48 protein-coding genes, 1 tRNA gene, 2 rRNA genes and 2 pseudogenes (2 of these 53 running past the window's edge) are annotated in these 56,705 nt (G+C 64.0%); 32 read left to right on the top strand and 21 right to left on the bottom strand.

Annotation, left to right across the window (positions count from 1 at the left end; genetic code table 11):
- The 5 genes and pseudogenes from EJ072_RS21210 to phnE (EJ072_RS21190) form a co-directional block, all read left to right on the top strand.
- A pseudogene (locus EJ072_RS21210) lies at positions 1–416 on the top strand (DUF1868 domain-containing protein) (it extends 221 nt beyond the left edge of the window).
- 461 nt (positions 417–877) lie between these two features.
- A complete protein-coding gene (gene phnC, locus EJ072_RS21205) occupies positions 878–1,735 on the top strand; it encodes a phosphonate ABC transporter ATP-binding protein (RefSeq protein WP_126081143.1) in 858 nt (285 codons plus the stop codon).
- A gap of 138 nt (positions 1,736–1,873) precedes the next feature.
- On the top strand, positions 1,874–2,782 hold the full coding sequence (gene phnD, locus EJ072_RS21200; protein ID WP_126081142.1) for a phosphonate ABC transporter substrate-binding protein: 909 nt from the start codon (positions 1,874–1,876) through the stop codon (positions 2,780–2,782).
- A gap of 54 nt (positions 2,783–2,836) precedes the next feature.
- Complete coding sequence (gene phnE, locus EJ072_RS21195) at positions 2,837–3,793, top strand: phosphonate ABC transporter, permease protein PhnE (protein ID WP_126081141.1); 957 nt, start codon at positions 2,837–2,839, stop codon at positions 3,791–3,793.
- Between the two features lies 1 nt (position 3,794).
- Positions 3,795–5,162 (top strand): phosphonate ABC transporter, permease protein PhnE, encoded by a 1,368-nt coding sequence (phnE, locus tag EJ072_RS21190; RefSeq protein ID WP_126081140.1) that lies wholly within the window; start codon positions 3,795–3,797, stop codon positions 5,160–5,162.
- A 199-nt stretch (positions 5,163–5,361) separates the two neighbouring features.
- Here the strand turns inward: phnE (EJ072_RS21190) and EJ072_RS21185 are convergent, their stop codons facing one another.
- From EJ072_RS21185 to EJ072_RS21175, 3 genes are all read right to left on the bottom strand, one after another.
- Positions 5,362–6,213 (bottom strand): sugar phosphate isomerase/epimerase, encoded by an 852-nt coding sequence (locus tag EJ072_RS21185; protein WP_126081139.1) that lies wholly within the window; start codon positions 6,211–6,213, stop codon positions 5,362–5,364.
- 225 nt (positions 6,214–6,438) lie between these two features.
- A complete protein-coding gene (locus tag EJ072_RS21180) occupies positions 6,439–7,626 on the bottom strand; it encodes a Gfo/Idh/MocA family oxidoreductase (RefSeq protein WP_126081138.1) in 1,188 nt (395 codons plus the stop codon).
- Between the two features lie 142 nt (positions 7,627–7,768).
- Positions 7,769–8,824 carry a sugar phosphate isomerase/epimerase gene (locus EJ072_RS21175; RefSeq protein ID WP_126081137.1) on the bottom strand — a complete coding sequence of 352 codons (1,056 nt, stop codon included), beginning with the start codon at positions 8,822–8,824 and terminating at the stop codon, positions 7,769–7,771.
- Positions 8,825–9,224: 400 nt separating this feature from the next.
- Between EJ072_RS21175 and EJ072_RS21170 the strand changes: the two genes are divergently transcribed.
- Genes EJ072_RS21170 through EJ072_RS21155 form a run of 4 tightly spaced genes read left to right on the top strand, consistent with a single transcriptional unit; the run spans position 9,225 to position 13,043 of the window.
- Positions 9,225–10,112: a sugar phosphate isomerase/epimerase gene (locus tag EJ072_RS21170; RefSeq protein WP_126081136.1), complete on the top strand. Its 888-nt coding sequence runs from the start codon at positions 9,225–9,227 to the stop codon at positions 10,110–10,112.
- A 56-nt stretch (positions 10,113–10,168) separates the two neighbouring features.
- The gene (locus tag EJ072_RS21165) at positions 10,169–11,338 is read left to right on the top strand and encodes a mandelate racemase/muconate lactonizing enzyme family protein (RefSeq protein ID WP_126081135.1); all 1,170 of its coding nucleotides are present in this window, start codon (positions 10,169–10,171) and stop codon (positions 11,336–11,338) included.
- 2 nt (positions 11,339–11,340) lie between these two features.
- Positions 11,341–12,057, top strand: a complete 717-nt coding sequence (locus EJ072_RS21160) for a FadR/GntR family transcriptional regulator (RefSeq protein WP_126081134.1) — start codon at positions 11,341–11,343, stop codon at positions 12,055–12,057.
- A gap of 5 nt (positions 12,058–12,062) precedes the next feature.
- Complete coding sequence (locus EJ072_RS21155; RefSeq protein ID WP_126081133.1) at positions 12,063–13,043, top strand: hydroxyacid dehydrogenase; 981 nt, start codon at positions 12,063–12,065, stop codon at positions 13,041–13,043.
- Between the two features lie 112 nt (positions 13,044–13,155).
- Here the strand turns inward: EJ072_RS21155 and EJ072_RS21150 are convergent, their stop codons facing one another.
- The gene (locus EJ072_RS21150) at positions 13,156–14,451 is read right to left on the bottom strand and encodes an amidase (protein WP_126081132.1); all 1,296 of its coding nucleotides are present in this window, start codon (positions 14,449–14,451) and stop codon (positions 13,156–13,158) included.
- 121 nt (positions 14,452–14,572) lie between these two features.
- Between EJ072_RS21150 and EJ072_RS21145 the strand changes: the two are divergent.
- Both EJ072_RS21145 and EJ072_RS21140 read left to right on the top strand, forming a co-directional pair.
- Positions 14,573–14,942: pseudogene (locus EJ072_RS21145) on the top strand (GFA family protein).
- Positions 14,943–15,005: 63 nt separating this feature from the next.
- Positions 15,006–16,088, top strand: coding sequence for a nitroreductase family protein (locus EJ072_RS21140; protein ID WP_126081131.1), 1,083 nt, complete (start codon positions 15,006–15,008; stop codon positions 16,086–16,088).
- Positions 16,089–16,185: 97 nt separating this feature from the next.
- Here the strand turns inward: EJ072_RS21140 and EJ072_RS21135 are convergent, their stop codons facing one another.
- The 7 genes from EJ072_RS21135 to EJ072_RS21105 form a co-directional block, all read right to left on the bottom strand.
- The gene (locus EJ072_RS21135) at positions 16,186–17,289 is read right to left on the bottom strand and encodes an ABC transporter ATP-binding protein (RefSeq protein WP_126081130.1); all 1,104 of its coding nucleotides are present in this window, start codon (positions 17,287–17,289) and stop codon (positions 16,186–16,188) included.
- A gap of 106 nt (positions 17,290–17,395) precedes the next feature.
- Positions 17,396–18,499 carry an ABC transporter ATP-binding protein gene (locus tag EJ072_RS21130; protein WP_126081129.1) on the bottom strand — a complete coding sequence of 368 codons (1,104 nt, stop codon included), beginning with the start codon at positions 18,497–18,499 and terminating at the stop codon, positions 17,396–17,398.
- Positions 18,496–18,717: a hypothetical protein gene (locus EJ072_RS21125; RefSeq protein WP_126081128.1), complete on the bottom strand. Its 222-nt coding sequence runs from the start codon at positions 18,715–18,717 to the stop codon at positions 18,496–18,498. Before EJ072_RS21125 ends, EJ072_RS21130 begins: the two co-directional genes overlap by 4 nt.
- Positions 18,714–19,670: a carbohydrate ABC transporter permease gene (locus EJ072_RS21120; RefSeq protein ID WP_042640685.1), complete on the bottom strand. Its 957-nt coding sequence runs from the start codon at positions 19,668–19,670 to the stop codon at positions 18,714–18,716. Before EJ072_RS21120 ends, EJ072_RS21125 begins: the two co-directional genes overlap by 4 nt.
- A 1-nt stretch (position 19,671) precedes the next feature.
- Entirely contained in the window at positions 19,672–20,577 is a 906-nt protein-coding gene (locus EJ072_RS21115) for a sugar ABC transporter permease (protein ID WP_042640683.1), read from the bottom strand.
- A gap of 65 nt (positions 20,578–20,642) precedes the next feature.
- A complete protein-coding gene (locus EJ072_RS21110) occupies positions 20,643–21,959 on the bottom strand; it encodes an extracellular solute-binding protein (protein ID WP_126081127.1) in 1,317 nt (438 codons plus the stop codon).
- A gap of 392 nt (positions 21,960–22,351) precedes the next feature.
- Positions 22,352–23,008 (bottom strand): TetR/AcrR family transcriptional regulator, encoded by a 657-nt coding sequence (locus EJ072_RS21105; RefSeq protein WP_126081126.1) that lies wholly within the window; start codon positions 23,006–23,008, stop codon positions 22,352–22,354.
- 208 nt (positions 23,009–23,216) lie between these two features.
- Between EJ072_RS21105 and EJ072_RS21100 the strand changes: the two genes are divergently transcribed.
- The 4 genes from EJ072_RS21100 to EJ072_RS21085 all read left to right on the top strand — a co-directional run bounded on the left by EJ072_RS21100 (position 23,217) and on the right by EJ072_RS21085 (position 27,022).
- Complete coding sequence (locus EJ072_RS21100; protein WP_126081125.1) at positions 23,217–24,413, top strand: Tm-1-like ATP-binding domain-containing protein; 1,197 nt, start codon at positions 23,217–23,219, stop codon at positions 24,411–24,413.
- An 11-nt stretch (positions 24,414–24,424) separates the two neighbouring features.
- Positions 24,425–25,264 carry a phosphoenolpyruvate hydrolase family protein gene (locus EJ072_RS21095; RefSeq protein WP_126081124.1) on the top strand — a complete coding sequence of 280 codons (840 nt, stop codon included), beginning with the start codon at positions 24,425–24,427 and terminating at the stop codon, positions 25,262–25,264.
- Positions 25,265–25,268: 4 nt separating this feature from the next.
- Positions 25,269–25,685 carry a cupin domain-containing protein gene (locus EJ072_RS21090; protein WP_126081123.1) on the top strand — a complete coding sequence of 139 codons (417 nt, stop codon included), beginning with the start codon at positions 25,269–25,271 and terminating at the stop codon, positions 25,683–25,685.
- Positions 25,686–25,858: 173 nt separating this feature from the next.
- Entirely contained in the window at positions 25,859–27,022 is a 1,164-nt protein-coding gene (locus EJ072_RS21085; protein WP_126078352.1) for an IS4 family transposase, read from the top strand.
- A gap of 144 nt (positions 27,023–27,166) precedes the next feature.
- On the opposite strand, the gene EJ072_RS21080 is transcribed toward EJ072_RS21085, so the two are convergent.
- The gene (locus EJ072_RS21080; protein ID WP_126081122.1) at positions 27,167–28,360 is read right to left on the bottom strand and encodes a Xaa-Pro peptidase family protein; all 1,194 of its coding nucleotides are present in this window, start codon (positions 28,358–28,360) and stop codon (positions 27,167–27,169) included.
- A 334-nt stretch (positions 28,361–28,694) separates the two neighbouring features.
- On the opposite strand from EJ072_RS21080, the gene EJ072_RS21075 reads away from it, so the two are divergent.
- The 6 genes from EJ072_RS21075 to EJ072_RS21050 all read left to right on the top strand — a co-directional run bounded on the left by EJ072_RS21075 (position 28,695) and on the right by EJ072_RS21050 (position 34,587).
- Positions 28,695–30,305: an ABC transporter substrate-binding protein gene (locus tag EJ072_RS21075; RefSeq protein WP_126081121.1), complete on the top strand. Its 1,611-nt coding sequence runs from the start codon at positions 28,695–28,697 to the stop codon at positions 30,303–30,305.
- Positions 30,306–30,428: 123 nt separating this feature from the next.
- Positions 30,429–31,415, top strand: coding sequence for an ABC transporter permease (locus tag EJ072_RS21070; RefSeq protein WP_126081120.1), 987 nt, complete (start codon positions 30,429–30,431; stop codon positions 31,413–31,415).
- The gene (locus EJ072_RS21065; RefSeq protein ID WP_126081119.1) at positions 31,412–32,242 is read left to right on the top strand and encodes an ABC transporter permease; all 831 of its coding nucleotides are present in this window, start codon (positions 31,412–31,414) and stop codon (positions 32,240–32,242) included. The genes EJ072_RS21070 and EJ072_RS21065 overlap by 4 nt, the downstream gene beginning before the upstream one ends.
- Entirely contained in the window at positions 32,239–33,243 is a 1,005-nt protein-coding gene (locus tag EJ072_RS21060) for an ABC transporter ATP-binding protein (RefSeq protein ID WP_189343065.1), read from the top strand. Before EJ072_RS21065 ends, EJ072_RS21060 begins: the two co-directional genes overlap by 4 nt.
- Positions 33,240–34,016, top strand: coding sequence for an ATP-binding cassette domain-containing protein (locus tag EJ072_RS21055; protein WP_126081118.1), 777 nt, complete (start codon positions 33,240–33,242; stop codon positions 34,014–34,016). Before EJ072_RS21060 ends, EJ072_RS21055 begins: the two co-directional genes overlap by 4 nt.
- Positions 34,017–34,080: 64 nt before the next feature.
- Positions 34,081–34,587, top strand: a complete 507-nt coding sequence (locus EJ072_RS21050; protein ID WP_126081117.1) for an L-2-amino-thiazoline-4-carboxylic acid hydrolase — start codon at positions 34,081–34,083, stop codon at positions 34,585–34,587.
- Between the two features lie 75 nt (positions 34,588–34,662).
- Here the strand turns inward: EJ072_RS21050 and EJ072_RS21045 are convergent, their stop codons facing one another.
- The 4 genes from EJ072_RS21045 to EJ072_RS21030 all read right to left on the bottom strand — a co-directional run bounded on the left by EJ072_RS21045 (position 34,663) and on the right by EJ072_RS21030 (position 39,278).
- Entirely contained in the window at positions 34,663–35,451 is a 789-nt protein-coding gene (locus EJ072_RS21045) for a DeoR/GlpR family DNA-binding transcription regulator (RefSeq protein ID WP_245466925.1), read from the bottom strand.
- Between the two features lie 70 nt (positions 35,452–35,521).
- Complete coding sequence (locus EJ072_RS21040) at positions 35,522–36,820, bottom strand: FAD-binding oxidoreductase (RefSeq protein WP_126081116.1); 1,299 nt, start codon at positions 36,818–36,820, stop codon at positions 35,522–35,524.
- A gap of 2 nt (positions 36,821–36,822) precedes the next feature.
- The gene (locus tag EJ072_RS21035; protein ID WP_126081115.1) at positions 36,823–38,193 is read right to left on the bottom strand and encodes a glutamine synthetase family protein; all 1,371 of its coding nucleotides are present in this window, start codon (positions 38,191–38,193) and stop codon (positions 36,823–36,825) included.
- A gap of 431 nt (positions 38,194–38,624) precedes the next feature.
- Positions 38,625–39,278 (bottom strand): GntR family transcriptional regulator, encoded by a 654-nt coding sequence (locus EJ072_RS21030; RefSeq protein ID WP_245467373.1) that lies wholly within the window; start codon positions 39,276–39,278, stop codon positions 38,625–38,627.
- Between the two features lie 338 nt (positions 39,279–39,616).
- Between EJ072_RS21030 and EJ072_RS21025 the strand changes: the two genes are divergently transcribed.
- The 8 genes from EJ072_RS21025 (at position 39,617) to atzF (ending at position 48,036) form a co-directional block, all read left to right on the top strand.
- Positions 39,617–40,744, top strand: a complete 1,128-nt coding sequence (locus tag EJ072_RS21025) for a BMP family ABC transporter substrate-binding protein (protein WP_126081114.1) — start codon at positions 39,617–39,619, stop codon at positions 40,742–40,744.
- A gap of 101 nt (positions 40,745–40,845) precedes the next feature.
- Positions 40,846–41,988 carry an ABC transporter permease gene (locus tag EJ072_RS21020; protein WP_126081113.1) on the top strand — a complete coding sequence of 381 codons (1,143 nt, stop codon included), beginning with the start codon at positions 40,846–40,848 and terminating at the stop codon, positions 41,986–41,988.
- A complete protein-coding gene (locus EJ072_RS21015) occupies positions 41,988–42,914 on the top strand; it encodes an ABC transporter permease (protein WP_126081112.1) in 927 nt (308 codons plus the stop codon). The genes EJ072_RS21020 and EJ072_RS21015 overlap by 1 nt, the downstream gene beginning before the upstream one ends.
- A 40-nt stretch (positions 42,915–42,954) precedes the next feature.
- Positions 42,955–43,656, top strand: coding sequence for an isochorismatase family cysteine hydrolase (locus tag EJ072_RS21010; protein WP_126081111.1), 702 nt, complete (start codon positions 42,955–42,957; stop codon positions 43,654–43,656).
- A gap of 10 nt (positions 43,657–43,666) precedes the next feature.
- Positions 43,667–45,196, top strand: coding sequence for an ABC transporter ATP-binding protein (locus EJ072_RS21005; protein ID WP_126081110.1), 1,530 nt, complete (start codon positions 43,667–43,669; stop codon positions 45,194–45,196).
- A complete protein-coding gene (locus EJ072_RS21000; protein ID WP_126081109.1) occupies positions 45,196–45,864 on the top strand; it encodes an isochorismatase family cysteine hydrolase in 669 nt (222 codons plus the stop codon). Before EJ072_RS21005 ends, EJ072_RS21000 begins: the two co-directional genes overlap by 1 nt.
- Complete coding sequence (locus EJ072_RS20995; protein WP_126081108.1) at positions 45,857–46,207, top strand: cupin domain-containing protein; 351 nt, start codon at positions 45,857–45,859, stop codon at positions 46,205–46,207. Before EJ072_RS21000 ends, EJ072_RS20995 begins: the two co-directional genes overlap by 8 nt.
- On the top strand, positions 46,204–48,036 hold the full coding sequence (gene atzF, locus EJ072_RS20990; protein WP_126081107.1) for an allophanate hydrolase: 1,833 nt from the start codon (positions 46,204–46,206) through the stop codon (positions 48,034–48,036). The genes EJ072_RS20995 and atzF overlap by 4 nt, the downstream gene beginning before the upstream one ends.
- 55 nt (positions 48,037–48,091) lie before the next feature.
- On the opposite strand, the gene uxuA is transcribed toward atzF, so the two are convergent.
- Positions 48,092–49,270, bottom strand: coding sequence for a mannonate dehydratase (gene uxuA / locus EJ072_RS20985; RefSeq protein ID WP_126081106.1), 1,179 nt, complete (start codon positions 49,268–49,270; stop codon positions 48,092–48,094).
- 231 nt (positions 49,271–49,501) lie between these two features.
- Between uxuA and EJ072_RS20980 the strand changes: the two genes are divergently transcribed.
- Entirely contained in the window at positions 49,502–50,284 is a 783-nt protein-coding gene (locus EJ072_RS20980; RefSeq protein ID WP_126081105.1) for an SDR family oxidoreductase, read from the top strand.
- A 157-nt stretch (positions 50,285–50,441) separates the two neighbouring features.
- Positions 50,442–51,140, top strand: a complete 699-nt coding sequence (locus EJ072_RS20975; RefSeq protein WP_126081104.1) for a GntR family transcriptional regulator — start codon at positions 50,442–50,444, stop codon at positions 51,138–51,140.
- 39 nt (positions 51,141–51,179) lie between these two features.
- On the opposite strand, the gene EJ072_RS20970 is transcribed toward EJ072_RS20975, so the two are convergent.
- The gene (locus EJ072_RS20970) at positions 51,180–52,091 is read right to left on the bottom strand and encodes a DUF4238 domain-containing protein (protein ID WP_281059497.1); all 912 of its coding nucleotides are present in this window, start codon (positions 52,089–52,091) and stop codon (positions 51,180–51,182) included.
- A gap of 499 nt (positions 52,092–52,590) precedes the next feature.
- Here EJ072_RS20970 and EJ072_RS20965 point away from each other — a divergent pair, with 499 nt between their 5' ends.
- The gene (locus tag EJ072_RS20965; protein ID WP_126081102.1) at positions 52,591–53,946 is read left to right on the top strand and encodes a glutamine synthetase family protein; all 1,356 of its coding nucleotides are present in this window, start codon (positions 52,591–52,593) and stop codon (positions 53,944–53,946) included.
- Between the two features lie 233 nt (positions 53,947–54,179).
- Here EJ072_RS20965 and EJ072_RS20960 read toward each other — a convergent pair.
- The 3 genes from EJ072_RS20960 to EJ072_RS20950 form a co-directional block, all read right to left on the bottom strand.
- Positions 54,180–54,256: transfer RNA gene (locus EJ072_RS20960), tRNA-Met, on the bottom strand.
- Between the two features lie 200 nt (positions 54,257–54,456).
- Positions 54,457–54,571 (bottom strand): 5S ribosomal RNA (rrf, locus tag EJ072_RS20955).
- A 285-nt stretch (positions 54,572–54,856) separates the two neighbouring features.
- Positions 54,857–56,705: ribosomal RNA gene (locus tag EJ072_RS20950) — 23S ribosomal RNA — on the bottom strand; it runs 951 nt beyond the window's last position.

Genomic DNA, 56,705 nt, shown 5'->3' with positions numbered 1-56,705 from the left:
CACGCCGATCTCCAGCCTGCATATGACGCTCTTCCAGGGCATCATCGAATATCGCCGCCGCCTTCCTTACTGGCCTTCGGACGTGCCGCTCGATACCAGCATCGACGGTATGACCCGCCTCTATCTCGAGCGCCTGCAAGGCTTCGAGGGCCACGGTCCCTTCAAGGTGAAGATTGTCGACGTCGTGCCGACCGGCCTCACCGTCGCCGGCGCCACCGAAGAAGACCGCCAGGTCCTGAAAGCCTGGCGCGATGCGCTGTCTGTGCCGTTCGGCTACCGTCATCCGGACCACGACACCTATGTCTTCCACATCACCTTTGCCTATCAGCTCCGCCGCCTCGATCGAGCTGAAGGCTCCTGCCTTCTGCAGCTTCAAGGACATGAAGCATTTCGAGGAATTGCTGGTGCTTGGCTAGCGGTTCTGCACGGGGATTTTGAAAAGTTGCCGTTTGTTGACGGGCACGATTTGGCTGAAGCCTTCCAACCTCGTCATTCCAGGGCGAAGCAGCCGCGAAGCGGCGTCGCGGAGACCCTGGAATCCATTCCGTGACCCTCGTCGAAGAGTGCGGCGGAGCAGAATTCTGCACCGCAGCAGCGCCCATGCGTCACGGAATGGATCCTCGGGTCTGCGCGCGTCGCTCCGCTCCTTGCTCCGCCCGTGGATGACGACTGGGGTGGACGTTTCGGCCAATCTCTTACGCATGCCGCCCGCCAACACAAACATAGCCGGCCCGGTCGAAATCCATGTGCCGGGGAATTAGCGCCCGAAGCCTGTGACTCGTAACAAAAATGACATCAATCCGACACCCCAGCTTCATCGGGCTGCGCTAGCGAAGGTTAACGGACCCTCGAAACCGCGACGTACCGGAGTTTTGCCATGTCAGCATCATCGGCCACGCTCGAAATCCGCGGCGTAACCCGACGATTTGGCAAGAACACCGCTGTCAGCGACATCAACATCTCGATCCCGCGCGGTCAGATGGTCGGTATCATCGGCCGCTCCGGCGCCGGGAAGTCCACGCTGCTGCGCATGATCAATCGTCTCATCGATCCCAGCCAGGGATCGATTTTTTTTGACGGCGCCGAGGTCTCCTCCCTGCAGGGCTCGCCGCTGCGCCGCTGGCAGCGCGACTGCGCCATGATCTTCCAGCAGTTCAACCTCGTGCCGCGCCTCGACGTCTTGACCAATGTGCTGCTCGGCCGCCTCAACCATCGCTCCACGGTTTCCAACCTGCTCGGCATGTTCACGCGCACCGAATGCGCGGAGGCGGTGGCCGCGCTCGAGCGCCTCGACATCGCACGCACCGCGCTGCAGCCGGCCGGCACGCTGTCCGGCGGCCAGCAGCAGCGTGTCGCGATCGCCCGCGCCATGATGCAGCAGCCGAAAGTGCTTCTGGCCGACGAGCCGATCGCCTCGCTCGACCCGCTCAACGCCAAGGTGGTGATGGATTCGCTGCGCGACATCAATCTGCGCGAAGGCATCACCGTCGTCACCAATCTGCACACGCTGGACACCGCCCGCGCCTATTGCGGCCGCATCATCGGCATGGCCGCCGGCAAGGTCGTCTTCGACGGCGCCCCGCAAGACCTCGACCGCGACGCCGTGAGCACCGTCTACGGCGCCGACGCCAGCGGCGCCGAGATCTCCGAGGCCATTACGTCGACCAGCGTGACCATCAGGCCGAAGATCACCGCATCCGCCGGACCGCTCGAACCCGCCTTCCCTGGCTACTGAGTCCATTGCCCCGACCCCAGTCGGTCCGGGCAAATCGTGGATTTCGGCAGAGCAACCCGGATCGCCCGCCAGCGTCAAAGGCAAGACTTGAAAAATCAGAACGCCGGCGCGCAGCCGGAACAACAGGAGAGAGAGCAAATGTTCAGGAAGATGGTTTTTGGAGCGGTTTCGCTGCTCGCCATGGCCGCAAGCGCCGCGCACGCCGCCGATATCAAGGAATTCCGCGTCGGCATCCTCGGCGGTGAAAACGAGACCGACCGTCTGCGCAACTATCAGTGCCTCGCCGACCACCTGAAGTCGGAATTCGGCTTCGAGAAGGTTTCGCTGTTCCCGGCCGCCGACTATGACGGCGTCATCCAGGGCCTGCTCGGCGGCACGCTTGATTTCGCCGAACTCGGCGCGTCCGGCTACGCCAGCGTCTATCTGAAGGACCCGAAGGCGGTCACCCCGATCCTCACCACCAAGCAGACCGACGGCTCGACCGGCTATTACTCGGTTGGCCTGGCGCTGAAGACCTCCGGCATCACCGACATCAAGTCGGCCAAGGGCAAGAAGCTCGGCTATGCCGATCCGGATTCGACCTCGGGCTACCTGATCCCGCTGACCCAGATTCCGAAGGACACCGGCGCTTCCAACGAGACCTACTTCGCCTCGACCCAGTTCAACGGCGGCCACGAGAACAACATCCTGGCCGTGCGCGACGGCAAGGTCGACGTGGCGGTGGACGACTCCTCGGGCATCGGCGACTTCAAGAACGGCTACACCTCGGGCACCTTCCACAAGGAAGTCGCCAAGGGCGCGGTCGACCCGAACGACTTCGTCGAAGTGTGGCGCTCGGGCCTGATCCCGAACGGTCCGCTGGTTGTCCGCACCGCGCTGGGCGACGACATGACCGCCAAGCTCACCGCTTTCTTCACCGCCCTGCCGGCCAAGGACAAGGCCTGCTTCGAAGGCATCGAGGGTGGCGACTTCACCGGCTACGTCCCCGTGAAGCCTGACTTCTACAACGTCATCGTCGAAGCCCGCAAAGCCGCTATCGGCGGCTAAAGGCATCAGGAAAGGGCGGCGTCGCAAAAACGCCGCCCTTTTTGCATTCACGTCATGACCCTTTCGACAACGATCCATTCCGACGCCACCCGCCAGCAGGCCGACGCCTGGCGGCGCCAGACGTCGCTGCGCCGCTTCTACACGGCGCTTGCCGTCGGCCTGCTGCTTGTCGCCATGTTCGCGACCATGTGGTTCGCCGACGAGGCCAATGCCGGCCACTTTTTCGACCGGCTGCCGCACATCCTCGATTTCTTGAGCTGGCTGGTCCCGAAGGACTGGAACGACGTTTGGCGTGCGCTGTTCGACATCGCCTCGCCCAGCGACAAGGGAACGCAGGAATTCAACTTCCCGCTCGGCCGCGTCTATGTCTGGAGCGGCTTCTACATCCCCGAATATTTCGAGCTGATGCTGACGACCGTGAACGTGGCGCTGGTCTCGACCTTCATCGGCTTCGTCTTCGCCGTACCTTTCTCCTTCATCGCCGCGCGCAACCTGACGCCGAGCCCGATCCTGCGGCTCGTCGTCAAGCGCCTCATGGAACTGCTGCGGGCCTTTCCCGAGATCGTCATTGCCGGCCTGTTCGCGGCCATCGTCTCGATCGGCCCGGTCGCGGCCATCATCGCCATCGGCCTGCATTCGATCGGCGCGCTGGGCAAGCTCTTCTACGAGATCAACGAGAACATCGACATGCGCCCGGAGGAGGGCCTGCGCGCGGTCGGCGCCAACTGGTTCGAGCGCGTGCGCTTCGCCGACCTGCCGCAGGTGCTGCCCAATTTCATGTCCTATACGCTGCTCCGGATCGAGATCAACGTGCGCATCTCGACCATCATGGGCGCGGTCGGCGGCGGCGGCATTGGCGAGGAGCTGAAGCTTGCCATCTCGCGCGGCTTCGGCGCCAAGACGCTGGCGCTGGTGCTCCTGCTCTTCGTCACCATCATCCTCGTCGACCAGTTCTCCGCCTGGCTGCGCCGCAAGCTCGTCGGCGAGCAGGCTTTCCTGATGAGCGCGTGAAATGGCCGCCATGACCGCCGACGAAATCAGCGCCATCGAAAACCGCCACCCGCAGATCTTCCAGCGGCCGGCCTACAAGCGCTTCTGGCCGCTGCTGCTGGTCGCGGGCACGGTGCTCTATCTTGGCTACGCCTTGTGGTTCTTCAGCCTGCCGCTGGTGCTGCGCGAGTCGCACTGGGAGCGCCTGCCGCTCTTCCTGTCGCAATGGATCAGCTACGACCTGCAGCCGGAATTCCGCCTCGACCAGCCCGAGATCACGCCGAAATATCCGCGCTTCTCGGCGCTCGGCGAAAACCCCGATCCCGATTGGGTGATCAAGAATGCCGATGGCACCTACACCGTCCAGATCGACGGCGACGCCAAATCCGTCACCTTCGACAAGACCAAAGAGACGATCACGGCCAACGGCCTGACCGTGCCCATCGCGCTGACCGGTGGCAAGCCGGTGGTGACAGGTCCGGTGCCCGACTGGGTGACCGTCCATGACGACGAGATCGTCGCCAAGCTAGGCTTTGCCGGCGAGGTGCGTGTCACCGTCGACCGCGTCAAGGTGCGCAAGCGCTTCCTCGGTTGGGCGAATTTCGTCTTCGATACGCGCTCGCCCTTCTTCGGCAAACCCTATAGCGAAGTCATCTCGCTGATCGTCTCCGGGCCGGAACTCAAGCCCGGTACGTCGAACCTGGCTTTGGCCGCCGACAATTTCTGGAACAACGCCCAGTGGCAGCATGGCGATGTCTGGACGAAGCTCTTGCAGACCATCGTCATGGCGTTCCTTGGCACATTGCTCGGCGGCATCGTCGCCTTCCCGCTTGCCTTCTTTGCCGCCCGCAACATCACGCCGAGCGGCGTTCTGAGCCAGGTGCTGAAACGCTTCTTCGATTTCATGCGCTCGGTCGACATGCTGATCTGGGCGCTGTTCTTCACCCGCGCCTTCGGCCCCGGCCCGCTGGCCGGCAGCGCCGCGATCTTCTTCACCGAGATCGGGACGTTGGGCAAAACCTATTCCGAGGCGCTGGAGAACATTGACGACAAGCCGCGCGAAGGCGTGCTCTCGACCGGCGCCAACGAGATTTTGGTGCAACGCTACGGCGTGCTGCCGGAGGTGGTGCCGGTCTTCATCAGCCAGACGCTCTACCAGTGGGAATCGAACACCCGCGGCGCCACCATCATCGGCGCCGTCGGCGCCGGCGGCATCGGCCTGAAATTGTGGGAAGCGATGCGCACCAATTCGAACTGGGCCAACGTCTTCTACATGGTGCTTTTGATACTGCTCGTCGTCTTCATCTTCGACAACATCTCAAACGTCTTGCGCCGCCGGCTGAGCCGCACGCTGCATGATTATAATCGGCTGCAGGCCGAGCAGGGGTAGTTTCGCGCCTTCGTCATCCACGGGCGGAGCAAGGAGCGGAGCGACGCGCGCAGACCCGAGGATCCATGCCGTTACCTAAGCCGTAGAGTGCAGCGGTGCAGAAGTCTGCATCGTTGCGGAGCGTCGACGTCACGGAATCCTCGGGTCTCCGCGTCCGCTTCGCTCCCGCTCCGCCCGTGGATAACGAAGAGAGAGTCGCTTACGCCGCCCCCTTCCAGCCGTCCCTGATATGCCTATACCCCTCGCGATAAACCGCCTCCGGGCTCTCCGCGAAATCCCGCCACACCTTTGTCGCCGCAGCCAGATCCTTCAGCGAGCGGCCGAAGGACTCGATCGTCAGCCAGTCGTCATAACCGCTTTTGCGGATGGCGGAGAAAGTCTCCTTCCATGGAATGTTGCCGCGCCCCGGCACCCCGCGGTCGTTCTCCGAAATGTGGACATGGACGATATTGCGGCGATGCTTCGTGTAGGCGCCGATCGGATCGGCCTCCTCGATATTGGCATGGAACGTGTCGTACATCGCCTTGATGTGCGGCCGGTCGATCGCATCGATATGCTCGCACAGATCGGCCATGGTGTTGACCAGATAGCATTCGAAGCGGTTGAGCGCCTCCAATCCGATGGTCACGCCCTTCTTGCCGGCATGGTCACCGATGGCGCGCTGCGAGGCGATCGAGCGCTTCTTCTCGGCAGAAGTCGGCCCGCTGCCGGAAAAGGCGCCGAGCGTCGAATGCAGCGGCCCGCTCAGCGTGTTGGAGCCAAGCGCCGCGCTGCAGTCGATCGCCCATTTCATGTAATCGATACCGGCCTTGCGCGCGGCGGCATCCGGCGAGATCAGGTTCATCGCCGGATCGCCCATCGCCGAGACCGCGGTGCGCTCCAGGCCGATGCGGTCGAGCATCTCGCCCAACCTTTTGTAGTCGTCAGGCGCGCCGGCAAAGACCGGTATCTCGACGCCGTCGAAACCCGTCGCCTTGATGTCCTTCAACAGCGTCACATCCTTCTTCGAGACGCTGGTGGTCCACAAGAACATGCACATGCCGATTTTCATCGACACCCCTCCCCGCTTGCGGCCAGCCATTTGCGTTGGCGGGCCGCACTCCCCCTCATCCGGCCGCTTTCGCTGCCACCTTCTCCCCGGCGGGGAGAAAGAGGTTGTCGTCGGCGCCGGCGCCCTCCTCTCCCTCGGGGAGAGGTCGGATTGCCCCGAATTGCGTTTGCAATTCGGCTGGCAATCCGGGTGAGGGGGACTCCCCCTCAGACGACGCAGCCGTCCCTAGAGCTTCGTCCACGCCCCATTTTTCTTCGACGACTTCACGCAGGCCTCGATGAAGGCCATGCCTTCGACGCCGTCCTCGATCGTCGGGAAAATCACATCCTTGCCCGGCTTGCCGCCCCTTCTGCGTGCCGCCCGGATTGCGCGGGCGGCCTCCTGGTAGATGTTGGCAAAACCTTCGAGATAGCCTTCCGGATGTCCGGATGGCACACGGGTCACACGCGCCGCGACCGGCATCGCGCCGGCGCCGGCCCGGGTGAGCAGCTGCTTCGGCTGGCCGAAAGGCGTGTACCAGAGATAGTTCGGGTCGGCCTGCACCCATTCCAGCCCGCCCTTCGAGCCATAGATGCGCAGCTTCAGCCCGTTCTCATGGCCGGGCGCCACCTGGCTTGCCCAGATCATGCCCTTGGCCGGATGCTTGTTGCCGACCGGCTTGAAGCGCAGCATGACGTTGACATTGTCGTCGAGCTGGCGGCCCGGCACGAAGGCGTCGAGGTCGGCCGACAGAGAATCCAGCTCCAGCCCCGAGACGAAACGGGCAAGGTTATAGGCATGCGTGCCAATGTCGCCCAGCGCGCCGCCGGCGCCCGCCTGCTTGGGATCGGAGCGCCACGAGGCCTGCTTCTGACCGGTGGCGGCGAGATCCTCGGTCAGCCAGTCCTGCGGATATTCCGACTGCACGATGCGGATGTCGCCGAGTTGGCCCTTGGCCACCATCTCGCGCGCCTGCCGGATCATCGGATAGGCGGTGTAATTGTGGGTGAGCACGAACACCTTGCCGGTCTTCTCGGCCAGCGCGGCAAGCTTCTTCGCCTCGGCGAGCGACGTCGCCAGCGGCTTGTCGCAGATGACATGGATGCCGGCCTCGAGGAAGGCCTTGGCCGCCGGCACGTGCACATTGTTGGGCGTGACGATCGCCACCGCCTCGATGCCGTCGGGACGCTTGGCTTCGGCCTTGGCCATCTCGGCATAGGAGCTGTAGCTGCGCTGCGGATCGAGCCCCAGTTCGGCGGCGGAAGCCTTCGCCCGTTCCGGGTTCGACGACAGCGCGCCGGCGACCAGCACGAAATCATTGTCCATGCGCGCCGCGATGCGGTGCACCGCGCCGATGAAGGCGCCTTGCCCGCCGCCAACCATGCCGTAGCGGATCGGGCCGCCTCCCGTTTCCGACTTCGATGCGCCGACCATTTTTCGTCCTCTCCTCTTGGCTGCTCACCCTCCCCCTGCGGAGGGCCGACGCACGGCGTCGGGGCGGGGTATAAGGGTCCGCCGCGGCTTTGAATTCAACCCCGCCCGGACCCGCTGTCGATCTTCCAGGGAAGTTCGCGGGTCAAATCCCCATCATCGCCCGCAGCAGCTTTTTGTCGGTCGTGCCGGCGGCGAAATCGTCGAAAGCCTTCTCGGTCACCCTAATGATATGGTGCTGGATGAAGGGCGCGCCTTCGGCTGCGCCGTCCTCGGGATGCTTCAGGCAGCATTCCCATTCCAGCACCGCCCAGGAATCGTAATTGTACTGGGTGAGCTTGGAGAAGATGCCGCTGAAATCGACCTGGCCGTCGCCCAGCGAGCGGAAGCGGCCTGCCCGGTTCACCCAGCCCTGATAGCCGGAATAGACGCCCTGCCGTCCGGTCGGATTGAACTCGGCGTCCTTGACGTGGAAGGCCTTGATCCGCTCGTGATAGATGTCGATGAATTCCAGATAGTCGAGCTGCTGCAGCAGGAAATGCGACGGATCGTAATTGATGTTGCAGCGCTTGTGGCCGCCGACCGCGTCGAGGAACATCTCGAAGGTCACGCCGTCGAACACGTCCTCGGAAGGGTGGATCTCGTAGCCGACATCGACGCCATTGTCCTCATAGACATCGAGGATCGGCTTCCAGCGTTTGCCGAGCTCGCCGAAGGCTTCCTCGATCAGCCCGGCCGGCCGCTGCGGGAAGGGATAGAGGTAAGGGAAGGCCAGCGAGCCGGTGAACGACACGGAAGCATTAAGCCCGAGATTGCGCGATGCCTGGGCGCCGAACTTCATTTGTTCGACGGCCCATTGCTGGCGCGCCTTGGGATTGTTGTGCACCGATGGCGGCGCGAAGCCGTCCATCTGCGCGTCATAGGCAGGATGCACCGCCACCAGTTGCCCTTGCAGGTGCGTCGACAGTTCCGTGATCTCGACGCCCGCGTCGGCGCAGATGCCTTTCACCTCGTCGCAATAGGCTTTCGACGAGGCCGCCTTCGCGAGGTCGAACAGGCGTCCGTCCCAGGTCGGGATCTGCACACCCTTGTAGCCGAGCCCGGCCGCCCATTTGGTGATCGAAGCCAGCGAATTGAACGGTGCGGCATCGCCCGCGAACTGCGCCAGAAACAGGCCGGGACCCTTCATCGTCGTCGGCATCGGCATCCTCCCTCTCTTGTTTTCGTGACCAAGCATAGCGCCAATTGGAGCGAGGGCCAGCCTGTTTGGTCAGTCCTGACGGCATCTGAACGCCATGTCATTCTGGTATTACCAAATCCCGTAGTTCGGTCAAGCGCCTGAAAAGCTGGAAGAAGCCTCGGACCCGCAATTGGAAATGCGAAATTACCTTATTAAATCATGGCATTGTCCGGCGCGGTCGGCTTCCTCTGCCCACTTCTTGCCGCGCAGGAAAATTTGCTGTAGACGTCATGCCAGGCCCAATTGGTCGAACCAGTTTCGAGGAAAACCTGGCAACGCCTTGGGGAGGAAACGTGCGGCCGCCTCTGTTCGAGGCGTCGCGGGGTAAAATGTGACAGGCGAATTCTGGGAAGGATAGACCATGCATCTTTCGACGCACAATTGGATGCGGGCGGAGCCGCTGGAGGTGACGCTGAAGCGCATCAAGAAGTTCGGCTACGAATCGATCGAGATTTCCGGCGAGCCCGAGCAGTACAAGACCAAGGAGACGCGCGCGCTGCTCAAGGAGTATGGCATCCGCTGCTGGGGTTCGGTGACGCTGATGCTCGGCGAACGCAACCTCGCCGCCAGGAACCAGGGCCAGCGCGAGCGGTCCGTCCAATATGTCAAGGACGTGCTCACCATGGTGAGCGAGCTCGACGGCGAGATCATCACGCTGGTGCCCGCGACCGTCGGCAAGGTGGTGCCGGACGGCACCGAGGCGGAGGAATGGGGCTGGGTGGTCGATGCCACGCGCGAATGCTTCACCCATGCCAAGAAGGTCGGCGTCCGGATCGCCATCGAACCGCTCAACCGCTTCGAGACCTATCTCTTCAATCGCGGCGCCCAGGCGCTCGCGCTCGCCGACGCGGTGAGCCCCGAATGCGGCGTCTGCCTCGACGCCTACCACATCCACATGGAGGAATTTAACGTCTATGACGCGATCCGCCAGGTCGGCAAGCGCCTGTTCGATTTCCATGTCGCCGACAACAACCGCTTCGCCGCCGGCCTTGGCCAGATCGACTGGCCGAAGATCGTGCGCACGCTGAAGGAAGTCGGCTATGACGGCGCGCTGACCAACGAATTCGTCGCCCCCGTCGACCGCACGCCGGCCGCGCCCTATCCGGAGATGGTCGAGCGCAATCCGGTCGACATCTCGCCCGAGCAGCTCAAATTCATCCAGGACCACGGCTCGAGCGTGCTTACGGAGAAATTCTACACCGACCAGATGCGCATCACCGCCGAAACGCTGCTGCCGCTGATCAAGTAGACCTCCGACCAAAGCTTGTCCTTCCGCCTGGCGGGCGGAGGGGCCGAAGGGAAAATATGCGCATCAAAAGCGTTCAGGCCTGGTGGGTCCGTGTCCCGATCGAAGTCGCGAGGCAGCATCGCAGCGACTTCGGGCAGGTGACGACGTTCGACGCCGCCATTCTGCGCATCGAGACCGACGACGGCCTGGTCGGCTGGGGCGAAGGCAAGAACGCCGCCGGCAGCGCCGGCAGCTATGGCGCGCTCGTCCATATGCTCAATCACGAGATCGGTCCGCAACTCATCGGCCGCGATCCGGCCGACATCGGCATCATCTGGGAAATGCTCTATAACGGCGTGCGGCACGAGACGGCGGCGCATGCAGGCCATGCGATGCCGCAGCTGGCGCGGCGCGGCATGAGCGTGGCGGCGATCAGCGCCGTCGACATCGCGCTTTGGGACATCCTCGGCAAGTCGCTCGGGCAGCCCGTATGGCGGCTGCTCGGCGGCCGCAAGGTCGAGCGCATGCAGGCCTACGCTTCGGGCGGCTGGGCCTCCGCCGACGCCATCGGCGAGCAGTTGCAATCCTACATCGCCAAGGGCGGCTTCAAGGCGCTGAAGATGCGCGTCGGCGCCATGGACGGCGCGCCCCATCTTTCGGCCGCGCGCGTGCGCGCCGCAAGGCAGGCGATCGGTCCGGAGGTCGACCTGATGGTCGACGCGCACGGCACCTACACCGTCGCCGAGGCCAAGCGCTTCATCCAGCTCACCGCCGATCTCGACCTCGCCTGGTTCGAGGAGCCTGTGATCGCCGACGACAAGCCGGGCATGGCCGAGATACGAGCCTCGGGCTCAACGCCGATCGCCACGGGCGAAAGCGAGGCGACGCGCTACGCCTTCCGCGACCTGGCGGTGTTGAAATCGGCCGACATCTTCCAGCCGGATCCCGCTTTCTGCGGCGGCATCAGCGAGGCGATGAAGATCGGCACCATCGCCAGCGCCTTCAACCTGCGTTTCGCGCCGCATCTGTGGGCCGGTGCGCCCTGCTTCTTCGCCGGGCTGCATGTGTGCGCCGCCTCGCCCGCCTCCTTCATCATCGAATATTCGCTCGGCGCCAATCCGATGATCCACGACCTGGTCGAGGAGACTGTCGAAGCGAAGGACGGTATGATAGCGATCCCTGAAAAGCCTGGATTGGGTTTCACCATCTCGGAGCGATTCCTGGAGGCGCACGCGCAACGTATTTGACGATGAAAGAAAAGAACCTTCTCGCGGAACTCGCCGCCTATCTCTTCTCCAACTCGGACAAGGAGTCCGGCCGCACGCCTTCGGAACGCGAGCTGGCGGAACATTTCGGCGTCAGCCGCGGCCAGATCCGCGAGGCGCTCGCCATCCTCGAGGCCATGCGCATCGTCGAGCGGCGCGCCAAGTCCGGCATCTATATCGACACCAAGCAGGCGAGCGTGGAAGCGCTGGCGCTGTTCGCCCGCGCCGGCCTGCCGCTCGATCCGGTGCAGATTTATGAGACGGTAGAACTGCGCAAGATCCACGAGATCAAGGCGGCCGAGCTTGCCTGCTCGCGCGCAACGGAAGAAAACTTCGAACGCCTGCGCGAGATCCTGAAAGCCTCCGAAGAGCGCATCGCCGCCGGTGAAGGCCTCGCCAAGGAGGACCGCGAGTTCCACCTCGAGATCGTGCGCGCCACCAAGAACAGCGTCTTCCATAACATCTGCAGCGTCTATTACCTGATGGGCGAGCAGCGCCTGCCGATCTATTTCAACGATCCCGAACGCAGCGTGCGCTCGCATGCCGAACACATCCAGATCTACGAGGCGCTGCTTCGCCGCGACGGCAATCTCGCCCAGGCTCTGATGAGCGCCCATCTGCAGGGCGCCGAGAGCTACTGGAAAGGGATCATCGAAGGCCGCGGAACAGAACCGAAAAGCGCGGCGCTCGAGAAGGCCTGAGTGCAATGCGCAAGATCCTGTCGACGCATCCGCTGCACCCCCGCGCCACGGCCATGCTGGCCGGCGCCGGGCGGCTTGCAATTGCTTCCGCGCTCGATCCAAAGACATTGACCACTGAGGCCTGCGACGCCGACATCGTCATCGTGCGCGCGCCGCTGCCGCCGGAACTGTTTCAAGGCGCGGCGAATTTGCGAGCCGCTATCCGCCACGGCGCCGGGCTGGACATGATCCCGGTCGAGGCGGCGACCGCCGCCGGCGTGCTTGTCGCGAACGTACCCGCCGTCAATGCCCGCTCGGTCGCCGAGCATGTGATGTTCGCAGCGCTTGCCCTATTGCGGCGCTTCCGCGTGATGGACCGCGACCTGCGCGCCAAGGGCTGGCTTGCCGGGCGCGAGCATGCCAATTCGACCAGCGAGCTTGCCGGCAAGACGATCGGCATTGTCGGCCTCGGCGCGGTCGGCCGGGCCGTCGGACATATCGCCGCGCACGGTTTCGACCTCAATGTCGTGGCAACGACGCGCAGCCTGCGCCCGGCGCCCGAGCGCGTCGGCTTCCTGTCGATCGACGCGCTGGTCGAGCAGAGCGACGTCATCGTGCTCTGCTGCCCGCTGACGGAGGAGACGCGCGGCCTGATCAGCCGCGAGCGCATCGCCCGTATGAAGCCCGGCGCACTGCTGATCAACGTCTCGCGCGGCCCGGTGGTCGACGACGAGGCGCTGATCGAAGCCTTGCGGGAAGGCCGCATCGGCGGCGCCGCGCTCGACGTCTTTTCAACGCAGCCGCTGCCGCCCAACCATCCCTATTTCGGCTTCGACAATGTCATCGTCACCCCGCATATGGCCGGGATCACCGAGGAATCGATGATGCGCATGGGCGTCGGCGCCGCCGGCGAGGCGCTGCTGGTGCTCGCCGGCAAGCTGCCCGTCAACCTGCGCAATCCGGAAGTGATCGAGCACTACCGGCGACGCTTTCCAACTGGCGATTAATTCGCCGAGACCATGCGACGATGCAGACCGGAGACGCCGGCAGAAGGGTGCGCGAAGGAACGCAACGGTAAATTTTCCTGATCCCAATTTGCCTCGGTTCGAAGCACGCCTCTCAACGGCTAAGCAGCGCCTCCACTGCCGCTGCAATCGCCAGCAAACGGCGATCATCCCCGTGCCTGCCCACCAGCATCAGCCCGGCCGGCAGCTTGGTGCCCGGCATCGGCAACGAGATCGCGCAGAGGTCGAACTGGTTGGCGACCTGCGTGTTGCGCAAGAGCAGCCCTTCGGTCCTGTCGCGCAACGCCTCGTCGGCGGCCATGGCGGCAATGGAAGGCGCGACCATCGGCACGGTCGGCAATGCCAGGACATCTATAACGTTCAGCCGTTCCGCCATCGCCGCCGCAAGCTCGCCGCGACGGCGGATCGTGCGGATATAGACCGAAGCGGGAACCGCCAGCGCGCGCGACAACGGCCCGGTGACATGCGGATCGACCGGCACGGAGGCGCCGCTCGCCAGCCAGTCGGCATGCACTTCGGCGCCCTCCATTGAGGCGATCGTGCCGCGTCTGGTCGCGGCGCGCATTTCGGCGATGAGATCGTCGATGGGCAAATCGACGGCGCCGGCGCCAGCCTGCCCGATCCTGTCGATGCAGGCCTCGAAAGCTTCCGCGACCTCGGCTTGCGTCTCGTCGAACAAGACACCGCGCGGAATGCCGATGCGCAACATCGCAAGCGGGATCGGCTGTAGCGCCGCCGGCTCATCTGCGGCCATGATCGCATCGGCAATCGCGCAATCGGCGACGCTGCGGGCAAGCGGGCCAATCGAATCCAGCGTCATCGACAGCGGAAAGGCGCCCGTCAAAGGCACGCGCCCCGCCGTCGGCTTGAAGCCGACGATGCCGTTGAGCGAGGCCGGGATGCGCACCGAGCCGCCGGTGTCCGAACCGATCGAGATGTCGCTTGTGCCCTCGCCGACCGCAACGCCCGCCCCCGATGACGAGCCGCCCGGGATCAGGCTGGCGTCGGCGGCATTGCCCGGCGTGCCATAGTGAAGGTTGTCGCCGATCGCGGTGAAGGCGAATTCGGTCATGTTGGTCTTGCCGACGATCACGGCGCCCGCCCGCCGGAGCCGCGCCACGATGGCCGCGTCCCGCGTCGCCGGCGCGGTGCCGGCGAGGATCAGCGACCCGGCCGTGGTCGGCTCGCCGGCAACGTCGAACAGATCCTTGATCGAGACGATGCGCCCGTCGAGCGGGCCAAGGCTGACGCCGGCCTTGCGGCGAGCGTCGGACGCATCGGCGGCTGCCCGCGCGGCCGCGGCATAGAGCTTGGTGTAGACCCGCTCCTCGGCCGCGCGATTGGCAAGACGTGACAGGATGGTTTCGAGACGATCGCGGACGGATTGCATTTTCGATGTCGGACCTTGCAAATTTGCAACGTCTTTTAGACGCGCGGCCTGATGTTGGGCCCGGCAAAGAGATAACCCGGCAAGCGTGCCTTTGCACCCTGCCAGCGATGGGAGGATGCTGATGCTGTACAAAGGCAGTTGCCACTGCGGCAAGGTGGCATTCGAGGTCAAGGGTGAGATCGGCGGCGCGGTGCGCTGCAACTGCTCGATCTGCGCGCGCAAGGGCGCGCTGCTGTGGGCGGTGCCGCATGAGAAGCTCAGTCTGGTCGCCTGGGGCGACGACCTCGGCCGCTACACCTTCGGCAAGGCTCAAATCGCGCATCGCTTCTGCCGGACCTGCGGAATCCACCCCTTCGCCGAGGATGTCGGCGAAAGCGGCGAACGCACGGCCTATATCAACATCAACTGCCTCGAACGTCGACGTCGCCGGCATCGAAGTGTTCGAGTTCGACGGTCGCGCCGCTAGGCGGCGGGTCGATCAAAGGCCTTGATTGAGATCAAGGGCTATTCCCGAGCCGCCGCTATCTTGCCTGCAAGTTTATCGAGAGGGCACGATGAACAGGCGAACGATGCTCGTGGGCGCAGGCGCCGCGCTTGTCGCGGCGGGCACCGGTGTTGCCGGTTGGCGATCGGCGGTCGGGTCCATGGCCCAGTATGAGGTCTTCGCCGCCGGATTGCGTGACCGCCTGACGCCCGATCTTGGGGCCATCGTCCGTTACGCAACCTTGGCGGCCAATAGCCATAATACGCAGCCCTGGCGGTTCCAGCTTGAAGGGCAAGCAATCGAGATCCGGCCAGACCTTCAGAGGCGGACCCCGGTCGTCGACCCTGACGATCATCATCTCTATGTCAGCCTGGGATGCGCCGCGGCCAATCTCATGCTCGCCGCGGCGGCGACTGGCCGAACCGGCGAGGCTTCGCTTACGGCCGACGGCAACGGAATCCGTTACGACTACCTCATGGGCGAGGCGAAAGCGGACCCGTTGGCCGACGCCATTCCGAAACGCCAATCGACGCGTGCCGAATATGATGGCCGCGCCACCCCTGCCGCCGATCTCGTCGAGCTTGAGCGCGCAGCCGCGATACCGGGTGTGAGCCTGGCGCTTGTCACCGATCAGGGGCGGATGAAGCAGGTGCGGGATCTCGTCCTCGCCGGCAATGAAGACCAGATGAATGACCCCGCATTCATGCATGAGCTGAAGCAGTGGATCCGCTTCAACCCGCGCAGCGCAATGGCTCGAGGCGATGGGCTCTTCTCAGCCGCGAGCGGCAGGCCGGTGCTGCCGACCAGCCTTGGCCGGATCGCCTTGGACCGGTTGTTCAGCGCCGCCCAGGAGAATGAGAAATACGCCCGTCAGATCGACTCATCGGCAGGGGTGGCGATCTTCTTTGCCGAGCGGCCGGACCACGACCACTGGGTCAGGGTCGGCCAGGCGTGCCAGCGCTTCGCTTTGGCCGCGACGAGCTTGGGACTTAAGCTCGCGTTCATCAACCAGCCTGTCGAGGTCGCCCGCCTGCGCGCCGACCTGGCGGGGATTGTCGGCGAGACCCGCAGGCCGGATATTGTGATGCGCTTCGGATATGGACCGGCCTTGCCGTTTTCGCCAAGGAGGCCGGTGGCTTCGGTCATCCTATGATGGTCGAGATGGTCAGAGGCGGTTGACCCGTCAGCCAGGCTGCCCGCCGGTTCTCGGCCTGGTCGGGCGCGGTGCGATAAGGCGGCAGGCGAAGCCGCTATCCCGCATGCCGCAGGCTGACGCCACTGCCCTTGTCGAACAGCACCACCTTGTCGGGGTTCCAGGCAAAGCGCACGGCCTGTTCGATCGCGACATCGGTCCTGGCCGGGACGGTGGCGCGCAGCATCGTGTCGCCGACCCTGAGCGTCAGGATCTTCTCCACGCCATGGTTCTCGACATCGTGGACGCGCGCTTCCACCGGCGCGCCGCTCTCCAGATGGACATCCTCCGGGCGGATGCCGAAGACGAGCGGCCGACCGTCGGTCGCGCCGCTCGTCCTGCCCCCGCCAAAACTCTTTGCCCCAGTTGACAGCGGCAGCTCGAAATTCACCGGCGCCATCACCGCGCGGTCGTTGACCAGCTTGCCGTCGATGAGATTCATCGGCGGCGAGCCGACGAAGCTCGCGACATAGGTGTCGCGCGGATTGTTGTAGATCTCATGCGGCGTACCGGTCTGGACGATGCGGCCATGGTTGAGCACGCCGACCTTGTCGCCCATCGACATGGCCTCGATCTGGTCATGCGTGACGAACAGGAACGTGGCGCCAAGCTGCATCTGCAGGTTCTTCAATTCCGTGCGCAGCGCCTCGCGCAGCTTGGCGTCGAGCGCAGACAGCGGCTCGTCCATCAGGAAGACGCGCGGCTTGCGCACGATGGCGCGGCCGATCGAGACGCGCTGCATCTCGCCGCCGGAAAGCCGGTCGGTCTTGCGGTCGAGCAGATGTTCGATACGAAGCGTGCGGGCGGCGCGCGCGACGCGGTCCTTGATCTCGGCATCCGGCAGCCGGCGGATCTTCGGCTTCAGCGGGAATTCGAGGTTCTGCCGCACCGTGTAGCGCGGATAGAGCGAATATTGCTGCAGCACCAGCGCGACGTCGCGTTCGGCCGCGCCCCAGTCGGCGACGTCGACGCCGTCGATGAAGACCTGGCCCTCGGTCGGCTTATCGAGCCCGGCGATCAGGCGCAGCGTCGTCGTCTTGCCGGCACCGGTTTCGCCGAGCAGCACGAAGAACTCGCCGTCGGCAATGTCGAGATTGAGGCCGGTCAGCGCGGTATGGCCGCCGAATTTCTTGGTGATGTTCTTGAGCTCGATATGGGCCATGTCTACTGTCTCATTTTCATTTCGAGGGTGATCAGCCCTCCGCTATGGCTCCGGGCGTTCGATTGTTCGAAAGGCCAAATCGTTGGCCTCTCGTGTCCTTCGGCCATCACAATCTCACCCCCAGCGACTTGCCGCTTGCCGTGTCGAAGAAATGCGCCTGTTCCGGATCAATGCGGACATGGACCTTCTCGCCGGGACCCGAGACGTAGCCGGCCTTGGTGCGCGCGCGCAGCATCGTGGAGCCGACCTTGAGGTCGACGATGTCGAAGGATCCCAGCGGCTCGATGATGCTAGCCTCGACCGGCATGTAGCCGGACGCCGCATCGTGCCGGACGAGCACGCCCTCCGGCCGGATGCCAAGCGTCAGGCCACCGTTGGCATGCCCGTTGAGCTTGGACAGGAGCCGGTGGGGGAACTCGAAGCCCGCCGGCGCGTCGCCGACCGTCACGGAAGCGGCTCCGGGTTGATCCGTGACGCGGGCCTCGGCAATGTTCATCACCGGGCTGCCGACGAATTGCGCCACGAACAAGTTCGCCGGGTGCGAATAGACCTCGTCCGGCGTGCCGACCTGCTGAATGAAGCCCTCATGCATGATGACGATGCGGTCGGCGAGGCTCATCGCCTCGATCTGGTCGTGGGTGACGTAGATCGTGGTCGATCCCTGCTTCACGTGCAGGCGCTTGATCTCGGCCCGCATCTCCTCGCGCAGCTTGGCGTCGAGCGCGCCGATGGGCTCGTCCATCAGCATGGCCTTCGGCCGCCGCACGAGCGCCCGGCCAATCGCCACGCGCTGCATGTCGCCCCCCGAAAGCGCCGACGGCCGCTTGTCGAGCAGGTCGGTGATGCGCAGGACCCGGGCGACCTCGCGCACGGACTTGTCGACCTCGCCGCTGCTCATGCGCGTGGCGCGCAGCGGAAAGGCGACATTCTCGAACACCGTCATGTGCGGGTAGAGCGAGAAGGACTGGAACACCATGGCGATGTCGCGGTCGGCGGCCTTGAGGTGCTGCACCGGCTTGCCGTCGATCAGGATGTCGCCCTTGTCGATCGTCTCCAGCCCCGCCACCGCGCGCAGCGTCGTGGTCTTGCCGCAGCCGGACTGGCCGAGCAGCACGATGAACTCGTTGTCGGCGATGGCGAGGTTCAAATTGTGGATGACCTGGACGGCACCGAAGAATTTCTCGATGCCGCGAAGTTCGATCTGCGTCACTGCCGGGCTCCCTCATGCGTCGGGGCGCCGGTTTCCTCGCTCTGCTCCGGCGCGATCTTGGACGTGATGTTGAAGCCGATCAGCCCGATCAGGATGATCGTCACGCCGTAGGAATGCAGGTTGAGGTTCCATGGCTGGCAGAGCGCGACTATGCCGAGCACCATCAGGATCTGCGAAGCCGGCAAAAGGTATTTCTCGTTGACGGCGCGGAAACTCATTTGCGGATCGCTCCGAACGTCACGCCGCGAAGCAGATGGTTGCGCAGCAGGAAGGTGAAGATCGCGACCGGCAAAAGGAACAGGAAGGTGCCGGCTGCGATCGTGGTCCAATCCGGCAGGCCGGAGCCGATCTGCGACGGGATGAAGGGTGGCGCCGTCTGGGCGCGCCGGTTGGTCATGATCAGCGCGAAGGCATATTCGTTCCAGGCGGTGATGAAGCAGAACACGGCTGTCGCCGCAATGCCCGTCGCCGCTTCCGGCAGCACGATCTTGAAGAAGGCCTGCATGCGCGTGTAGCCGTCCACGAGCGCTGCTTCCTCATATTCCTTCGGGATCTCATCCATGAAGCCTTTCATCAGCCAGACCGAGAAGGAGAGGTTGAACGCGACGTAGAGGATGATCAGCCCGATATGCGAGTCGTTGAGGCCGACCATGCGGTACATCAGGAACATCGGGATGGCGACCACCACCGGCGGCAGCATGCGCGTCGACAGGATGAAGAACAAAAGATCCGCCTCGCCGGCGATCTTGAAGCGGGAAAAGCCGTAGGCAGTGAACGTTCCCATGCCGACCGCCAGCACCGTGCTGATGACCGCCACGATCAGGCTGTTCATGAACCGGTCGGGATACTGCGAAAGCTGCACATCCTTGCCGACCTTCAGCACCCGCTCGCCGCCGTCATAGATGCGTTTTTCCCACCAGGGCGCGGCTTCGTAGACTTGCGGATCGACGGGCTTCTGCATCTGCACGCGCTTGGTGAAGAGACGCACGAACGGCGTCACCTCCGGCTCGAACAGCACGGTCGGCGGCACGCTGACGGCGAGCTCCTTCGGCTTGAACGCCGTCGAGGCGATCCAGTAGATCGGCGCCAGGAAGATCAGCGTCGCGACCAGCACGGCGGCGATTGCCGCGCGGTTGAAAGCAACCTCGGAAGAAGTGCGGACGGCGGCCATCTCAGCGCTCCTTCACCTTGTTGAGATACTTCACGTAGAGGTTGGTGATGGCCAGCACCATGATCAGCACGATGTAGGCCAGCGCGCAGGACTTGCCCGTATCCCACTGCTGGAAAGCCTGCTTGTAGAGCCGGATCGCGATCAGCTCCGCGGTCGGCTGGGTCGTCATCGTGTAGGCGATGTCGAAGGTCTTGAAGGCTTCCATGGTGCGGAAGATCAGCGCGATGAGAAGGATCGGCGAGACCAGCGGCAAGGTGATGCGGGTGAAAGTGTACCACCATCCGGCGCGGTCGATCGCGGCGGCCTCGTAGAGATGCTGCGGCACCGCCGACAGGCCGGCGAGCGACAAAAGCATGACGAAGGGCGACCACATCCAGATGTCGGTGATCGCGACCGCGTAGAGCGCGCTGTCGGGATTGGAGAGCCAGGCGAAATCGCCAAGGCCGAAGACATAATTGATCGGGCCCCAGGACGGGCTGTAGAGCAATTGCCAGAACAGGCCGACGACCGCCGCCGACATCATCATCGGCAACAAAAGCAGCGTGGTGATCAGGCCCTTCATCGGAAAGGAGCGGTTGAGCAGAAGCGCAAGGCCGAAGCCGACGACCATCTGACCCGCCACGGAAACGATGACGTATTTCGCCGTGATAACGAAGTTGGACCAGATGTGGTCATCGCTGAGCAGCTCGCGATAATTCTGCAGGCCGACGAACTGCCAGGGCTCGCTCCGGTTCGCGGCGAAATTGGTGAAGGAATAGCCGAGCGAATAGATCAGCGGAAAAATGTTGAAGACGATCAGAAAGACCAGCGTCGGGATGATGAACAGGTTGCGGATGGTGAGATCCGACCAGCCGCGAGCGGCAGCCCTGGACGCGGGATCGAGATTGGTGAGGGCTACCGAAGCCAACTTTGTCTCCTGAAAACAGGAATGCCGGAGGGGAAACCCTCCTCCGGCATTCTGACTGCGATGCTTTACTTGTAGCGGTTGTACTTGGTGAAGGTCGCCTTCCAGTCGGCGGCGGTCTTGTCCAGCGCCTCCTGGGCGGTGCCCTTGCCGCCGACCACGAACGGATAGATGTTCTGGTTCAGCTGATCGAGCACTTCGGCATATTCAGGCGTTGCCCAGAAGTCCTTGACCATGAACATCGTGTCGTAGAACGCCTTGTTGTAAGGCGTCGCGTTCTGGAAGGCGTCCGACTTCAGCACGGCCTGGCTGCAGGTGTAGCCGCCGAGTTCGGCCCACTTCTTCTGGGTCTCGTCCTTGATGAACCATTCGAGGAACTTCATCGCCTCGTCCTTGCTCTTCGAATACGAGACGACGGAGATGCCCTGGCCGCCGAGAGCGGCGAAGCGCTTGCCGTCCGGGCCGGCCGGATTTGCAAAGAAGCCGGTGACGTCGGCATAGGGATTGGTGGCCTTGTTCACCAGCGGCGGGAAGAAGGCGAAGAAGTTCATGCTCATCGCAGCGAGACCGCCGGTGATCGCCTGATTGTCTTCCACGAAGAAGGTCTTGCCCCAGCCGGGAGGCGTGAACTTGTAGAGCTGCTTGTACATGTCGAGGCCGGCGGCGGCCTCCTTGGAGTTGGTGATGCCGTCGACCTTGTAGGTTGCGTAGTCGCCGAGATCGCCGCCATAGCTGAAGATGGCGCTTTCGACGCCCATCGCCATCGCGTCATAGGAATTGTCGGTGTAGATGGCGACGCCGTAGCGCTTCTGGTCCGGACGGTGGAAGAACTCGGCGATGTCGCGCAGCTGCGCATAGGTCGTCGGCACGGCGAGGTCGTAGCCGTACTTCGCCTTGAAGGCCTCTTTCTCCTTCGGGTCCTCGAACCAGTCCTTGCGATAGGACCAGCCGATCGCGTCGCCTTCCAGCGGGATCGCCCAATACTTGCCCGAGCCGCCGGGGTATTCGGCATAGTATTTGATGGTCGCCGGCGCCATTACGTCATTGAGCTTGTGCTGGTTGAAGAAGTCGGTGAGGTCGACATAGTGGCCTTGCGTCGAACCGGCGCCGAGCCATTGCGAGTCGCCGACGACCATATCGTAGGCGTCCCCATGCGCGTTGAATTCGGTGAAGGCCTTGGTCTGGAAGTCGGGCCACGGCGTGGTCTGAACCGTGACCTTCACACCGGTCTCGGCTGTGTAGTCGTTGACAAGCTCCTGCAGGTAGTTCGCCGGATCCCATTCCGCCCAGAAGATGGTGAGTTCCTTGTCCTGCGCGCGGACGGATGTCCCGCAGGCAAGTGCCAGCCCGATACCAGCGATCACGCTGGTCACTATCTTGCGCATAGTTTTCCTCCCTTGTGCGCATTCTACCGTGTCATGCGAACCGGCAGCGAAGCCGGCCGCGGTAGTTCCTCCTGTGAGGGCACCCTTGCCGGTTCCGGGCCTCCTCACCCTGCCGGAATGGAACGCGGCCGTCACTTTTGATCCGCTTTATTTGACTATAATCTGGTATTACCAATTTCAGCTTGGCGTCAAGCGCTTTCTTGAGCGACGGAAAGCAGCCGAATGAACCGATCCTTACGATATCTGGCTGTTTTCCCTCGTTATTCCTACTCCTTGATATGCAAGACCCTTGTCACGAGCCGCCTCCGACAATTAACATCCACACCTGATCCTGCAATCTGGTCGAACCAGATTTAGAGGGCTGGTGCTTTCGGCGGCGCCGACATCACTGCTCATTTCGGCCCTGATTCCGCCATCGCCGTCCGCACCAGCGCGCCCGCCGCCCATTGCGCCACCGACATCATTTCGGCGCTGTCCAGCCCCCAGATGTCCTTCAGCACCGTGACCACCTCGACGCCGAACACCAGCGACAGCGCCTGCGCCAGGCGACTGAACTGACGCGGCCTCAAGCGGCCCTTGAGCGGCGCGATCGCATCCTTCAGCAGGTCAACGCGATGGCCGCGCGTGAAGGCGGGCTCGGATCCGAGCGTGCCGGCCTGGCGCCGCGCCCATTGGTCGAGGGACAGCTTCAGAGCCGCCTTGAACGTCGCCTCGAAGGCTTCGATGCGCGGCATCGCGGTGGCAAACAGATCCGCCACGCGCCGTTCGGCATCATCGGAGGCCGACTTCCAGGTGAGGATCGGGCCGAGCCCTTCATCGACCACGGCCTGCACCAGCGCCGCCTGGCTCGGGAAATACCGGTAGGCGGTTGCGCGCGACACCTCCGCCGCCTCCGCGACCTCGCTGACCGAGGGTGTCATGCCGGACTGCATCAGCCGCGTCGCCGTCTCCAGCATCAGCCGCTTGGTGCGGGCACGCGCCCCCTTCTCGATCACCGGCGTCGGGGCGACCTCATCCTTGGCGACGGCTTGTTGACGTGAGACATCCATATCAATATGATACGCGCGTCTCAAAAATTTGCAATGGCGCAACGCCAGGCAAATGACGGGGCCCCACCAGCGACGAGGCTTTGCCGAGGAGCTTACGGGTGGGGCAAAAATAGGTCCCACCAGCGACGAGGCCTTTGCCGAGGAGCTTAAGGGTGGGGCAAGAAGGCGGGCGGCAAAGCCGAACATGCCGGACGACGGGGAAACGCGCATGAAGCGCATCTATGTGGTCGGCACCGCCGACACCAAAGGCGAGGAGCTTGCCTTCCTGGCCGATGCCGTCGCTACTGCGGGCGGCGCGGTCGTGCGTGTCGATATCGGCACGCGGGGTGCGACCGTCCCGGTCGATATCCCGGCCAGCGAGGTCGCCGCGCATCATCCCAAGGGAGCCCACGCGGTTCTCGGCCTCGATGACCGCGGCGCCGCCGTTGCCGGCATGGGGGCCGCTTTCGCCAGTTTCATCCGCTCGCGCGACGACATCGCCGGTGTGATCGGCATCGGCGGCGGCGGCGGCACCTCGATCGTCACCGCCGGCATGCGCGCGCTGCCGCTCGGCCTGCCCAAGCTCATGATCTCGACGCTGGCATCCGGCGACACCGCGCCTTATGTCGACGTGTCCGACATCATCATGATGCCGTCGGTCACCGACATGGCGGGACTGAACAGGCTCTCCCGCGTCGTGTTGCACAATGCCGCCCAGGCGATCGCCGGCATGGCCGCGAAGCCGGCCCCGGCCGCCGCCGGCAAGCCGGCGCTCGGGCTCACCATGTTCGGCGTCACCACGCCTTGCGTGACGGCGATCGTCGAGCGCCTGCGCGACGACTATGACTGCATGGTCTTCCACGCCACCGGCACCGGCGGCCGCTCGATGGAGAAGCTCGCCGACAGCGGCCTGCTGGCCGGCGTCCTCGACATCACCACGACCGAGGTCTGCGATTTGCTGTTCGGCGGCGTGCTGCCGGCAACGGAGGATCGCTTCCGCGCCATCGCCCGCACGAAATTGCCCTATATCGGCTCGGTCGGCGCGCTCGACATCGTGAACTTCTGGGCGCCACCGACAATTCCGGAAAAATATCGTGGGCGACTGTTCTACGAACACAATCCCAATGTCACGCTGATGCGCACCACGGCCGACGAATGCCGCCGGATCGGTGAATGGATCGGCGGCCGCCTCGCCCGCTGCGAAGGCCCGGTCCGCTTCCTGATCCCGGAAAAGGGCGTCTCGGCGCTCGATATAGAAGGCGGCGCCTTCTTCGACGCAGAGGCCGACGCGGCGCTGTTCGACGCGATCGAGCGCACGATCGAGCCGACGAAGGACCGCACCGTCACGCGCCTGCCGCTGCACATCAACGACTCCGCCTTCGCCAAGGCCGCGGCCGAGGCGTTCCTCGACATCGCCAACAAGTGAGACAGACAAGCATGCCCGCCATCCCGCGCAAAACAATCCTGGAGAAATTCCGCAGGATGATCGCCGACGGCGTGCCGATCGTGGGCGGTGGCGCCGGCACCGGCCTGTCGGCCAAGGCCGAGGAAGCCGGCGGCATCGACCTGATCATCATCTACAATTCTGGCCGCTATCGCATGGCCGGGCGCGGCTCGGCCGCCGGCCTGCTCGCCTATGGCAACGCCAACGAGATCGTCAAGGAGATGGCCTATGAGGTGCTGCCGGTGGTGAAGAAGACGCCGGTGCTGGCCGGCGTCAACGGCACCGATCCCTTCGTCATCATGCCGCTGCTGCTTTCCGAGCTGAAGACGATGGGCTTTTCCGGCGTGCAGAACTTTCCGACCGTCGGCCTGTTCGACGGCACCATGCGCCAGAGCTTCGAGGAGACCGGCATGGGTTTTGGTCTCGAGGTCGACATGATCGCCGAGGCGCATCAGCTCGATCTGCTCACCACGCCCTACGTCTTCAATCCCGATGAGGCGCGCGCCATGACCAATGCCGGCGCCGACATCGTCGTCGCCCATATGGGTGTGACGACCGGCGGCTCGATCGGCGCCACCTCGGCGAAAACGCTCGACGCCTGCGTGAAAGAAATCGACGACATCGCCGATGCCGCGCGCTCGGTGCGCAAGGATGTCATCCTGCTGTGCCATGGCGGGCCGATCTCGATGCCCGACGACGCCCGCTACATCCTCGAGCGGTGCGAGGGGCTGCACGGCTTCTATGGCGCAAGCTCGATGGAGCGGCTGCCGGCCGAAGCGGCAATCGCCAGGCAGGCGGCGGATTTCAAGGCGATCACAAAAACGAAGGGATGAGGCAATGGCCGACAAAAGCAAAGTGTTCGTCTACCCGAAGGATGTCAGCGCCTTCGGTTTCGACTGGGGCAGACTCTCGCTGACCGTCGCGCCGGAAGTGAATGGCGCTGAGCGCTTTTCCGGCGGCGTCGTCGACTTGCCGCCCGGCCGGGGCCACACCCGCCACAATCATCCCGGCGCCGAGGAGATCATCTTCGTCATCTCCGGCCATGGCGAGCAGATGGTGGAGGACGAGAAGGGCAATCCGGTGGTGGCGAAGGTCGGTCCAGGCTGCACCATCTACGTGCCGGAGAGCCGCTTCCACTCGACGCTCAACACCGGCGACCAGCCGATGCAGCTGTTTGTTGTCTATTCGCCAACTGGGCCTGAGCTGGTGTTGCGGGAGCTGCCGGATTTCAAGCTGCTGCCGGCGGGCACATAATCTTCAGCGTCGCAGCCCCCTCATCCGGCCGCTGCGCGGCCACCTTCTCCCCGGCGGGGCAGGGCTGTCCGGGGAAAGGTTCGGGTGAATCGAAATGCCGCATGTGCATGCCCCGTAAGACGGGGATTTTCCGTCTACCTTCTGGTTGTCGAGACTCAGAAAGGGAACGGGGCATGCGCTTTACGCCTAGCATTCTTGGCAAGCTGGTTGAACCGATCAATCGTCGCCGCTTCCAGACGATTGTGGATAGCCATGACGGGGATGCGTATGACAAGTCGTTCAAGAGCTGGGACCATCTCGTGGTGTTGATCTATGCTCAGCTCAGCGGCGCGACGAGCCTTCGCAGCCTGCAAGCCGGCTGGAACGCCAACTGCCAGCACCATTACCACCTCGGCAGCGACCTGTTGCGGCGCTCGACCTTGTCGGACGCCAACCGGCGCCGCCCTGTAGCCGTCTTCGCCGAGACGTTCGCCCTGCTTGCAGGCCAACTCGACCGGCAGATGCGTCGCGAAGGCAGTGCCATGCTGCGGCTGATCGATTCCACGCCCATCCCGCTCGGCAAGCTTTGCGACTGGGCCAAGTCGAACGGCCGCATCCGCGGCATGAAGCTGCATATCGTCTATGATCCAGACAGCGACTGTCCGCGCGTCCTCGACATCACCGATGCCAACGTCAACGACGCCCAGATCGGCCGCACCATCTCTATCGAAGACGGTGCGACCTACGTGTTCGACAAGGGTTACTGCCACTACGGCTGGTGGACGGCGATCGCGGCGGCGCAAGCCTTCTTCGTCACCCGGCCCAAAACCAACATGGGGCTCAAGCTGGTGTGCGATCGTCCCCTCGCAGCCATGCACGGCGATGGCTTCACCGTGCTTGAGGATGCCGAGGTGAGCTTTGCCAGCAAAGGCGATTCCAAACTGCCGATCCGCTTGCGTCGCATCATCGTGAAGCGAGACGAAGGCGACACCATCACGCTGCTGACCAACGATCTCGAGCGCTCGGCCGCCGACATAGCAGCCCTCTACAAGGGGCGCTGGCAGATTGAGCTCCTGTTCCGCTGGATCAAGCAGCACCTCAAGATCCGTAAGTTCCTCGGCAACAATGACAACGCCATCCGCCTGCAGCTCTTCGCCGCCATGATCGCCTATGCGCTGTTGCGCATTGCAGCGCGCGCATATCGCGTTGCACTGCCGATCCTGCGCTTCACCGACCTGGTGACACGATGCCTGTTCGAGCGGCGCCACATCGCCGCCATCGACAAACCGCCGCCCGTCAATCCAAGTCGAAGGTACCCCCGCTGCTCTCCCGATCAGATGAGCCTCGACTATGTCTAACTTTCCCCGGACAGCCCTGCCGGCGGGGAGAAGAGGTGGCGCTGGCGCCGGCAGGCTCCTCTCCCCTCGGGGAGAGGTCGGATTGCCCCGAATTGCTCTTCGCAATTCGGCTGGCAATCCGGGTGAGGGGGAGCGCCGTCGAAGCTAAGCTGCCACCCCGCCCCTGTTCCATCCGCGCCCGCGGTCACCGAACATCACATAGCCGGCGTCCGTCACCGCGACCGTGTCCTCCAGCTTGATGAAGCCGCGCGTCGGGTGGAGCATGGTCGTCTCGACCGAGAGCACCATGTTCTTCTCCAGCGGCTTGGCCGCATAGGTGCCTTCATAGGCGACCGGATGGTTGGTCATCAGGAACGGCGCCTCATGCGTGATCAGCCCCATGCCGTGGGCGAAGAAATCCGTATAGGCCGAAACCTTCGAGGCCTTCAGCACGCTCTCCGCATGCGCGATCATGTCGCCGCCGAGGATGCCGGCCTTGACCTTGGAAATGGCCGCCTGCTGCACTGCTTCGACTTCGGCCAGAAGATCCTCCAGCTCGGCATCAGGCTCGCCGAGCACGCCCATGCGGCAAAGGTCGCCGATATAGCCGTGATAGTTGCCGCCGGAATCGATTGACATCACCTCGCCCTTCTTCCATGCCTGGCTGGACGCCGCGCGGTTATGGCTTGAGCCCAGCGTCAGCAGGCAATATTCGAAATGCGCGCCGCGATTGGTCTCCTCGCGCCTCAGCCGCTCGATGATATCGGTCTTTGTCGTGCCCTCGCGCGCCAAGGCGATCGTCGCCAGCATGGAATCGGTGATCAGTTCGGAGGCGATGCGCAGCTGCTCCAGCTCCGCCTCGGTCTTGATGGCGCGCATGCGCTCCAGCATGTCGGTCGCGTCCATCAGCTTGGCATCCGGCAGCGCCTTGCGGATCAGCATATAGGCGTCGGACGGCAGGAAGCCGGGCTCGATGCCGATGCGCGCCGCAGACTTCCCGATCTGGCGCAGATGCTCCACCGCCAGATTTGCGGCATCGAGCGTGCCCCAGCAGGCGGCGTGCAAGGTCGGCGTCCAGAACGGATGGTTCTGGTGTTCGCCGCCTTCCATCTTGTTGCCGATATAGGCTGCGTGTTCCGGCCCGCCCTTCTCGTAAAGCACGATCGGCAGGTAACGGCTGTGGCCGATCGCATCCATCGCCGCGAAGAAGATGAACTTGTAGCCGCCGAGCAGATATTGCGTGTTGTGCTTGGAGGTGGCGAAGAGCACGTCGATGCCGGCCTCTTCCATCAGCCGGTCCACCCGCGCCTGGTCGAAGGGAATACTGCTGACCTCGGTCTTGCCCGGAGCGATGTTCATCTGCCTCTCCCTGTTTTTCATCGGTCGCAGGAGCGCCGAACGTTATGATTTATGGCTGTCGGCCAAATCTGCATCATTTTGGCCGCTCTGGTCCAGCCAGAACTGATCACTTTCGCGCCAAAGGCGGTTTATGTCCGAATCTCTATCCCGCTTCGCTATAATCTGGTCCTACCAGATAAAAGTATGAGAGCTTCTTTCGGCCGGCTGGTCCAGCGGACGGAAATTTCAAAGCCAAGCCATGATGCGCCAAAACCGTCTCTGGCGAAACCTTTGCCAAGGCCCATAATCACGCGATTGGCGCGCCTGCCGCGGTGCGAAGAGGGGAGTTTGAACGATGTCCGAATTGACGGTTTCACGCCGCGGCCTGCTGGCCGGTTCGGCGCTGCTGCTGGCCTCGAACGCGCTGCCGACCATCGGCTTCGCGCAGACGCCGAAGAAGGGCGGCCGCCTCGTGCTGGCCGCCGATTCCGAACCGCGCAACCTCAACCCGGCAATCGTTGCATCGAACGGCGTCTTCTTCATTTCCAGCAAGATCGTCGAGACGCTGGCCGAAGCCTCCTTCGACGGCAAGGACGGGCTTCAACCGCGGCTCGCGCTTTCCTGGGAAGGTGCGGCCGACGGCCTGTCGGTGAGCTTCAAGCTGCGCGACGGCGTCAGATGGCATGACGGCAAGCCCTTCACCTCCGCCGACGTCGCCTTCTCGGCGCTGCAGATCTGGAAGCCGCTGCAGAATCTCGGCCGCACCGTGTTCAAGGACCTGGAGGCTGTCGACACGCCGGACGAGCTGACGGCCGTCTTCAAATTTGCCAAGCCGACGCCGTTCCAGCTCATCCGCAACGCGCTGCCGGCGCTGTCGAGCGTCGTGCCGAAGCACGTTTATGAAAACGGCAAGATCGAGGACAACCCGGCCAACAATGCGCCGGTCGGCACCGGTCCGTTCAAATTCGCCGAATACAAGGCCGGCCAATATTACCGGCTGACGAGGAACGACGCCTATTGGGGCAAGGACGAGCCCTATCTCGACGAGATCGTCTACCAGGTGCTTCCCGATCGCACGTCCGCCGCGGCTGCGCTGGAAGCCGAAGAGATCCAGCTCGCCGCCTTTTCCGCCGTGCCGCTCGCCGACCTCGACCGCATCTCCAAAGTGCCGGGCCTGAAGGTCATCACCAAGGGCTATGAGGGGTTGACCTACCAGCTCGTCGTCGAGATCAACCACCGCCGCAAGGAGCTGGCCGACCTCAAGGTGCGGCAGGCGATCGCCCATGCAATCGACAAGGATTTCGTCGTCAAGACGATCTTCCTCGGCTACGCCGCGACCGCCACTGGCCCTGTGCCGAAGAACGATCCGCAATTCTACACCGCCGACGTGCCGACCTATCCTTTCGACGTCGCCAAGGCCAACGCTCTGCTGGACGAAGCCGGCTACAAGCGCGCCGACGACGGCAAGCGCTTTGCGTTGAAGCTTTTGCCGGCACCCTATTTCAACGAGACGAAGCAGTTCGGCGATTATTTGCGCCAGGCGCTGGCGGCGATCGGCATCGACGCCCAGATCGTCAACAACGACTCGGCGGCCCACATCAAGGCCGTCTACACCGACCATGCCTTCGACCTCGCCGTCGGCCCGCCGGTGTTCCGCGGCGACCCGGCGATCTCGACCACCATCCTGGTGCAGAGCGGCATTCCCGACGGCGTGCCCTTCTCCAACCAGGGCGGCTATAAGAACGCCGAGCTCGATGCGCTGATCGTCAAGGCGTCCGAGACGCTCGACACCTCGGCTCGCACCGAGCTCTACAAGGAGTTCCAGAAGAAGGTCGCTGCCGATCTGCCGCTTATCAACGTTGCGGAGTGGAGTTTCATTAGCGTGGCTCGCGACACGGTGGGCAACATCGCCAACAACCCGCGCTGGGCTGTGTCGAACTGGGCGGACACTTATTTGGAATCGTGACACATTCGCGCGGATGAAAATTCGCGAACAAATCGGAATTTGGCCGGAGGCCGCGTTCCGTCACCCCCGGCCTGGGCTCGGCTTTTTCAATAGCCAGCGTATCGCCAACCCTTCGAGGCGCGCATGACCCGCGCCCTCACCATTCTCCGCCGCCGTCTCGTCGGCAGCGTCTTCGTTCTCCTCATCGTCGTCATCGGCAGCTTCCTGCTGCTCGAAGCCGCGCCGGGCGACGCGGTCGACGCCTATATCGTCTCGACCGGCGGCGACGCCGGCATGATCGAACTGCTGCGCCATCGCTGGGGCCTCGACCAGTCGGAGCTCACCCGCCTCGCCAACTATCTGTGGGCGCTGCTGCATCTCGACCTCGGCCAGTCCGTCACCTTCTCGCGGCCGATCCGCGACATCGTCCTCGAACGCCTGCCGACCACGCTGGTCCTGATGGGCGGCGCCACCGCGCTCTCCTTCGGCCTTGGCTCTGCGCTCGGCATCTATGCCGGCGCGCGGCCCGGCAGTTTCCGCGACCGCTTCCTGTCGATCGGCTCGCTTGCACTCTATGCCATGCCGGGCTTCTGGCTTGGCCTCGTGCTCATCGTCGTCTTCGCCGTCGACCTGCGCTGGCTGCCGATCGGCGGCATCGAGACCATAGCCTCCGGCAAAACCGGGTTTTCCCGCGCCACCGACATTGCCATCCATCTCGTGCTGCCGGTCTCGGCGCTCGGCTTCATCTATCTCGCGCTCTATCTGCGCATGATGCGCGCCGGCATGGCCGAGGCTTGGCGGCAGGATTTCGTCCTCGCCGCCCGCGCCAGGGGCCTGCCCCGCCGCCGCGTCGTGCTTGCCCATGTCGCCCGCAACGCGCTTCTGCCATTGGTCACCATGCTCGGCCTGCAATCGGCGCAGATGCTTGGCGGCAGCGTCGTCATCGAAAGCGTCTTCGCCGTGCCCGGTCTCGGCCGCCTGGCGCAGGAAGCTGTCGCGGGGCGCGACACACCGCTGTTGCTCGGCATCATCCTGGTGAGCGCCGTTCTCGTTATCGTCATCAACCTTCTGGTCGATCTCGCCTACGCTGTCCTCGATCCGCGCGTCGGCGCCGGCGAGGCAAGCGCATGAACCGCCTGCGCCGTTTCTTGCGCACCCCGGAAGCGATCGCCGGCGCGCTTATCCTCGCCCTGCTCCTCGTCATGGCCTTGGCGGCGCCGCTGTTCTTTCCCGGCGATCCGCAGGCGATCGCCGGTCCGGCGCTGCTGCCGCCGTTCCAGGGCTGGTCGCTGCCGCTCGGCACCGACCGGCTCGGCCGCGACGTGCTGGCCGAGCTGTTCCATGGCGCCCGCACCTCATTGGCGGTCGGCTTGGCGGCCGCGGCCGCGGCGCTGCTGATCGGCGCGACGGTCGGCACCTTGGCCGGCTTTGCCGGCGGCCTTGTCGACGAAGCGCTGATGCGCATCACCGACGCCTTCCAGACCGTGCCAAGCTTCCTGCTGGCGCTGGCCTTCGTAAGCATCGTCGGGCCTTCGCTGGGCGTGGTCGTCGCGGCGATCGCGCTCAGCGCCTGGACCGGACCCGCGCGCGTCGCCCGCGCGGAAGTGCTGTCGATCCGTGAACGCGACTACGTCGCCGGCGCCCGCGTCATCGGCATGCACCCGCTGGAGATCGCCTTTCGCGAGGTGCTGCCCAATGCGTTGCCGCCGGTGCTGGCGCTATCCTCGGTGATCGTCGCGGCTGCGATCCTCACCGAGGCTGCGCTTTCCTTCCTCGGCCTCGGCGACCCCAACCGCGTCACTTGGGGCGGCATGATCGCCGAGGGGCGCACCGTGCTGCGCACCGCGCCGTTCCTGTCGATCGTTCCGGGCGTCGCGCTCGTGCTGACGGTGCTCGGCGTCTACCTCGCCGGCGAAGGCGTGGTGGAAAGCACCGCGGTGCGCAGGAGCCTGTCGTGACGGCGTTGCTTTCCATTCGCGATCTGAGAGTTGCCTATCGGCGCGACGGCATAGAGGTGCCGGCGCTAAAAGGTGTGAGCCTGGATGTGGAGGCTAGAGAGCGCCTGGCGATCATCGGTGAAAGCGGCTCGGGCAAGAGCACACTGGCACTGGCGATTGCGGGGTTGTTGGCAAGGGGTGCCAGTGTTGGCGGGCGCATGGACTGGTTCCTGCCGGCTAGCGTTGGCGCCAAGGCCCCCCTCTCTGGCCTGCCGGCCATCTCCCCCTCAAGGGGGGAGATTGGCAGCTCCGTCGCCGGCTCTCATCTTGCGACCTTGAAAATTGGCGAAGGCGGAGATCACGACCTAATCTCCCCCGTTGAGGGGGAGATGTCCGGCAGGACAGAGAGGGGGGCGAAGGATCGCCAACCGTCCGCACTTGCCACAAGCCACCCTCGCCTCGGCCGCGACATCGGCTTCGTCTTCCAGGACCCCTCCTCCAGTCTCGACCCGGTCATGCCAATCGGCAAGCAGATCGCCGAGGTCGCCCGCACCCATCTCCACCTCACTTGGCGCGAAGCCATCGCCAAGGCCAAAACCCTTCTCGAACGCGTCCGCCTCCCCAATCCCGACGCCACTCTCCACGCCTACCCGCACCAGCTCTCCGGCGGGCAGAAGCAGCGCGTGGCCATCGCCGCGGCAATCGCCGCCGGACCGAAACTCCTGATCGCCGACGAAGCGACCAGCGCGCTCGACACCATCGTCCAGGCCGAGATCGTCGCCCTGATCCGTCGGCTTGTCGCCGAGGACGGCATGACGCTCATCTTCGTCAGTCACGACATCGCGCTCGCCGCCTCGCTCGCCAATCGCATCGCGGTGCTGCGCCATGGCGAACTGGTCGAGCTCGGCGAGACCAGTCAAATCGTCAACGCGCCGCAGCATGCCTATACGCGCGCCCTGCTCGACGCTCATCTTGGCCTCGACGCCGAGCCTCTGCTTGACCGACAGGGCATCTCGGCATGAGCCTGCTTGCCGTCTCCAATCTCACCAAGCGCTACCATCGCGGCCGCAAGCCTTTCGCGGCAGTCGACGAGGTGTCGTTCGAAGTCGGCCCGGCGGAGACGCTGGCGCTTGCCGGCCCGTCCGGCAGCGGCAAATCCACCATCGCACGGCTGGTGCTGCGGCTGATCGAGCCCGATACCGGCCGCATCGAATTTGAGGGAAGCGACTTCCTCGCTCTGTCGGGCGCCGCTTTGCGCGCCCGCCGTGCACGCCTGCAGATGGTGTTCCAGGATCCGCTCGCCGCCTTCAATCCCCGCGCCACCGTGGCGCGCGTGCTGGACGATCCGTTGCGCATCCACAACATCGCCCCGCATGCCCAGCGCCCGCGCCGCATCGCAGCGCTTTTGGAGCGCGTCGGCCTCGATACCGGCCTCGCCGCGCGCGCCATCCACGAGATTTCCGGCGGCCAGCGACAGCGCGTCGCGATCGCCCGCGCCATCGCCACACGGCCGTCGCTGATCGTGCTCGACGAGGCCGTCTCTGCCCTCGACGTCTCGGTGCGAGGACAGATCCTGGAATTGCTGCTCGACCTGCAAAGGCAGGAACGGATCGCCTATCTGTTCATTTCGCATGACCTCGGCGTCATCCGCGCCGTGGCGCATCGCGTCATCATTCTCGATGCCGGCCGGATCGCCGAGAGCGGCGATGCCCGCGCCGTCATCGCCGACCCGCAATCGCCGGTCGGCAAGGCCCTTGTCGAGGCGGCACCGAGATTGAACAGGAACCGGCCATGATCCCGCAAAGTGGCAACCGATTTGCGGACAAGATCATGGTCAAACAACAAGATCAGGACGCACGATGACCGATCCCGAAGCAGCCAGAGCCGAGAAACTGTCGCGCGAGCTCGATTCCGCCTTCCGCAACCGCGCCGACCTCTACCGCCTCTTCCTCGACGAACTGACCGCCGAGCTCGGCGCCGAGCAGGCCGAGGCGGTGATGATCCGCAGCATCGAGAAGCGCGGCCGGGAAGTCGCGGCGGCGGCCTTCGCCGGCTTCGGTCCAAACGACGCGCCGGCGATCGGCGAGGCGTTCCTCGCCGTCAGTCCGGATGGTGGGCGCATGTATCCGACCGACATCGAGAGCGGGCCTGGCCACATCGCTTTCAAGGTCAAGCGCTGCCCGCTGAAGGACGCCTGGGTCGAGGCCGGCGTCGGCGAAGAGAAACTCGCCACGCTCTGCCGCATCGCCGGCGCCTTCGACCGCGGCCTGTTCGAGGCGACCGGCGTGCGTTTCGCCAATGTCACCTGGACGCCGGGCCACGGCTCCGGCTGCTGCCACATCGCATTGACCAACCGCGACGCCTGAAGCAATTCCAGGAAAAGTGCGCAGCGGTTTTCCGTCCGGAATTGCGCAACAACAAAGCAACTAGCCGGTACAGCCCTAACCTTCGGCAAAGACGTGCAGTTCGCCGCCTGCTTCGTCGATCGCGGCGCGCAGTTCCGCTGACGGCTCGCTGTCGGTGACGATGTCCGAGATCTCGCTCAGCGCGCAGACGCGCTCCAGGCCGCTGCGGCCGAACTTGTCGTTGGTGACGACCAGCATCGTCGACAATGACCGCCTCATCATCGCCCGCTTCACCGCCGCCGCGCCCGAGATCATGTCGCTCGGCCCCTCGGCATTCAGCGCCGAGGCGCCGATGATGGCGACGTCGGCATTGTAGCGCCGCACGAATTCGACCGTGTCCTCGCCAAGCACCGCGGCTTCGCGGCTGTCATAGGTGCCTGGGCAAAGGATGACCCGGAAGCCGGGATTGGCGCCGGCCACCGAGGCGACGCCGATGGAGTTGGTGATGATCGTCAGGTCCCGGCCGTGCTGCGAGAGGCTGCGCGCCACCTCGTAGGTGGTCGATCCGCCATCAATCATCACGATGGAGCCCTTCTCGACCAGTCCGGCCGCACCACGCCCGAGGCGAGCCCGCTCCTCGACCAGCGTGAGGCCGCGTTCGGCGATCACCGGCTCAGACGTCGCCAGCGAAATGGTGGCGCCGCCATAGGTGCGGTTGAGCAATCCCGCTTCGCCGAGCTCGATGAGATCTCGGCGGATGGTCTCGCCGGCCACGCCGATGCGGCGCGCAAGCTTCGAGATGCGGATCGAGGCGGAGCGCCGGACCTCCGACAGGATCAGCTCATGGCGCTCCTTCTTCGTCAGTCGGCCCGGCTCGATGTTCATCCGCTTTTCCTTCTCGGGATTTCCTTCCCGTCGCAGAGACATTAGCTACGCCAGGGAAAGTAAACCAGCGTCAGTGACGCAGCCGATCGCGCATCGCATACCACAACATGCCAAGCACATAGAGCGGGCCGCGCAGCGCCGTGCCTCCGGGAAACGGCAGCGGCGTCAGCATCGAGAACAGGTCGAGCCGCGAGGCATCGCCCGTGATCGCTTCCGCCAGGAGCTTGCCCGACAGCGTCGACAGAATGACGCCTTTGCCGGAATAGCCATGCGCGAAATAGAGCTCGCCATAATGCCCGACATGCGGCAGGCGCGACGTCGTCACCGACACCAGCCCGCCCCAGGCGTGGTCGATGCCGCAGCCCTTGAGCTGCGGAAAGGTCTTTTCTATATGCGGCCGCACGAAGCCGGCAATGTCAGCCGGCGGCGACGGCGTGTAGTGCTCGCCGCCGCCGAACAGCAGGCGGCCGTCCGCCGACATGCGGTAGTAGTTGACGACGAACAGCGTGTCCGAGACCGCGACATTGGCCGGGATGACATTGCGCTCGCCCAACGGCTCGGTGGCGACCATGTAGTTGCCGACCGGCATGATGCGGCTGTTGACGCGCGGCTCCAGTCCCTTGAGCAGCGCATCGCCGGCCAGCACCACATGTCTGGCGCGGACCGAGCCCTTGTCGGTGAACACCCGGATGGACGGCTCCCGCTCCAGCCGGGCGGCAACCGAGTTCTCATGGATGACGACGCCGGCGCCAACCGCGGCGTGCGTAAGCCCCAGCGTGTAGTTGAGCGGATGCATGTGTCCGCCGAGCCTTTCATAGACCGCGCCCTGATAGGGCGTGTCGACCATCTGCCGCGCCTCGGCCGCCGACAGGATCTCGACATCGGTGAACCCCATCACCCTGGCGAGGCATTCGGCCTCTTCCTCGAAGTCGCGCACATCCGAAGCGCTGACCGCGCCGACCAGGTGGCCGGTGAGGCGCAAATCGCATGCGATGCCGTGGCGCTCGATGATGTCGAGCACCAGCCCGCGCGCCTCGAAGGCCAGGTCGAACAGCGCCTTGGCCCGTTCCGGCCCAAAGGACTTGACCAGGCCCCTGGCGCCCTTGCGCAGGCCGGGGATCATCTGGCCGCCATTGCGGCCCGAGGCGCCCCAGCCGATCTTGCCGCCCTCGAGCAGCACCACCTTCAGGCCGCGTTCGGCCGCATGCAGCGCCGCCGAAAGGCCGGTGCAGCCGCCGCCCACCACCACCAGATCGGCCTCGACATCGCCGGCAAGTGCCGGATGGTCGGGCGCCGGATTGGCCGTGGCGACATAATAGGATTTGCCGATATCGAGACCGGAATTGAAACCTGTCGAATGCGAAGCCATGGTCACACCTTGAGCAGCAGGTGGTCGCGTTCCCAGGACGTCACGACGCTCTGGAACAGGTCTAGCTCGACGCTCTTCACGCGCAGATAGGTCTGGAAGAAATCCTCGCCGAGCAGCGCCCGCACGGGCTCGCAGGCGGCGAAACGATCGAGCGCTTCCTCCATCGTCTTCGGCAGCGTGCTCTTGCTTTTATAGGCATTGCCGAAGGCCTCCTCCGAGCGCGCAAGCTTCTCCTCAATGCCGAGATAGCCGGCGATCAGCGAGCCGGCCATCGCTAGATAAGGATTGGCGTCGGCGCCAGGCAGACGGTTCTCGATGCGGCGCGCGGCGCGGCCGCCCAGCGGCACGCGCAGGCCGCAGGAGCGGTTGTCATGCGACCACTCGACGTTGGCCGGAGCGCTATGGCCGGGGCGGATGCGGCGGTAGGAATTCGCATGCGGCGCGAACAGCGGCATGATTTCGGGGATGTATTTCTGCAAGCCGCCGATGAAATGCGCGAACATCGCGCTGTCCTCGCCGTCTTCGCCGGCAAACAGGGGCTCGCCCTTCCGGTCAACGATCGACATGTGCAGATGCATGGCGCTGCCGGCTTGCGCGGCGATCGGCTTGGCCATGAAGGTAGCGTGCATGCCGTTCGCCTGAGCGATCTGCCGCGCCAAGCGCTTGAACAGAAGCACCTGGTCGGCGAGCGTCAGCGGATCGCCATGCAGCAGATTGATCTCGAGCTGCGCCGTGCCGGATTCATGGATCAGCGTTTCCACCGGCAAGCCCACGACGGCGGCATGTTCATAGAGCCGCCGCGTCACCGCTTCGAACTCCTCCATCGCCTGCATGTCGTAGGGATGCTGCACGCTTTCCGGCCGGCCGTTGCGCCCGACCGGCGCCGTGATCGGACGATCCGGGTCGGGATTTGGCGCCGTGAGGTAGAACTCGAGCTCCGGCGCCACCACCGCGCGCCAGCCGCGCTGTTCATAAAGCCCGAGCACGGCTTTCAGCACATGGCGCGGCGAAGCCATCCACGGCCGGTCGTCCATGTGGAACGTGTCGGCAAAAACATAGGCTCGGCCGGCGCTGCCGGGCGCAAGGCACAGGCTCGAAATGTCCGGCACCATGCGCATGTCCGGATCGGAATAGGCAAAGCCCTCGTCGATGGATCCGGAATAGCGGCCGTCGATCGCCACCAGGAACGCGCTGCTCGGCAGATAGAGCGCGCGGTCGTCGAGCGACTTGAGGAACTTGGCTACCGGCAAGGTCTTGCCGCGCAACACGCCGTTGACGTCGGGCACGAAGCATTCGACTTCGTTGATCGCGTGCGTCTTCAGCCAGCTTTGCGTGTCCGCGCCGGGGAATGTGGTGTTCAGATTGTCAGGCATTGGTCATGTCCGTACGAAGGAGAGATCGCTTCGGCGGGCATGTCCGTTCCGGTAGGGCGTTATCTAAGCTGCGTTATCCGAGGACGGACGCCCGCCTGATGGCCGGCCGAAGGGCCGGGTGCAACGCGCCTTGCACCCCTTCGGTCCAGCCGTCGCGAACGACATGCGAGCCGACCTTCGTCTCCTCCGCGCGCTGCAGGTTCTCGTGGCGGCAGCAGCGCATGATCAGTGGTATCCCGCGCGCGCAAACGAAATACCGCAGGCAACAAAATGCCTGGCGCGGTATTGCTGTTTTGCAGCTTGCATGACTGATCCTGTCAAAGTGAGCTTATGATTTGACCGATCATCGCCGCTGGCGCAAGTCCGCTTTGCTGGACCAGATCAGCCGATGCTCTCGCCGCCGTCGACCACCAGCGCCTGTCCGGTCGAGATCATCGACGCGCGGATCGGCTGAGCCTCGATTCCGCCGGATCGACGGTCGCGAACACCGCGCTCGCCTCGCTGACGATCGAGACATGATCCCGGGCCGCCTTGCCCGCCGCTGCCGCGTCACCGCGCATGATCGCGGTGACGATCACATCATGCTCCTGCCAGGACTTGGCCAGCCGGCCCGGCAGCATGAATTGCGCGCGCCGGAACGGCGCCAGCCGGCTGCGGGTCGCCACCGTCAGATCGTGGATATGCGTGTTGTGGGCGCCGCGATAGAGCCTGCTGTGGAACTCGGTGTTGAAATATTCGTAGTCCTCCTCGGCGCCGAGCTGCACCATGCGCGCCGACGCCTGATGCTCCATCTCCAGCGAGCGACGCTCGGCGCCGGTCATGCGCTCGGCGGAGAAGCGGGCGCAGATCGCCTCCAGCTCGGCCATGCTCTCGAACATCGAGGCCAGATGCTCCTGCGTGACCACGGCGACGATGGCGCCTCGGTTGGGCCGCCTCTCGACCAGCCCAATGGCGCTCAACTGGCTGAGCGCCTCCCGGACCGGCGTGCGCGAAACGTCGAAGCGGGCGGCGAGCGAGCCCTCGTCGAGCTTTTCGCCGGGACGCAGATAGCCGGTGACGATGCGGTCCGCGATCGCCCGCACCATCTGATCCACGGTCGTGCCCGACCTGACCAAGCCACGCTTTCCCGACACGTCTCCTCCGCCCAGTTTATTGCGGACGGCCCGCGAGGTGGACGGTCCACGGGCTGTTTCGACTCAAGGCCGCATCCCTGTATGCCTAGATTTTGACCTCAATGTCAAATTGATCATTTATCAGGCAAAAAGTGCATGCACTTGCCTTTGGTTTATGCATGTCTTCTAAATTCATTTATTGATTTTATTACGGAAAATCAAAAAAAGGAACTGGCACAGCGATTGCATGCACTTTCTTGAAGAGGTGTTAACCGACCCCATCAGGGGTCCAAGAAAGGGGAGCATTCGATATGACCGGGAAATTCATGCTTAGCCGCCGCGATCTGCTCAAGACCTCCGCCGCCGGGGCGGCGCTCGGTCTGGCCTCGGCGGCCTTTCCGATCCGCGCGGCGCGCGCCGCCGCCGCCACCGTCGGCTTCATCTATGTCGGCCCGAAGGACGACTATGGCTACAACCAGGCGCATGCCGAAGGCGCGGCGTCGCTGAAGGGGGTCGAAGGCATCTCCATTGTCGAGGAAGAGAACGTCCCCGAGACGGTCGACGTCCAGAAGACGATGGAATCGATGATCAATCTCGACGGCGCCTCGCTGATCTTCCCGACCTCCTTCGGCTATTTCGATCCGCATATGCTGGCCATGTGCGCCAAGTTCCCCGACGTGCAGTTCCGCCATTGCGGCGGCATGTGGAACAAGGACAAGCACCCGATGAACGCCGGCTCCTATTTCGGCTATATCGGCATGGGCCAGTACCTGAACGGCGTCGTCGCCGGCCACACCAGCAAGTCGAAGAAGCTCGGCTTCGTCGCCGCCAAGCCGATCCCGCAGGTCCTGCTCAACATCAACTCCTTCCTGCTCGGCGCCCGCTCAGTCGATCCGGCGATCACTTGCCAGGTGATCTTTACCGGCGAGTGGTCGCTGGCGGTGAAGGAGGCCGAGGCCACCAATGCGCTGATCGACCAGGGCGCCGACGTCGTCACCTGCCATGTCGACAGCCCCAAGGTGGTGGTCGAGACCGCCGCCGGCCGCGGCGCCTTCATCTGCGGCTACCACGCCAACCAGAGCCCGCTGGCGCCGGAAAAATACCTGACCGGCGCGGAGTGGAACTGGGCCAAGGTCTACAAGATGTTCGTCGACGACCTCATCGCCGGCAAGCCGCTGCCCAATTTCACCCGCGGCGGACTGGCCGACGGCTTCGTCAAGATGAGCCCGCTCGGCCCCGCCGTTGGCGAAGCCGCGCGCAAGCAGTTCGACGCGACATTGGCCGAAATGATGAAGGGCGGCTTCTCCGTCATCAAGGGCCCGTTGAAGAGCAACAAGGGCGCCGTTGTCGCGACCGAAGGCCAGGCCTTCGTTGAGACCGCCATCGAGCTCGAAAGCATGGACTATCTCGTCGAGGGCGTCGTCGGCTCGACAGCCTGAGGCATTGCGTGTCGCCCAAAACTGCGCAGCGGTTTTGGGATGACGACATGCATCCGAGCAAGAGCTTGAGGCACGCTTCAAGCAGGCCGAGGAGACGGGATATGGCGGACACTGTGAGCAGCCCGGACGTGCGGACCATCCTCGACGCCAGGGGATACCGGGCGGCGCTCGAATGGACCGCGAGGCGGGCGGAGGCCTTCGTCATTCCGCTCGCGGCGATGGTCGTCGGCATGGTGCTGTTCAGCCTGTTCATCCTGGCTGTCGGCAAGTCGCCGGTGCAGCTTTATGAGACGATGTGGCGGGGCGGCTTCGGCTCCTGGTTCTCGATCCAGAACTCCCTGTCGCGCGGCGCGCCGCTCCTGCTTGCGGCGCTGTGCGTGGCGCTGCCGGCGCGCCTTGGCCTGGTCGTCATCGGCGGCGAAGGCGCGATCGTGCTGGGCGGCGTCGCCGCAGCCGCCATCGGCGTCGCGCTGAACGGCGCGCCGTCCTTCCTCGTAATCCTCCTCATGGGCGTGGGGGGCGCAGCCGCCGGCGGCATCTGGATAGGTGTCGTCGGCGCGCTCCGCCATTACCGAGCCGTCAACGAGACCATCTCCAGCCTGCTGATGGCCTATATAGCCATCGCGCTGATGAACCATCTGGTGGAAGGGCCGCTGCGCGACCCGGCCTCGCTGAATAAACCCTCGACCCAGCCGCTGGCCGACATCTACCGCATCGGCAACATACCGGGCATGGAGGTGCATTGGGGTCTCGTGGTCGGCATCCTCGCCTGCGTGCTCTCCTGGCTGCTGATCGAGAAGACCCGCTGGGGTTTTGCCGCCCGCATCGCCGGCGGCAATGTCAGGGCCGCGCAGGTCCAGGGCCTTGCCGTCGGACCGCTGATCGTCGGCTTCACCGCGCTGGCGGGCGGTTTCGCCGGCCTCGCCGGCATGCTGGAGGTCGCGGCGGTGCAGGGCAGCGCCAACGGCTCGCTTGCCGCCGGCTACGGCTATACCGGCATCCTCGTCGCCTTCCTCGCCCGCCACAACCCACTTGCCATCATCCCTGTCGCCATCCTGCTTGGCGGCATCGACGCGTCCGGCGGACTGATCCAGCGCCGCATGGACCTGCCCGACGCAACTGTCCTGGTGCTGCAGGGCATGCTGTTCATCGTCGTCCTGTTCAGCGAGACCTTCTACGGCCGCTTAAAGCTCTTCAACCCGGACCTCTGGCAGAGGCCCCATTTTTTGAAGGGAAATGTCTGATGGAAACGACCGACATCGGACTGTGGGGCGTGCCGCTCGCCATGCTGGGCGGGGCTATCCGCGTCTCCACCCCCTTCATCTTCGTCTCGCTCGGCGAGGCCATCACCGAGCGTTCCGGCCGCATCAATCTCGGCCTCGAAGGCACGCTGGTGTTCGGCGCCATGAGCGCCTACGCGATCGCGGTAATGACCGGCTCGCCATGGCTCGGCCTTCTGGCCGCGGCGCTCGCCGGCCTCTGCTTCGGCCTCTTCCACGGCTGGATCTGCAAATTCCCGAAGGTCAACGACATCGCCATCGGCATCGCCCTGATGCTGTTCGGCACCGGGCTCGCCTTCTTCTTCGGCAAGCCGTTCATCCAGCCTTCGGCGCCCGACCTGCCGGCGATCCCGTTCGGCAACTGGTCCGACATCCCGCAGGTGCAGGCGGCGCTCAACGTCAACGTGCTGTTCCTGATCGGTGCCGCACTTGCCGTCTTCCTCTGGTGGGCCTTCCGCAACACGCGCGTCGGCCTGATCGTGCGCGTGGTCGGCGACAGCGCCGACGCGGCGCGCGCCATGGGCCTCAATCCCAACACGGTGCGGCTGCTCGCCACAGGCGTCGGCGGCGCGCTGGCCGGCATCGGCGGCGCCTACCTGTCGCTCTACTATCCCGGCAGCTGGACCGAGCGCATCTCGTCGGGCCAAGGACTGATGGCGGTGGCGCTGGTCATCTTCGCGCGCTGGAATCCGCTTGGCTGCTTTGCCGCAGCGCTCCTGTTCGGCGGCGCCGGCGCGCTCGGCCCGGCGCTGCAGTCGGTGGGCGTCACGCAGGGCTACTACCTTTTCTACGCCGCGCCCTACATCCTCACCCTCATCATCATGATCGCCACCTCGTCGCCGAGCCGCACGCTCGCCGGCGCGCCCGGCGAACTGTCGATCACCAAATGACCGCGCACCACGCACCGCTCGCGAGACCGGAGTTTTCGCCATGAACGCCAGAGCCGAGATCACCCAGCGCTACATCGACGCCGATCCCTATCCCTGGCCCTACAATGGCGATCTCAGGCCCGACAACACGGCGCTGATCATCATCGACATGCAGACCGACTTCTGCGGGCCTGGCGGCTATGTCGACCATATGGGCTACGACCTGTCGCTGGTCCGCGCGCCGATCGAGCCGATCAAATCTGTGCTGTCGGCTATGCGAGGCAAGGGCTACACCATCATCCACACGCGCGAGGGCCACCGCCCTGACCTCGCAGACCTGCCGGCCAACAAGCGCTGGCGCTCGCGCCGCATCAATGCCGGCATCGGCGATCCGGGTCCGTGCGGGCGTATCCTGGTACGCGGCGAGCCGGGCTGGGACATCATCCCCGAGCTCTATCCGGCCGAGGGCGAGCCGATCATCGACAAGCCGGGCAAGGGCTCCTTCTGCGCCACCGATCTCGAGCTGATCCTCAACCAACGCGGCATCGAGAACATCGTGCTCACCGGCATCACCACCGATGTCTGCGTGCACACCACCATGCGGGAGGCCAACGACCGCGGCTTCGAATGCGTGATGCTGGAGGATTGCTGCGGGGCGACCGACTACGGCAACCACCTGGCGGCGATCAAGATGATCAAGATGCAGGGCGGCGTGTTCGGCGCGGTGTCGAATTCCGCCGCGCTCGTCGCGCAGTTGCCGTGAGGAGCCGGCGATGAGCGGAACGCAAGGAAAGGCGACCGGCGTCGAGACCATCGGCATGACGATGCGCTTCGGCGCCTTTACGGCGCTGGACGATGTCTCCATCAAGGTGCCGGCAGGCTCCTTCCACGCGCTGCTCGGCGAGAACGGCGCCGGCAAGTCGACGCTGGTCAAATGCATGATGGGTTTCTACCACCCGACATCGGGCGACATGCTGGTCGATGGACGCCAAGTCGCGATCGCCAGCCCCAGGGATGCCTCGGCGCTCGGCCTCGGCATGGTCTACCAGCATTTCACGCTGGTGCCTTCGCTGACGGGCGCCGAGAATCTGGTCATCTCGCGCGAGAAGGTGCCGGGCGTCATCGACTGGCGCAAGGAGCGCGCAGCGCTTGCCCAATTCATGGAGCGCATGCCCTTCAAGCTGCCGCTCGACGTCAAGGTGGCCGAGCTCGCCGCCGGCGAGAAGCAGAAGCTGGAGATCATCAAACAGCTTTATCTCGGCCGAAATTTCCTGGTGCTGGACGAGCCGACATCCGTGCTCACCCCGGGCGAGGCCCAGGAAGTGCTTGGCCTGGTGCGCGGCATGACCAAGGCCGGCGACCTCACCGTGCTGATGATCTCGCACAAGTTCCACGAGGTCACGGCATTTGCCGACGACATCACCGTGCTGCGCAAGGGCAGGCTCACCGGCACCGGCAAGGTTTCCGACCTTTCGCACAGGGAGATGGCCGCGATGATGATCGGCGACCAGCCGATCGCCGCGCTCGACAGCCGCGCGGCGCCGAAGGCAGACGCCGAGATCGTGCTGAAGGTGAAGGCGCTGAAGGCGCCGGACCGCACCGGCCTCAAGTCGATCGACATCGCCGATCTCGGCGTCCGCTCGGGCGAGATCGTCGGCATCGCCGGCATTTCCGGCAACGGCCAGAAGGAGTTCCTGGAAGTGCTGGCCGGCCAGCGCCCCCGCAATGGCGGCGAGGTGATGGTGCGCGGCGCCGCCTACGCGGCGACGCGCGCCGAAGCGCGCACGCTCAATGTCCGCCTCATCCCGGAGGAGCCGCTGAAGAATGCCTGTGCACCGAGGATGACAGTGGCCGAGAACATCGCTTTCCGCACCTTCGACGTGGACGGCAACGGCAAGCCGGTGAGCTGGATCAGCGCCGGTGCCATCAAATCCTTCAGCGCCCGGCTGGTCGAGCAGTTCAAGGTAAAGACCGCATCGCTGTCTTCGCCGATCGCTTCGCTGTCGGGCGGCAATGTGCAGCGCGCCGTGCTCGCCCGCGAGCTCACCGGCGAGGTCGACCTTTTGATCGTCTCCAACCCGTGCTTCGGCCTCGATTTCTCCGCCGTCGCCGAGATCCGGGCGCGTATCATGAAGGCGCGCAACGCAGGTGCCGCGGTGTTGTTGATGTCGGAAGACCTGGACGAGCTACTGGAACTCTCTGACCGCATCCTGGTCATGTCCGACGGCGCGCTGGTCTATGAGACGCCGATTGCGCAGGCGAGCGTGCAGACCATCGGCGAGCACATGGCGGGGCATCACTGATGGCGGAAATCGCAGCGCAGCCCTTCGCCTTTGCCTTCAGGCCCGAGACGACGGCGCTCATCGTCATCGACATGCAGCGCGACTTTGCCGAGCCGGGCGGGTTCGGAGCGAGTCTCGGCAACGACGTCAGCCGGGTCACGGCCATCGTGCCGACGGTGAAGCGGCTGATCGAAGGCTTTCGCGCCGCGGGCCTGCCGGTGATCCATACCATGGAGTGCCACAAGCCCGACCTTTCAGACCTGCCTCCCGCCAAGCGCGACCGCGGCAATCCCTCGATGCGGATCGGCGATGTCGGCCCGATGGGCCGCGTCCTGATCGCCGGCGAACCCGGCACCGAGATCCTCGACGAGCTCGCGCCCCTGCCCGGCGAGATCGTCATCGAGAAGCCCGGCAAGGGCGCCTTCTACGCGACCGGCCTCGGCGACGACCTGAAACGGCTCGGCGCGCGGCAACTGGTGTTCGCCGGCGTGACGACCGAAGTCTGCGTCCAGACGACGATGCGCGAGGCGAACGACCGCGGCTATGAGTGCCTGGTCGCGGAGGATGCGACGGAAAGCTACTTTCCCGAATTCAAGGCGGCCGCGCTCGCCATGATCCGGGCGCAGGGCGCCATCGTCGGCTGGACGGCGACCACAGATCAGGTCCTCGAGGGAATTGCGAATGCCTAATCTTGCCTTTGCCGGCCTCCTTGACGGCGGCTGGCGCGATCTGGCGTTCGAGCCTTTCCGCGACGGCGTCACCGTGCATTGGCTGCTCAAGGGCGGCCCGGTCGAACCGTCGGTCGCGCTGCTCAAATATCAGCCGGGCGCCGGCGTGCCGCGCCACCGCCATGCCGGGCTGGAAACCATCGTCGTGCTGGAAGGCACCCAGAGCGACGACAACGGCGACTATCCAGCGGGCAGCGTGATCCTCAATCCGGTCGGCACCGAGCATTCTGTGTGGACGAGGGACGGCTGCGTGGTGCTGATCCAGTGGGACCTGCCGGTGATCATTCTGGGGGAGACGAAATGAACGACATCCGCTTCGACATCGCCAGCCTGCGCGCGGCCTACCAAAGCGGGCTTGGCATCGCCGAGGTGATCGATGCGGTCCTTGCCCGCATCGATGCGGCCGGCGACCCCGGCATCTTCATCCACCTCGCGACGAAAGAAGAGATACTGGCCGAGGCCGAGGCGCTCGGCTCGTTTGACCCCGTGGCGAAGCCGCTCTGGGGCATCCCCTTCGCCGTCAAGGACAATATCGACGTCGCAGGCATGCCGACCACGGCGGCCTGCACGGAATATGCCTACACGCCGGACAAAGATGCGACGGTCGTAGCGAGGCTCAAGGCCGCGGGCGCTTTTGTTGTCGGCAAGACCAATCTCGACCAGTTCGCCACCGGCCTTGTCGGCGTGCGCACGCCGTGGCCGATCCCAAGAAATGCGATCGATCCGAAACTCGTGCCCGGCGGCTCCTCCTCCGGCTCGGCGGTTGCGACGGCGCGCGGCATCGTCTCCTTCGCGCTTGGCACCGACACCGCCGGCTCTGGCCGCATCCCGGCTGGCCTCAACAGCATTGTCGGGCTGAAGCCGACGGTCGGCGCGTTGTCGACGACGGGCGTCGTTCCGGCCTGCCGGACACTCGACTGCGTCTCAGTCTTCGCGCTGACGGTCGATGACGCCTATGCGGTGTTCTCGGTCGCTGCCGCGCACGACGCCGCCGATCCCTATTCGCGCGCCATCGCCGTCCAGCCCCTCGCCGCCCGACCGCCGGTGCTGACCATCGGCATCCCGGAAAAGGCCGATCTGAAGTTCTTCGGCGACGCATCGATGCAGGCAGGCTTCGAGGCAGCTCTCAAATCCCTGGAAACGCTCGGCGCCCGGCTTGTCGAAATCCCGTTCGGCGACTTCTACGCCACCGCCGACCTGCTCTACGAAGGCGCCTGGGTGGCGGAGCGCTATGCGGCGATCCGCGATTTCTTCGAAGCGAATGAAGCAGCCCTCCATCCGGTGACGCGCAAGATCATCGGTGGCGCCAGGAACCTGTCGGCCGCCGATGCTTTCCGCGGCCTCTACGCCTTGCAGGCCTACAAGGCCCGCCTGACCCCCGTCATCGCCTCCGTCGACCTTTTCTGCATGCCGACGGCGCCGACCCACTACAGCGTCGATGCCGTGCTCGCCGATCCGATCGTCACCAACAGCCGGCTGGGCACCTACACCAATTTCGTCAATCTGCTCGACATGTGCGGCATCGCCGTGCCGACCGGCACGCGCGACGACGGCCTGCCGATGAGCGTGACCCTGCTTGCCGCCGCAGGACGCGACGGCCTCGTCGCAGCGGTGGCACGCGATCTCCATGCCGCGAGCGGCCTCACTCTCGGCGCGACCGGATGGCTGCAGTCGATCGCGCAGCCTGTCGGCGCGCCGGCCGATGACGGCACGATCGAACTGGTGGTGGTCGGCGCCCATCTTTCGGGAATGCCGCTCAACGGCCAATTGAAGGAGGCCGGCGCAAGCTTCAGCAGGTCGGCGCGGACGACGCCGTCCTATAAGCTCTATGAGCTCGCCGGCCAGACCCCGCCCAAGCCCGGGCTTGTCCGGGTCGGCCACGGCGGCACCGCCATCGAGATCGAGGTCTGGCGCCTTTGCGCCGATGCCTTCGGCCGATTCGTCGCCGCCATCCCGCCGCCGCTCGGCATCGGCACCATCGAGCTCGACGACGGCACGTCGGCGAAGGGTTTCCTGGCGGAGAGCGTCGGCCTGTTCGCGGCGACGGACATCTCGGCCTATGGCGGCTGGCGCAGCTACGTCGCCAGGACGAACGAGACTCAACGCAGATTGGAGAGCGTTTCCTCAAACTGAGCGACGGCCCGGTTCAGCGGCGACCTGCCATGCCAAACGCTTCGGCGTCCGCCTCTCAGGCCAGCTCGAACCGCTCCACGGCGCGCATGATGCCGCGCAGCTCGGCAAGGCCTTTCAGCCTGCCGATCAGCGAATAGCCGGGATTGATCTTCGTCTTGCCGATATCGTCGGCGAGCAGATGGCCATGGTCCGGCCGCATCGGGATGCGCCAGCGGCCTTCCTTGCGCCGGCGCGCCTCCTCCTTCATCAGCGCCAGGATGACTTCGGCCATGTCGGTCGAGCCTTCCAGATGCTCGGCCTCGTAGAACGAGCCATCCGCCTCGCGCGTCACGTTGCGCAGATGCGCGAAATGGATCTTCGGTCCGAACTCCTCGATCATCGCGACCAGATCGTTGTCGGCGCGCACGCCGTAGGAGCCGGTGCAGAAGGTCAGTCCGTTCGACGGGCTGTCGACCGTTCCCACGATGAAGCGCGCGTCGTCCGCCGTGGAAACCACGCGCGGCAAACCGTAGAGCGAGAAGGGCGGATCGTCGGGATGGATGCACATGCGCGCGCCGACTTCCTCGGCGGCCGGAATGATCTCCCTCAGGAACCAGGCGAGGTTGGCGCGCAGTTCGGCCGGGCCGATCGCGGCGTAATCGGCAAGCGCCTGACGCATCGTCTCGCGATTGTAGGTGCGCTCGGTGGCCGGCAGGCCGGCGATCAGATTGCGCTCTATTTTCTCGATGTCGTCGTTGCTCAGAGTCTTCAGTCGTGCTTCCGCCTCCTTAAGGCGCTCCGGACCGTAGCTCGCCTCGGCATTCGACCGCTTCAGCACGAAGACGTCGTAGGCGGCGAAGTCGAGCGCATCGAAGCGCAACGCGTAGCCGGTGGTCGGCAACCGGTACATGAGGTCGGTGCGCGTCCAGTCCACCACCGGCATGAAGTTGTAGCAGATCGTCGAAATGCCGGCCTTCGCCAGCGCCCGGATCGTATCCCTGTACCAGCCCGCGTAGCGCTGCCGTTCCGGCGTCCCCGTCTTGACCGAATTGTGGACCGGAATGCTCTCCACCACCGACCATGTCAGCCCCGCCGCCTCGATGATGCGCTTGCGTTCGAGAATGGCGTCGAGCGGCCAGGCGCTGCCGTCATAGATGTCGTGCAGCGCCGTGACGATACCAGTCGCCCCGGCCTGCTTGATGTGGTCGAGTGTGACCGGGTCGTTCGGGCCGTACCAGCGCCAGCATTGTTCCATGACTGCCTCCCAAAGCATGCGTTTTCATCCGTGTCGTATCTGAACGGCCGCCATGCATCAAAACAAAGACGTAAAGCCGCATCGGACCGAACCCATTTCGGCGCGAGCGCTTCAGCGTGGTTGCGATCGACCATATTGTCGGATGACAATGGCCGTCAAATCAGGGGATCGCGGCGCCTTCCGACGAGCCACCGACAGGCGCTTTCGTCCATCATTGCAGGAGTTTTGTCCATGAACGATTTCGACGGCAAGGTTGCCCTGGTGACGGGAACGACCGGGATCGCCGAGGCAACCGCGCGCCGTCTTGCCGAGGGGGGCGCCGCGATCATCGCGCTGGGCATCGACCAAGCCGCCAACGCGATGCTGCAGGCCGAGCTCAACCGCGCGGGCGCCGCCGCCCTCGTGCTCGCCACGGACGTTGCCGTGCCCGACCAGGTCGAGAGGGCGATCGCTTCCGGCGTCGAGAAATTTGGCGGGCTGGACGTCATCGTCAATTCGGCCGCCGTGCATCCCTACGGCACGGCCACGACGACGGATTTCGAGACCTGGAACCGGGCGATGTCGGTCAATGTCGGATCGATCTATCTCACCGCCCGTTTCGGCATACCGGAGATGATCAAGCGCGGCGGCGGCGCCATCGTCAACGTCGCCTCGGTGCAGGGCACCGCTTGCCAGGAGAATGTCGCCGCCTACGCCACCACCAAGGGCGCGATCCACACGCTGACGCGCTCGCTGGCGCTCGACTATGCCCGAAAAGGCATCCGCGTGAACTCCGTCAGCCCGGGGTCCGTGCGTACCCCGATCCTCGAACGCGCCGCCCGCGCCGACGATCCCAATGCGGATGTCGAGGCGGCCTTCAAACGCTTCGGCGAAGCGCATCCGCTCGGCCGCATCGGCGAGCCGGAGGAAGTGGCGGAACTGATCGCCTTCCTATGCTCGTCCAAGGCAAGCTTCTGCACCGGGGCGGACTACAGGATAGACGGCGGCCTTTTGGCGGGCATCGGGGTCCGATAACGTCGCAGTCGCAATGACGCGGTTGGGGGACGGGCGCGCGCTCCCTTGCGGCAGCGCGCGTTAACCGTCTATCGTGCGTCCCAATGCCATCGGAACCTGTCCCCGCGGCGGATAGAGCGACGAAGCAGCTTTCAGGACGACGAAGCAACGAGAGCCAATGGCCGACAAATCGCGAATCGGACTGACCGCTGTCGATACCGTTCCACTGCATGAGAAAGTCTATCTGGAGCTGGTTCGGGCCCTTATGTCCGGACAGTTGCAGCCTGGCCAGAAGCTGACCTCGCGCAAGCTCGCCAAGGAACTCGGCACCAGCGACATGCCGGTGCGCAGCGCCTTCACCCGGCTGCAAGCGCTGCGGGCGCTGAGCCCGATGCCGAACGGCAGCGTCGAGGTGCCTCTGATCTCCGCCGATCGCTTCTCGCAATTGACCGCGGTGCGCACCATCCTCGAGGGCACCGCGACCGAGCTCGCGACGAAACGCATCAACGGCAACAATCTGCGCGCGATCCGGCGCCACTGCGCCGAACTCACCGAGGCCGCCCGCAATGGCGGCATCGAAAACTATCTGCGCAAGAACCACGACTTCAAATTCGGGGTCTATCGCCATTGCGGCAACGAACAGATGATCTTCCTCATCGAGACGGTGTGGATGCAGGTCGGGCCTTTCCTGCGAAACCTGCATATCGGTTTCGAGGATGATCTCGCCGGCATTCTGGGTATCGACTACCATGAGGAGGTCGTGGCGGCGATCGAGGCCGGCGACGGCGAGCGGGCGCGTCGGGCGATCGTGCGCGACATCGAGGAGGGCGCCACGCATATCCTCGGCCAGGTGAAGTTTCCGGAGATGCGCCACTAGAGTAAGCAGGCGGGTTGTTCGATGATTCTCGGCACTTCCTCAACTCGGCCGATTTGCTCGACCTCGCCGTAAAGTCGTCGCAGCAAACTTCTTAGGTCCGAAGCCCTCAGTCGTCATACGTGGACGCGAGCCTTTGGTCGCGACTGCCATACGCCTGATGACCTCGTGATCGAGATGAGCATAAAGGTACTCATCCGCCTGCAATGCACGCAGTCTATTCAGCCTATCTACGCCTTGCCTACCCGCGAAGGCATTGGCGCCTTCGTCCTCCCAGCTCATTGCCAGCATGACCTTCGGTGTGAGTGGAAAGGTCACAACGGCTGTCTTGTTCAGATAGCCGTGGTCGCCGTAAATCGGGTGCCAAGTCTTAGGTTCTACCCAACGAACAACCGGGTCGTCGCTGGTGATAAAGAAACCCTGAGCGGCCCCGATGGTCCGCCAACGCATCTGGAAAAGTACGGGTGTCAGCTTGTCGGCAGCAGTGAGGTGCTGCAACGCCCACTCCTTCCCCAGTTCGAGCCGGTAGCCGCTAGGGTCAATCAGGCTCCTCCGAAGGGAAGTTCTGCTCTCTTCGGTAAGCTGCCTGCCTTCGCCCTGCTCGATCCGATGCACCAGCGAATTGAAGGCCCGGTCGTGTACACCAGTCGCATAGTTCCGAATCTGAATCATGCGACCAACCATCTCGGCCGCGTCTTTCCTGGAACCAGGTGTACGCACCACCATCACGGCTAGGAACTGCGCCATGTCCATCTTGTCCTGGTGCTCCGGAATCTTGCCGTTGATCAGCCGCATGTAGATTGGAGCGGCCGTGCTTTCGATCCGAGCCAGCATTTCTTCGATGCGAAGGTCATAACTGCCATCCGGCGCTTCAACGGAATAGAAATGAGTTTGCTTGGCCGTCTCTTCGGGCATGCGGGAAAATTTCTTGCCGTCGGCCTTCGTATATGCCAGACGTGACCTTTCGGCTGCACCCCAGCAAAGTGCTGGAGATGCAAGCGCGGAATAAAGTGTTGACCTTTTGGATTACTCATTGTGAACGAAATCACGCGAGGCAGAATCATTATTTCAGACCGAGTATACCATGAGCGCTCTATTAACCAGCGATCAAGACTAGACCCAGGTGCTCACGGGGACCCGGGGGCAGTGGAATATTGAGCCCATTTGCTCGATAGCATGAGGACGCTGCTATCAGCGTAACTGCGCGATCAATCGCGGGTAGCTAAGATGACGACACGCCGAATCCGGCTTGGCTTTCGCTGACCATATCGCTATGTTGCGATCGCAGATCGCGAAAATGGACCTGAAATGCCGCCCGATATCCCAGCTAGTGACTTGAAAAAATGAAGAAAAACCATTCGGCGCCAGCCGATACGGTCTTCATAAACTCACAAGCTGAAAAATTGGATATCGTAGCCTGCAAGGGCTACAGCACCTAAAAAGGGGCTGGAAATTGAGCGATGCGATTGCGGACGTTTTGAATTGGCTTGAAAGCAGGAAGGACATCCAGAGCCTGAGGGCGGCGGTGTGCGACCTGAACGGAATCATGCGCGGCAAGCGCATTCCGGTCGAGCAGGCGCGCAAGGCGCTCGAAGGCAAGCTGCGCATGCCTTACTCGGCCATCGGCCTCGACATCTGGGGCGAGGATATCGAAGGCAATGCCCAGGTCTTCTCGACCGGCGACGCCGACGGGCTTTGCCACTGGACGGGACGCGGCATATTGCCGGTCAACTGGACAGCCCATCCGACAGCGCTGCTGCCGCTCTGGCTGGCGGACGACAGCGGCGCGCCCTATCTCGGCGATCCGCGCCGCGCGCTGGCCCGCATCCTCGACCGCTACGCCGCGCTCGGCCTGACGCCCGTCACCGCGACCGAGCTCGAATTCTATCTTGTCGATCCGACCTCGCAGCGGCCAGTCGGCCCCGTCTCCCCGGTCACCGGCAGGCGTCTCGATTCGGACGCGGCGCTCTCGATCGACGAGGTCGACGATTTCGAGGCCTTCATCCACGATATCTACGAAGCCTGCCGCATGCAGGACATTCCGGTCGACACCGCGATTGCCGAGAACGGCGTCGGCCAGTTCGAGATCAATTTGAACCATGTGCCCGACGCCTTGCGCGCAGCCGACGATGCGGTGCTTTTCAAGCGTACCGTGAAGGGCATCGCCCGCAAGCATGGCTTCGCCGCCTGCTTCATGGCCAAGCCCTATGGCGAGCGCGCCGGCAACGGTTTCCATGTCCATTTCAGCGTGCTCGACAGGCAGGGCCGCAACATCTTCGACGACGGTTCCGACCAGGGCTCCGAAACAATGCGCCACGCGGTCGGCGGCCTGCTTGACGCGATGGCGCAAAGCACGCTGGTGTTTGCACCGCACTTCAATTCCTACCGCCGGCTGCGGCCGAGATCCTATGCGCCGACCGCCGTCGCCTGGGGCTACGAGAACCGCATGGTGGCGATTCGCATTCCAGGCGGACCTTCGGCTGCGCGCCGCATCGAGCATCGCGTCTCCGGCGCCGATGCCAATCCTTATCTGGTGCTGGCGGCGATCCTCGGCGCGGCGTTGATCGGCATCGAGCGCCAGCTCTCGCCCGGCGAGCCGACCGGCGGCGAAGGCCAGGGGCTGACGCTCGCCAAGCTGCCGCCGGACTGGGCTTCGGCGATCGCCGCCTTCGAGGCTGGCCCGCGCGTCGCCGAGATCTTCCCGGACGTGCTGCGCGACGCCTTTGTCGCCTGCAAGCGCCAGGAACTGAACACGTTCGCGCTGAATGTCAGCGACTTCGAGATCGAGACCTATCTCGAGAGCGTTTGAGGCCGGCGACGCTGAAGTGGGAGCAGGAGAGCGGCCGGTACCCTATGGGGAACTGCAAAGATCCTCGGTTGGAGCAAGCAGCGGACGGCTGGAAGGGCTATAAAGGGGAACTCATCCGAGTTGGCTCGCGGGGGTGCTCGTATCAGTGACTGCGGAACAGGATTTGCCTTCTGTTCCAATCCGGCGACGGGCACCAAAAACCAAACAAACGCCCGCTTTCGCGGGCGTTTGTTTGGTTGCGGGGACAGGATTTGAACCTGTGACCTTCAGGTTATGAGCCTGACGAGCTACCGGGCTGCTCCACCCCGCGTCACCTACGAGCAAGCGTTTGCTTGCAACTACGAGCAAGCGTTTGCTTGCGTTCTTGGGCGTAAGCGCAAGCCTATGGATAGGTTGGCCTACAGATAGGTAGACGGCTCACCAAATGAAAGGGCCGCTTTCGCGGCCCGGGGTCCCGTTGGCGGGCCTTTATCGTAGAGAGAAGATGAGAGTTGAACATGCGCTTGGCAGACCTGGCAGCGACCTACTCTCCCGCGTCTTGAGACGAAGTACCATCAGCGCTGGAGCGTTTCACGGCCGAGTTCGGAATGGGATCGGGTGCAGCCGCTCCGCCATAACCACCAGGTCGGCAAAACGCATGTTCAAATCGAGAAGCTTTTTAAAGCGAATAGCCGATAGTGAGTAGCCAATAGGGGACCCTATTTGCTGCTTTCCAAGCTGTTCGCTGGTCTTTGTTGTGCCTTGGATGTTCATTCGGCCCGGCACCCTTCGAAGCGAAGCTTCGCAAGGTCGACCGACCGTCGGCGCCGTTGCGCCGCACCCACGTAGCGCCGCCCGAAGGGCGGAACAAGCGTGAGTGAGAATGGCGACAATCCTTCGGATTGTGCCTTGATGGATATAAGTAATGAGAACGATCAAGCCTATCGAACTATTAGTACCGGTAAGCTTCAAGCGTTGCCGCTCTTCCACACCCGGCCTATCAACGTGGTCGTCTTCCACGGTTCTCAGGGAATACTCGTTTCAAGGTGGGTTTCCCGCTTAGATGCCTTCAGCGGTTATCCCGTCCGGATATAGCTACCCTGCGATGCGGCTGGCGCCACAACAGGTCCACCAGAGATCCGTCCATCCCGGTCCTCTCGTACTAGGGACAGATCCTTTCAATATTCCTACACCCACGGCAGATAGGGACCGAACTGTCTCACGACGTTCTGAACCCAACTCACGTACCGCTTTAAATGGCGAACAGCCATACCCTTGGGACCTGCTCCAGCCCCAGGATGCGATGAGTCGACATCGAGGTGCCAAACAACCCCGTCGATATGGACTCTTGGGGGTCATCAGCCTGTTATCCCCGGCGTACCTTTTATCCGTTGAGCGATGGCCCTTCCACGCGGGACCACCGGATCACTATGACCGACTTTCGTCTCTGCTCGACTTGTCAGTCTCGCAGTCAGGCAGGCTTATGCCATTGCACTCAGCGAACGATTTCCGACCGTTCTGAGCCCACCATCGCGCGCCTCCGTTACTCTTTAGGAGGCGACCGCCCCAGTCAAACTACCCACCATACATTGTCCCGGACCCGGATAACGGGCCGCGGTTAGACATCCATAGTAATAAGGGTGGTATTTCAAGGGTGGCTCCACCTGAGCTGGCGCCCAGGCTTCAAAGCCTACCACCTATCCTACACATGCCACTACGAATGCCAATGTAAAGCTATAGTAAAGGTGCACGGGGTCTTTCCGTCTAACCGCAGGAACCCCGCATCTTCACGGGGAATTCAATTTCACTGAGTCTATGCTGGAGACAGCGGGGAAGTCGTTACGCCATTCGTGCAGGTCGGAACTTACCCGACAAGGAATTTCGCTACCTTAGGACCGTTATAGTTACGGCCGCCGTTTACTGGGGCTTCGATTCAGAGCTTGCACCCCTCCTCTTAACCTTCCAGCACCGGGCAGGCGTCAGACCCTATACGTCGCCTTGCGGCTTCGCAGAGCCCTGTGTTTTTGATAAACAGTCGCTACCCCCTGGTCTGTGCCACCCTCCCTAGCTTGCGCTAAAAAGGGTCACGCTTCTTCCGAAGTTACGCGTGCAATTTGCCGAGTTCCTTCAGCATAGTTCTCTCAAGCGCCTTGGTATACTCTACCTGACCACCAGTGTCGGTTTCGGGTACGGTCTATAAGGAGGAGCTATTTCCTGGAACCACTCCGCTGCCCGTTCAATCCGATAAGATTGGACAACTTGTGTGATCCGTCACTACCTCCAGGCCCACGAATATTAACGTGGTTCCCATCGACTACGCGTTTCCGCCTCGTCTTAGGGGCCGGCTAACCCTGCTCAGATTAACTTTAAGCAGGAACCCTTGGTCTTTCGGCGGGGGAGTCTCTCACTCCCCTTACGTTACTCATGTCAGCATTCGCACTTCTGATACCTCCACCGCCCCTCACGGGTACGGCTTCATCAGCTTACAGAACGCTCCGCTACCGCTCGTGATTGCTCACGAACCCTAAGCTTCGGTGTATGGCTTTAGCCCCGTTACATTTTCGGCGCAAAGACCCTTATTTAGACCAGTGAGCTGTTACGCTTTCTTTAAATGATGGCTGCTTCTAAGCCAACATCCTGGTTGTTTTGGGATCCTCACATCCTTTCCCACTTAGCCATAACTTGGGGACCTTAGCTGTAGGTCAGGGTTGTTTCCCTTTTCACGACGGACGTTAGCACCCGCCGTGTGTCTGCCGACTAGTACTCCCAGGTATTCGGAG

It is taken from the genome of Mesorhizobium sp. M2A.F.Ca.ET.046.03.2.1 (assembly GCF_003952425.1).
GTDB lineage: Bacteria > Pseudomonadota > Alphaproteobacteria > Rhizobiales > Rhizobiaceae > Mesorhizobium.
Note: the sequence above shows the minus strand (reverse complement) of the source record. Positions and strands in the feature narration are given on the sequence as shown.

What these genes read in the sequence shown, in the direction of transcription:
- EJ072_RS21160 (WP_126081134.1), top strand. Translation starts at nt 11,341, where the DNA reads ATGAAAGAAAAGAACCTTCTCGCGGAACTCGCCGCCTATCTCTTCTCC.
- EJ072_RS20980 (WP_126081105.1), top strand. Translation starts at nt 49,502, where the DNA reads ATGAACGATTTCGACGGCAAGGTTGCCCTGGTGACGGGAACGACCGGG.
- EJ072_RS21015 (WP_126081112.1), top strand. Translation starts at nt 41,988, where the DNA reads ATGGAAACGACCGACATCGGACTGTGGGGCGTGCCGCTCGCCATGCTG.
- EJ072_RS21125 (WP_126081128.1), bottom strand. Translation starts at nt 18,717, where the DNA reads ATGAGTTTCCGCGCCGTCAACGAGAAATACCTTTTGCCGGCTTCGCAG.
- EJ072_RS21100 (WP_126081125.1), top strand. Translation starts at nt 23,217, where the DNA reads ATGAAGCGCATCTATGTGGTCGGCACCGCCGACACCAAAGGCGAGGAG.
- EJ072_RS21020 (WP_126081113.1), top strand. Translation starts at nt 40,846, where the DNA reads ATGGCGGACACTGTGAGCAGCCCGGACGTGCGGACCATCCTCGACGCC.
- EJ072_RS21040 (WP_126081116.1), bottom strand. Translation starts at nt 36,820, where the DNA reads ATGGCTTCGCATTCGACAGGTTTCAATTCCGGTCTCGATATCGGCAAA.
- EJ072_RS21175 (WP_126081137.1), bottom strand. Translation starts at nt 8,824, where the DNA reads ATGCCGACGACGATGAAGGGTCCCGGCCTGTTTCTGGCGCAGTTCGCG.
- EJ072_RS21080 (WP_126081122.1), bottom strand. Translation starts at nt 28,360, where the DNA reads ATGAACATCGCTCCGGGCAAGACCGAGGTCAGCAGTATTCCCTTCGAC.
- EJ072_RS20975 (WP_126081104.1), top strand. Translation starts at nt 50,442, where the DNA reads ATGGCCGACAAATCGCGAATCGGACTGACCGCTGTCGATACCGTTCCA.
- atzF (WP_126081107.1), top strand. Translation starts at nt 46,204, where the DNA reads ATGAACGACATCCGCTTCGACATCGCCAGCCTGCGCGCGGCCTACCAA.
- EJ072_RS21120 (WP_042640685.1), bottom strand. Translation starts at nt 19,670, where the DNA reads ATGGCCGCCGTCCGCACTTCTTCCGAGGTTGCTTTCAACCGCGCGGCA.
- EJ072_RS21025 (WP_126081114.1), top strand. Translation starts at nt 39,617, where the DNA reads ATGACCGGGAAATTCATGCTTAGCCGCCGCGATCTGCTCAAGACCTCC.
- EJ072_RS20995 (WP_126081108.1), top strand. Translation starts at nt 45,857, where the DNA reads ATGCCTAATCTTGCCTTTGCCGGCCTCCTTGACGGCGGCTGGCGCGAT.
- EJ072_RS21050 (WP_126081117.1), top strand. Translation starts at nt 34,081, where the DNA reads ATGACCGATCCCGAAGCAGCCAGAGCCGAGAAACTGTCGCGCGAGCTC.
- EJ072_RS21165 (WP_126081135.1), top strand. Translation starts at nt 10,169, where the DNA reads ATGCGCATCAAAAGCGTTCAGGCCTGGTGGGTCCGTGTCCCGATCGAA.
- EJ072_RS21140 (WP_126081131.1), top strand. Translation starts at nt 15,006, where the DNA reads ATGAACAGGCGAACGATGCTCGTGGGCGCAGGCGCCGCGCTTGTCGCG.
- phnE (WP_126081141.1), top strand. Translation starts at nt 2,837, where the DNA reads ATGACCCTTTCGACAACGATCCATTCCGACGCCACCCGCCAGCAGGCC.
- EJ072_RS21185 (WP_126081139.1), bottom strand. Translation starts at nt 6,213, where the DNA reads ATGAAAATCGGCATGTGCATGTTCTTGTGGACCACCAGCGTCTCGAAG.
- EJ072_RS21070 (WP_126081120.1), top strand. Translation starts at nt 30,429, where the DNA reads ATGACCCGCGCCCTCACCATTCTCCGCCGCCGTCTCGTCGGCAGCGTC.
- EJ072_RS21005 (WP_126081110.1), top strand. Translation starts at nt 43,667, where the DNA reads ATGAGCGGAACGCAAGGAAAGGCGACCGGCGTCGAGACCATCGGCATG.
- EJ072_RS21090 (WP_126081123.1), top strand. Translation starts at nt 25,269, where the DNA reads ATGGCCGACAAAAGCAAAGTGTTCGTCTACCCGAAGGATGTCAGCGCC.
- EJ072_RS21155 (WP_126081133.1), top strand. Translation starts at nt 12,063, where the DNA reads ATGCGCAAGATCCTGTCGACGCATCCGCTGCACCCCCGCGCCACGGCC.
- EJ072_RS21035 (WP_126081115.1), bottom strand. Translation starts at nt 38,193, where the DNA reads ATGCCTGACAATCTGAACACCACATTCCCCGGCGCGGACACGCAAAGC.
- phnE (WP_126081140.1), top strand. Translation starts at nt 3,795, where the DNA reads ATGGCCGCCATGACCGCCGACGAAATCAGCGCCATCGAAAACCGCCAC.
- EJ072_RS21010 (WP_126081111.1), top strand. Translation starts at nt 42,955, where the DNA reads ATGAACGCCAGAGCCGAGATCACCCAGCGCTACATCGACGCCGATCCC.
- phnC (WP_126081143.1), top strand. Translation starts at nt 878, where the DNA reads ATGTCAGCATCATCGGCCACGCTCGAAATCCGCGGCGTAACCCGACGA.
- EJ072_RS21170 (WP_126081136.1), top strand. Translation starts at nt 9,225, where the DNA reads ATGCATCTTTCGACGCACAATTGGATGCGGGCGGAGCCGCTGGAGGTG.
- EJ072_RS21105 (WP_126081126.1), bottom strand. Translation starts at nt 23,008, where the DNA reads ATGGATGTCTCACGTCAACAAGCCGTCGCCAAGGATGAGGTCGCCCCG.
- EJ072_RS21065 (WP_126081119.1), top strand. Translation starts at nt 31,412, where the DNA reads ATGAACCGCCTGCGCCGTTTCTTGCGCACCCCGGAAGCGATCGCCGGC.
- phnD (WP_126081142.1), top strand. Translation starts at nt 1,874, where the DNA reads ATGTTCAGGAAGATGGTTTTTGGAGCGGTTTCGCTGCTCGCCATGGCC.
- EJ072_RS21000 (WP_126081109.1), top strand. Translation starts at nt 45,196, where the DNA reads ATGGCGGAAATCGCAGCGCAGCCCTTCGCCTTTGCCTTCAGGCCCGAG.
- EJ072_RS21030 (WP_245467373.1), bottom strand. Translation starts at nt 39,278, where the DNA reads ATGGTGCGGGCGATCGCGGACCGCATCGTCACCGGCTATCTGCGTCCC.
- EJ072_RS21150 (WP_126081132.1), bottom strand. Translation starts at nt 14,451, where the DNA reads ATGCAATCCGTCCGCGATCGTCTCGAAACCATCCTGTCACGTCTTGCC.
- EJ072_RS21095 (WP_126081124.1), top strand. Translation starts at nt 24,425, where the DNA reads ATGCCCGCCATCCCGCGCAAAACAATCCTGGAGAAATTCCGCAGGATG.
- EJ072_RS21045 (WP_245466925.1), bottom strand. Translation starts at nt 35,451, where the DNA reads ATGAACATCGAGCCGGGCCGACTGACGAAGAAGGAGCGCCATGAGCTG.
- EJ072_RS21180 (WP_126081138.1), bottom strand. Translation starts at nt 7,626, where the DNA reads ATGGTCGGCGCATCGAAGTCGGAAACGGGAGGCGGCCCGATCCGCTAC.
- EJ072_RS21135 (WP_126081130.1), bottom strand. Translation starts at nt 17,289, where the DNA reads ATGGCCCATATCGAGCTCAAGAACATCACCAAGAAATTCGGCGGCCAT.
- EJ072_RS21075 (WP_126081121.1), top strand. Translation starts at nt 28,695, where the DNA reads ATGTCCGAATTGACGGTTTCACGCCGCGGCCTGCTGGCCGGTTCGGCG.
- EJ072_RS21110 (WP_126081127.1), bottom strand. Translation starts at nt 21,959, where the DNA reads ATGCGCAAGATAGTGACCAGCGTGATCGCTGGTATCGGGCTGGCACTT.
- EJ072_RS21055 (WP_126081118.1), top strand. Translation starts at nt 33,240, where the DNA reads ATGAGCCTGCTTGCCGTCTCCAATCTCACCAAGCGCTACCATCGCGGC.
- EJ072_RS21085 (WP_126078352.1), top strand. Translation starts at nt 25,859, where the DNA reads ATGCGCTTTACGCCTAGCATTCTTGGCAAGCTGGTTGAACCGATCAAT.
- uxuA (WP_126081106.1), bottom strand. Translation starts at nt 49,270, where the DNA reads ATGGAACAATGCTGGCGCTGGTACGGCCCGAACGACCCGGTCACACTC.